This window comes from Pseudomonas sp. GW456-L12, from assembly GCF_059424045.1.
Window position 1 is genome coordinate 216,523 of record NZ_JBWKZA010000007.1, and the last position, 56,209, is coordinate 272,731.

The 56,209-nt window shown below is 62.9% G+C and carries 56 protein-coding genes and 1 pseudogene (2 of these 57 running past the window's edge); 55 read left to right on the top strand and 2 right to left on the bottom strand.

Annotated elements, in window-relative coordinates:
- The 54 genes and pseudogenes from AC07Y9_RS11900 to AC07Y9_RS12165 all read left to right on the top strand — a co-directional run.
- On the top strand, window positions 1-345 hold the 3' portion of the coding sequence (locus AC07Y9_RS11900) for a dTDP-4-dehydrorhamnose 3,5-epimerase family protein (protein ID WP_087088914.1). Its footprint begins 216 nt before the window's first position; the window shows 345 of its 561 coding nt (coding positions 217-561); its start codon lies off the left edge, out of view; it ends in the stop codon at window positions 343-345.
- Window positions 342-1,568, top strand: a complete 1,227-nt coding sequence (locus AC07Y9_RS11905; RefSeq protein WP_087088912.1) for a class I SAM-dependent methyltransferase — start codon at window positions 342-344, stop codon at window positions 1,566-1,568. The genes AC07Y9_RS11900 and AC07Y9_RS11905 overlap by 4 nt, the downstream gene beginning before the upstream one ends.
- Window positions 1,569-1,573: 5 nt before the next feature.
- The gene (locus AC07Y9_RS11910) at window positions 1,574-2,431 is read left to right on the top strand and encodes an NAD-dependent epimerase/dehydratase family protein (RefSeq protein ID WP_173679744.1); all 858 of its coding nucleotides are present in this window, start codon (window positions 1,574-1,576) and stop codon (window positions 2,429-2,431) included.
- Window positions 2,421-3,491 (top strand): class I SAM-dependent methyltransferase, encoded by a 1,071-nt coding sequence (locus AC07Y9_RS11915; protein ID WP_102678482.1) that lies wholly within the window; start codon window positions 2,421-2,423, stop codon window positions 3,489-3,491. Before AC07Y9_RS11910 ends, AC07Y9_RS11915 begins: the two co-directional genes overlap by 11 nt.
- A gap of 19 nt (window positions 3,492-3,510) precedes the next feature.
- Window positions 3,511-4,248 carry a cephalosporin hydroxylase family protein gene (locus AC07Y9_RS11920; RefSeq protein WP_007922661.1) on the top strand — a complete coding sequence of 246 codons (738 nt, stop codon included), beginning with the start codon at window positions 3,511-3,513 and terminating at the stop codon, window positions 4,246-4,248.
- Window positions 4,249-4,298: 50 nt separating this feature from the next.
- On the top strand, window positions 4,299-7,247 hold the full coding sequence (locus AC07Y9_RS11925) for a TIGR00180 family glycosyltransferase (protein ID WP_102678481.1): 2,949 nt from the start codon (window positions 4,299-4,301) through the stop codon (window positions 7,245-7,247).
- Between the two features lie 30 nt (window positions 7,248-7,277).
- Window positions 7,278-8,279, top strand: coding sequence for a UDP-N-acetylglucosamine 4,6-dehydratase (inverting) (gene pseB / locus AC07Y9_RS11930; RefSeq protein ID WP_102678480.1), 1,002 nt, complete (start codon window positions 7,278-7,280; stop codon window positions 8,277-8,279).
- On the top strand, window positions 8,276-9,448 hold the full coding sequence (pseC, locus tag AC07Y9_RS11935; protein WP_102678479.1) for a UDP-4-amino-4,6-dideoxy-N-acetyl-beta-L-altrosamine transaminase: 1,173 nt from the start codon (window positions 8,276-8,278) through the stop codon (window positions 9,446-9,448). The genes pseB and pseC overlap by 4 nt, the downstream gene beginning before the upstream one ends.
- Window positions 9,445-10,152, top strand: coding sequence for a pseudaminic acid cytidylyltransferase (gene pseF, locus AC07Y9_RS11940; RefSeq protein ID WP_102678478.1), 708 nt, complete (start codon window positions 9,445-9,447; stop codon window positions 10,150-10,152). Before pseC ends, pseF begins: the two co-directional genes overlap by 4 nt.
- A pseudogene (gene pseG, locus AC07Y9_RS11945) lies at window positions 10,149-11,192 on the top strand (UDP-2,4-diacetamido-2,4,6-trideoxy-beta-L-altropyranose hydrolase); the annotation flags it as partial. The gene pseF and the pseudogene pseG, both read left to right, overlap by 4 nt.
- A gap of 82 nt (window positions 11,193-11,274) precedes the next feature.
- On the top strand, window positions 11,275-12,327 hold the full coding sequence (gene pseI, locus AC07Y9_RS11950) for a pseudaminic acid synthase (protein ID WP_102678476.1): 1,053 nt from the start codon (window positions 11,275-11,277) through the stop codon (window positions 12,325-12,327).
- A 223-nt stretch (window positions 12,328-12,550) separates the two neighbouring features.
- Window positions 12,551-13,477, top strand: a complete 927-nt coding sequence (locus AC07Y9_RS11955; RefSeq protein WP_009042726.1) for a ketoacyl-ACP synthase III — start codon at window positions 12,551-12,553, stop codon at window positions 13,475-13,477.
- Window positions 13,478-13,558: 81 nt separating this feature from the next.
- Window positions 13,559-14,851 (top strand): motility associated factor glycosyltransferase family protein, encoded by a 1,293-nt coding sequence (locus AC07Y9_RS11960; protein ID WP_102678475.1) that lies wholly within the window; start codon window positions 13,559-13,561, stop codon window positions 14,849-14,851.
- On the top strand, window positions 14,848-15,117 hold the full coding sequence (locus AC07Y9_RS11965; RefSeq protein ID WP_087088892.1) for a hypothetical protein: 270 nt from the start codon (window positions 14,848-14,850) through the stop codon (window positions 15,115-15,117). The genes AC07Y9_RS11960 and AC07Y9_RS11965 overlap by 4 nt, the downstream gene beginning before the upstream one ends.
- Before the next feature lie 250 nt (window positions 15,118-15,367).
- Window positions 15,368-16,219 carry a flagellin domain-containing protein gene (locus tag AC07Y9_RS11970; protein ID WP_102678474.1) on the top strand — a complete coding sequence of 284 codons (852 nt, stop codon included), beginning with the start codon at window positions 15,368-15,370 and terminating at the stop codon, window positions 16,217-16,219.
- 73 nt (window positions 16,220-16,292) lie between these two features.
- Complete coding sequence (locus tag AC07Y9_RS11975; RefSeq protein WP_087089319.1) at window positions 16,293-16,658, top strand: flagellar protein FlaG; 366 nt, start codon at window positions 16,293-16,295, stop codon at window positions 16,656-16,658.
- 82 nt (window positions 16,659-16,740) lie between these two features.
- A complete protein-coding gene (gene fliD / locus AC07Y9_RS11980; RefSeq protein WP_087088888.1) occupies window positions 16,741-18,159 on the top strand; it encodes a flagellar filament capping protein FliD in 1,419 nt (472 codons plus the stop codon).
- Window positions 18,160-18,287: 128 nt separating this feature from the next.
- Entirely contained in the window at window positions 18,288-18,683 is a 396-nt protein-coding gene (gene fliS, locus AC07Y9_RS11985) for a flagellar export chaperone FliS (protein WP_087088886.1), read from the top strand.
- A gap of 10 nt (window positions 18,684-18,693) precedes the next feature.
- Window positions 18,694-18,990: a flagellar protein FliT gene (gene fliT / locus AC07Y9_RS11990; protein WP_007922640.1), complete on the top strand. Its 297-nt coding sequence runs from the start codon at window positions 18,694-18,696 to the stop codon at window positions 18,988-18,990.
- Window positions 18,991-19,163: 173 nt separating this feature from the next.
- Window positions 19,164-20,639 (top strand): sigma-54 dependent transcriptional regulator, encoded by a 1,476-nt coding sequence (locus AC07Y9_RS11995; RefSeq protein WP_007922638.1) that lies wholly within the window; start codon window positions 19,164-19,166, stop codon window positions 20,637-20,639.
- Window positions 20,640-20,749: 110 nt separating this feature from the next.
- The gene (locus AC07Y9_RS12000; protein ID WP_101337168.1) at window positions 20,750-21,961 is read left to right on the top strand and encodes a sensor histidine kinase; all 1,212 of its coding nucleotides are present in this window, start codon (window positions 20,750-20,752) and stop codon (window positions 21,959-21,961) included.
- Between the two features lie 5 nt (window positions 21,962-21,966).
- Window positions 21,967-23,376 (top strand): sigma-54-dependent response regulator transcription factor FleR, encoded by a 1,410-nt coding sequence (gene fleR / locus AC07Y9_RS12005; RefSeq protein ID WP_102678473.1) that lies wholly within the window; start codon window positions 21,967-21,969, stop codon window positions 23,374-23,376.
- A gap of 129 nt (window positions 23,377-23,505) precedes the next feature.
- Window positions 23,506-23,832 carry a flagellar hook-basal body complex protein FliE gene (gene fliE, locus AC07Y9_RS12010; RefSeq protein ID WP_102678472.1) on the top strand — a complete coding sequence of 109 codons (327 nt, stop codon included), beginning with the start codon at window positions 23,506-23,508 and terminating at the stop codon, window positions 23,830-23,832.
- A 15-nt stretch (window positions 23,833-23,847) separates the two neighbouring features.
- Window positions 23,848-25,635, top strand: coding sequence for a flagellar basal-body MS-ring/collar protein FliF (fliF, locus tag AC07Y9_RS12015; protein ID WP_007922632.1), 1,788 nt, complete (start codon window positions 23,848-23,850; stop codon window positions 25,633-25,635).
- Complete coding sequence (gene fliG / locus AC07Y9_RS12020; RefSeq protein ID WP_007922630.1) at window positions 25,628-26,647, top strand: flagellar motor switch protein FliG; 1,020 nt, start codon at window positions 25,628-25,630, stop codon at window positions 26,645-26,647. Before fliF ends, fliG begins: the two co-directional genes overlap by 8 nt.
- A gap of 9 nt (window positions 26,648-26,656) precedes the next feature.
- Window positions 26,657-27,478, top strand: a complete 822-nt coding sequence (gene fliH, locus AC07Y9_RS12025) for a flagellar assembly protein FliH (RefSeq protein ID WP_102678471.1) — start codon at window positions 26,657-26,659, stop codon at window positions 27,476-27,478.
- Complete coding sequence (gene fliI, locus AC07Y9_RS12030) at window positions 27,468-28,826, top strand: flagellar protein export ATPase FliI (RefSeq protein ID WP_102678470.1); 1,359 nt, start codon at window positions 27,468-27,470, stop codon at window positions 28,824-28,826. Before fliH ends, fliI begins: the two co-directional genes overlap by 11 nt.
- Window positions 28,827-28,832: 6 nt before the next feature.
- Window positions 28,833-29,282, top strand: a complete 450-nt coding sequence (gene fliJ / locus AC07Y9_RS12035) for a flagellar export protein FliJ (RefSeq protein ID WP_007922624.1) — start codon at window positions 28,833-28,835, stop codon at window positions 29,280-29,282.
- A 118-nt stretch (window positions 29,283-29,400) separates the two neighbouring features.
- Entirely contained in the window at window positions 29,401-29,706 is a 306-nt protein-coding gene (locus AC07Y9_RS12040; protein WP_102678469.1) for an STAS domain-containing protein, read from the top strand.
- A gap of 5 nt (window positions 29,707-29,711) precedes the next feature.
- On the top strand, window positions 29,712-31,418 hold the full coding sequence (locus AC07Y9_RS12045; RefSeq protein WP_102678498.1) for an ATP-binding SpoIIE family protein phosphatase: 1,707 nt from the start codon (window positions 29,712-29,714) through the stop codon (window positions 31,416-31,418).
- Between the two features lie 30 nt (window positions 31,419-31,448).
- A complete protein-coding gene (locus tag AC07Y9_RS12050; RefSeq protein ID WP_007922619.1) occupies window positions 31,449-31,793 on the top strand; it encodes an Hpt domain-containing protein in 345 nt (114 codons plus the stop codon).
- Between the two features lie 110 nt (window positions 31,794-31,903).
- The gene (locus AC07Y9_RS12055) at window positions 31,904-33,268 is read left to right on the top strand and encodes a flagellar hook-length control protein FliK (protein WP_102678468.1); all 1,365 of its coding nucleotides are present in this window, start codon (window positions 31,904-31,906) and stop codon (window positions 33,266-33,268) included.
- 178 nt (window positions 33,269-33,446) lie between these two features.
- Window positions 33,447-33,950: a flagellar basal body-associated protein FliL gene (gene fliL / locus AC07Y9_RS12060; protein WP_007922529.1), complete on the top strand. Its 504-nt coding sequence runs from the start codon at window positions 33,447-33,449 to the stop codon at window positions 33,948-33,950.
- Window positions 33,951-33,959: 9 nt separating this feature from the next.
- The gene (fliM, locus tag AC07Y9_RS12065; RefSeq protein WP_009042741.1) at window positions 33,960-34,928 is read left to right on the top strand and encodes a flagellar motor switch protein FliM; all 969 of its coding nucleotides are present in this window, start codon (window positions 33,960-33,962) and stop codon (window positions 34,926-34,928) included.
- A gap of 54 nt (window positions 34,929-34,982) precedes the next feature.
- Window positions 34,983-35,450 (top strand): flagellar motor switch protein FliN, encoded by a 468-nt coding sequence (fliN, locus tag AC07Y9_RS12070; RefSeq protein WP_009042742.1) that lies wholly within the window; start codon window positions 34,983-34,985, stop codon window positions 35,448-35,450.
- Entirely contained in the window at window positions 35,451-35,888 is a 438-nt protein-coding gene (gene fliO, locus AC07Y9_RS12075) for a flagellar biosynthetic protein FliO (protein WP_087088873.1), read from the top strand.
- Window positions 35,888-36,637, top strand: a complete 750-nt coding sequence (fliP, locus tag AC07Y9_RS12080) for a flagellar type III secretion system pore protein FliP (protein ID WP_102678467.1) — start codon at window positions 35,888-35,890, stop codon at window positions 36,635-36,637. Before fliO ends, fliP begins: the two co-directional genes overlap by 1 nt.
- A 24-nt stretch (window positions 36,638-36,661) precedes the next feature.
- The gene (fliQ, locus tag AC07Y9_RS12085) at window positions 36,662-36,931 is read left to right on the top strand and encodes a flagellar biosynthesis protein FliQ (RefSeq protein ID WP_003184009.1); all 270 of its coding nucleotides are present in this window, start codon (window positions 36,662-36,664) and stop codon (window positions 36,929-36,931) included.
- A 3-nt stretch (window positions 36,932-36,934) separates the two neighbouring features.
- Entirely contained in the window at window positions 36,935-37,717 is a 783-nt protein-coding gene (fliR, locus tag AC07Y9_RS12090; RefSeq protein WP_087088871.1) for a flagellar biosynthetic protein FliR, read from the top strand.
- A gap of 3 nt (window positions 37,718-37,720) precedes the next feature.
- The gene (gene flhB, locus AC07Y9_RS12095) at window positions 37,721-38,857 is read left to right on the top strand and encodes a flagellar biosynthesis protein FlhB (RefSeq protein ID WP_007922509.1); all 1,137 of its coding nucleotides are present in this window, start codon (window positions 37,721-37,723) and stop codon (window positions 38,855-38,857) included.
- Between the two features lie 167 nt (window positions 38,858-39,024).
- Window positions 39,025-41,154, top strand: coding sequence for a flagellar biosynthesis protein FlhA (gene flhA, locus AC07Y9_RS12100; RefSeq protein WP_053260128.1), 2,130 nt, complete (start codon window positions 39,025-39,027; stop codon window positions 41,152-41,154).
- An 11-nt stretch (window positions 41,155-41,165) separates the two neighbouring features.
- Complete coding sequence (gene flhF / locus AC07Y9_RS12105; RefSeq protein ID WP_007922507.1) at window positions 41,166-42,482, top strand: flagellar biosynthesis GTPase FlhF; 1,317 nt, start codon at window positions 41,166-41,168, stop codon at window positions 42,480-42,482.
- 118 nt (window positions 42,483-42,600) lie between these two features.
- A complete protein-coding gene (gene fleN, locus AC07Y9_RS12110; RefSeq protein WP_007922506.1) occupies window positions 42,601-43,431 on the top strand; it encodes a flagellar synthesis regulator FleN in 831 nt (276 codons plus the stop codon).
- Window positions 43,428-44,168, top strand: coding sequence for an RNA polymerase sigma factor FliA (gene fliA / locus AC07Y9_RS12115; RefSeq protein WP_007922505.1), 741 nt, complete (start codon window positions 43,428-43,430; stop codon window positions 44,166-44,168). Before fleN ends, fliA begins: the two co-directional genes overlap by 4 nt.
- 160 nt (window positions 44,169-44,328) lie before the next feature.
- Window positions 44,329-44,700, top strand: a complete 372-nt coding sequence (locus AC07Y9_RS12120; RefSeq protein WP_003183998.1) for a chemotaxis response regulator CheY — start codon at window positions 44,329-44,331, stop codon at window positions 44,698-44,700.
- 29 nt (window positions 44,701-44,729) lie between these two features.
- Window positions 44,730-45,518 carry a protein phosphatase CheZ gene (locus tag AC07Y9_RS12125; protein ID WP_007922504.1) on the top strand — a complete coding sequence of 263 codons (789 nt, stop codon included), beginning with the start codon at window positions 44,730-44,732 and terminating at the stop codon, window positions 45,516-45,518.
- Between the two features lie 12 nt (window positions 45,519-45,530).
- Entirely contained in the window at window positions 45,531-47,822 is a 2,292-nt protein-coding gene (locus tag AC07Y9_RS12130; protein ID WP_102678466.1) for a chemotaxis protein CheA, read from the top strand.
- 49 nt (window positions 47,823-47,871) lie between these two features.
- A complete protein-coding gene (locus tag AC07Y9_RS12135) occupies window positions 47,872-49,002 on the top strand; it encodes a protein-glutamate methylesterase/protein-glutamine glutaminase (RefSeq protein WP_102678465.1) in 1,131 nt (376 codons plus the stop codon).
- Window positions 49,002-49,742, top strand: coding sequence for a flagellar motor protein (locus AC07Y9_RS12140; RefSeq protein WP_007922500.1), 741 nt, complete (start codon window positions 49,002-49,004; stop codon window positions 49,740-49,742). Before AC07Y9_RS12135 ends, AC07Y9_RS12140 begins: the two co-directional genes overlap by 1 nt.
- Before the next feature lie 15 nt (window positions 49,743-49,757).
- Window positions 49,758-50,642 (top strand): flagellar motor protein MotD, encoded by an 885-nt coding sequence (motD, locus tag AC07Y9_RS12145; protein ID WP_007922499.1) that lies wholly within the window; start codon window positions 49,758-49,760, stop codon window positions 50,640-50,642.
- A 50-nt stretch (window positions 50,643-50,692) separates the two neighbouring features.
- A complete protein-coding gene (locus AC07Y9_RS12150) occupies window positions 50,693-51,481 on the top strand; it encodes a ParA family protein (RefSeq protein ID WP_007922498.1) in 789 nt (262 codons plus the stop codon).
- Window positions 51,482-51,565: 84 nt separating this feature from the next.
- Window positions 51,566-52,462 (top strand): CheW domain-containing protein, encoded by an 897-nt coding sequence (locus AC07Y9_RS12155; protein ID WP_087088860.1) that lies wholly within the window; start codon window positions 51,566-51,568, stop codon window positions 52,460-52,462.
- Between the two features lie 78 nt (window positions 52,463-52,540).
- Window positions 52,541-53,023 (top strand): chemotaxis protein CheW, encoded by a 483-nt coding sequence (locus AC07Y9_RS12160; RefSeq protein ID WP_007922496.1) that lies wholly within the window; start codon window positions 52,541-52,543, stop codon window positions 53,021-53,023.
- Window positions 53,024-53,416 carry a DUF2802 domain-containing protein gene (locus tag AC07Y9_RS12165; RefSeq protein WP_102678464.1) on the top strand — a complete coding sequence of 131 codons (393 nt, stop codon included), beginning with the start codon at window positions 53,024-53,026 and terminating at the stop codon, window positions 53,414-53,416.
- Window positions 53,417-53,497: 81 nt separating this feature from the next.
- Here AC07Y9_RS12165 and AC07Y9_RS12170 read toward each other — a convergent pair whose 3' ends face one another.
- Window positions 53,498-53,827 (bottom strand): EscU/YscU/HrcU family type III secretion system export apparatus switch protein, encoded by a 330-nt coding sequence (locus AC07Y9_RS12170; protein ID WP_102678463.1) that lies wholly within the window; start codon window positions 53,825-53,827, stop codon window positions 53,498-53,500.
- Window positions 53,824-55,389 carry a flagellar hook-length control protein FliK gene (gene fliK, locus AC07Y9_RS12175; protein WP_102678462.1) on the bottom strand — a complete coding sequence of 522 codons (1,566 nt, stop codon included), beginning with the start codon at window positions 55,387-55,389 and terminating at the stop codon, window positions 53,824-53,826. Before fliK ends, AC07Y9_RS12170 begins: the two co-directional genes overlap by 4 nt.
- 198 nt (window positions 55,390-55,587) lie before the next feature.
- On the opposite strand from fliK, the gene ccmA reads away from it, so the two are divergent.
- Window positions 55,588-56,209 carry the 5' portion of a cytochrome c biogenesis heme-transporting ATPase CcmA gene (gene ccmA / locus AC07Y9_RS12180; protein WP_102678461.1) on the top strand. 14 nt of this gene lie beyond the right edge of the window, so the window shows 622 of its 636 coding nt (coding positions 1-622); the start codon lies at window positions 55,588-55,590; the stop codon falls past the right edge of the window.

The following is a 56,209-nucleotide window of genomic DNA, read 5'->3' on the forward strand; positions in this document are numbered from 1 at the left end:
GAAGCCAAGCTGATTACCTGCCTGCGCGGCGAGGTGTGGGATGTGGCGGTGGATCTGCGTCCGGACTCCGAAACCTTTCTGCACTGGCACGCCGAGCACTTGAAGGCCGGCGATGGCCGTAGCCTGCTGATCCCGGCCGGATTCGCCCACGGTTTTCAGACCCTCACCGACGACGCCGAGCTGCTGTACCTGCACAGCGCCGATTACGCCCCGGAGCATGAAGCCGGGCTGTCGGTGCTCGACCCGCGCCTGGCGATAAGCTGGCCGCTGCCTGTCAATAATCTGTCGGCCAGGGATGCCAGCCATCCCTGGCTCGATGCCGAGTTCGCTGGAGTGCGTTTATGAACTGCCGCGGTTGTGGCTCCCCGCTACGCCTGCCTCTGATCGACCTGGGCACCTCGCCGCCGTCCAACGCCTACCTGCGGGCCGAACAGCTCGAGCAGGCCGAGCAGTGGGTGCCGCTGAAAGTCCAGGTGTGCCAGGCCTGCTGGCTGGTGCAGACCGAGGACTACACCAGCGCCGAAAGCCTGTTCGATGCCGAGTACGCCTACTTCAGCTCGTTCTCCAGCACTTGGCTGGCCCACGCCGAGCGCTATGTGGCCGAGATGGTCGAGCGCTTTGGCTTGATGGCTGACAGCCGTGTGGTGGAAGTCGCCGCCAACGACGGTTACCTGTTGCAGTACGTGGCCGCTCGCGGGATCAAGTGCCTGGGCGTCGAGCCGACCCGCAGCACCGCGCAAGCCGCGCGGGAAAAAGGCCTGGAGATTCGTGAGCTGTTCTTCGGTCGCGACACTGCCGCGCAGCTGAAAAACCAAGGCTGGGCCGCCGACCTGATGGCGGCCAACAATGTGCTGGCCCATGTACCGGACATCAACGATTTCCTCGGCGGTTTCGCGACGCTGCTCAAGCCGACCGGCGTGGCCACCTTCGAATTCCCGCAACTGCTGACGCTGATGGCCGGCGCGCAGTTCGACACGCTCTATCACGAACACTATTCCTATCTGTCCCTGACCGCCGTGCAGGCACTGTGCGAGCGCAACGGGCTGGAAGTCTTCGACGTCAGCCAGTTGACCACCCATGGTGGTTCGCTACGGGTTTTCGTCCAGCGCAAGGACGGTGAACGCCGCGCCGTGCAACCGGCGGTGCAGCAGCAGTTGCAAACCGAGTTCGACGCGGGCGTGAAGACCCCCGAGTTCTACGCCACGCTGGCACCCGCTGCGGAACGCATCAAGCATGACCTGTTGCGCTTCCTGCTCCAGGCCAAGGCCGAAGGCAAGCGCGTGGTGGGTTACGGCGCTGCGGCCAAGGGCAACACCTTGCTCAATTACGCCGGGATCAAGCCGGACCTGCTGGCCTGGGTCGCCGACGCCAGCCCGCACAAGCAGGGCAAGTTCCTGCCCGGCAGCCGAATTCCGGTAGTCGCGCCCGAGCGTATCGACAGCGAGCGTCCGGACTATGTACTGGTGCTGCCGTGGAACCTGCTGTCGGAAGTCAGCGAGCAACTGGCCCACGTTCGCCAGTGGGGCGGACGTTTCGTGATCGCCGTGCCCGAGTTGAAGCTGTTGTGAGTGGCCTGAAGGTACTGGTCACCGGGGCCAGCGGGTTTGTCGGCCGGCATCTCGTCGCCGCCTTACTGGCCCGCGGCTGCCAGGTGCGGGCGCTGGCCCGTGACCCACAAAAGCTGGCCGCCATGCCCTGGGCTGGAGCGGTGGAGCGGGTGGCCGCGGACGTACATGCCGCCGACACCGATATCGCCGCCCTGGTCGAGGGCGTCGATGCCCTGGCGCACCTGGCCTGGCCGGGGCTGCCGAATTACAAGGCGCTGTTCCACTTCGAGCACAACCTGATGGCCGACTACCGGTTCATCAAGGCCGCGGTCGAGGCGGGCGTGCCCCAGGTCATGATCACCGGCACCTGTTTCGAATACGGTATGCAGAGCGGTCCGCTCGACGAGCAGACGCCGGCGCAGCCGAGCAATCCCTATGGGTTGGCCAAGCACAGCCTGCGGCTGTTCCTGGAAAACCTGCAGCAGCAACGGCCTTTCACCCTGCAATGGGCGCGGCTGTTCTACCTGCATGGCGCCGGGCAGAACCCCAACAGCCTGCTGGCCGCCCTGGACCGGGCGATCGACGCCGGCGATGCAGTGTTCGACATGTCCGCCGGCGAACAGCTGCGCGATTACCTGGCCATCGAAGACGCCGCCGCCAGCCTGGCGGCGTTGCTGCAACGGCGGGATTTTTCCGGGGTGGTCAACTGTTCCAGCGGCCAGCCGATATCGGTTCGTGCGCTGGTCGAGCGACGGGTGCGCGAGCGCGGCTCGATGATCCGCCTGAACCTGGGGCATTACCCCTATCCCGCCCACGAACCCATGGCGTTCTGGGGGGCGAACCAGCGCCTGCAACAACTATTGGGAGCAGAACATGGGGCATGAGTTGTATCGGGTCATGGACCTGCCGGTGCTGCAGAATCGCACCTTCGCCGACGCGCAGAGCGCCAGGGCGTCGGCCTGTGCCGACATGGTGCTGGTGCAGGACGAGGAGAGCGGCCTGATCTTCAACCAGGCCTTCGACCCCGACAAGTTGAGCTACGACAGCGACTACCAGAACGAGCAGGCCCATTCGGCGCAGTTCCAGCGTCACCTGCTGGATGTCGAGGGCATCATCGCCCGGCATTTCAAGGGCCGCGAGCTGATCGAGGTCGGTTGCGGCAAGGGCTATTTCCTTGAGCTGCTGCGTGAGCGGGGCTATCGCATCACCGGCATCGACCCGGCCTACGAAGGCGATAACGCCGATGTGATCAAGGCGCCCTTTACCTCTGGCCTGGGCCTGTCGGCCGATGCCGTGGTGTTGCGCCATGTGCTAGAGCATATCGCCGACCCGCGGGCGTTCCTGGCACAGATGGCCGAGGCCAACCAGGGCGGGCAGATCTACATCGAAGTGCCGTGCTTCGACTGGATTGTCGAGCATCGCGCCTGGTTCGACGTGTTCTACGAGCACGTCAACTACTTCCGCCTGGACGACCTGCGCCGGATGTTCGGCACAGTGCACGAAGCCGGCCACCTGTTCGGCGGCCAGTACCTGTACGTGGTGGCCGATCTCGGCACCTTGCGCGAGCCCGGCGAGACACCGGTCGAGCGCCTGGAGATGCCGCTGGATTTCACCGCCAGCCTCGAGCGCGCCAAGCAGATCATCCAGGCGCAACCTGAGGCGGGCTCAGCGATCTGGGGCGCGTCTTCCAAGGGTGTGATCTATTCGTTGTTTCTGCAGCGCGCGGGCGTTTCGGTGGACCAGGTGGTGGATATCAATCCGGCCAAGCAGGGCCGTTACCTGCCCCTGAGCGGTGCCCGTGTGTCGTCCCCCGAAGAGGCCATGGCGACCTTGCCCGAGGGCGCCCAGCTGTTTGTGATGAATTCCAACTATCTCGACGAAATCAAGCGCATGACCGATGGGCGCTATGTCTATCACGCAGTCGACAGCGCTTGGTTCAAATGACGTTTATTGAGACCCGACCATGACCGACAACAGCATTATCCAAGCCTTCGAAGCCGAGTGCCAGGAGCAGATCCGCGCCCAGGGAGAAGACCAGAAACTCAAGGGCCTGGCGCGCGACTTCTTCAACGAGTCCGCCGGCCACAAGTACAGCTATCACTTCTCCTGGATGGGCCGCCCGATCATCCAGTTGCCCCAGGACATGATGGCCATGCAGGAGATCATCTGGCGGGTCAAGCCGGACCTGGTGATCGAATGCGGCATCGCCCACGGCGGCTCGATCATCTACTACGCCTCGCTGCTCGAACTGCAGGGCCACGGCGAAGTGCTGGGCATCGACCTGGATATCCGCGCCCATAACCGCGAAGCCATCGAAAGCCATCCGATGAGCAAGCGCATCAAGATGATCGAAGGCTCGAGCATCGACCCGGCAATCGCCGCCAAGGTGCGCGCCGCCGCTGAAGGCAAAAAAGTGATTCTGGTACTCGACTCCAACCACACCCACGAGCACGTGCTCGAGGAGCTGCGTTTGTACGCACCGCTGGTGTCGGTGGACAGCTACTGCGTGGTGATGGACACCGTGGTCGAGGATATGCCGGCGGACTTCTTCCCGGACCGCCCATGGGGCCCGGGCGACAACCCGAAAACCGCGGTCTGGGCCTACCTGGAAGAGAACCGCGACTTCGAGATCGACTACCAGATGCAGAACAAGCTGCTGATCACCGTGGCGCCGGATGGCTATCTGCGTCGCGTTCGTTGAATTCAATGATTTGCAGGTAACAGCACTTTGCCGGTTGTGGGGAAACACTGATGCAGGTTCAAGACAAGGCTCAAAACACTAGCGCACCGTTGAGCGAGCGTTTCACGCTGGTGGTGATGTCCCACAATCGCAAGGCGTTCTTGCGCCGTACCTTGCAGTACTACAGCACCTACCCCTGCAAGATCCTGGTGCTGGACTCTTCGCAGTACGCCGACGAAAGCCTGGCCGGGCAGTTCCCCCAGGTCGACTACCGGCATCTGCCGCAGTACACCTACAAGGGCCTGCAGGACAAGCTCACCTACGGTGTCGGGCAGGTGACCACGCCGTACATGGTATTTGCTGCCGACGACGACTTCCTGCTCCATGGCGCGCTGACCGAGTCGGTGGAGTTTCTCGAAGCCAACCCCGACTACGGCCTGTGCCATGGCTACGGGATGATGTACCTGGCCCGCGCCGCCGAGGTGAACTACTACCGGCGCGATTGCCGGGTGATTGAGGACTACGCCTCGGAAGATGCCGGCGAGCGGGTCATGGCGTTCATGAGCCATTTCCTGCCGCCGTTCTACGCGGTGACCCGCACCGACCTGCTGCAACAGTGGTACAGCCTGCTGCCGCCGGGGACCAGCTTCGAATGGCAGGAAATCGGCCATACCTTCTTCCTGCTGGCCTCGGCCAAGGCACGGATCCTGCCGATCCCGTTCGCCGTGCGGGAGGTCAACTACAACGCCTCGGAGCACAACACCGATGTGTTGACGGTGCTGACCTACGGCGACGCCAAGTCGGTGGCCCAGCGCGAGGCGTTCGCCGGGTTCCTGGCGTCGTTGCCCACCGGCTTGAGCGCCCAGGGGCCGCAACAGGCCAAGCAGCTTGCCCTGGACAGCTTCAGGGCCATGGCCGAGTGCCTGCTCACCGGGCGTTCGCTCAATGGCAAGATGATTTTCCGTTCGGCCTGGGTCGAGCCGGGGGCCGAGCCGGTGCGTTCGTTCGGCCCGGAGCAGTTCGTCGAGATGCCGTTCTACAACAAGCCGATGTTCGACTTGTTGACCGAGTTCGAATTCCTCATGCATGGGATGCCGGCCGGCCGCCTGCAACTGCAGGAGCTTGAAGGCGTACTGCTCAAGCAGCAGGAACTGATGCAGGTACAACCCAACGACACCGACCGTACCCTGCGCAGCCGCCTGTGGGAGGCGCTGTCGTGCAACCTGTTCAATCTTGAGGTGGTCCAGCGTCTGGCGGCCTCGCTGCAGGCTTGCAATGGGCAAGATCCCCAGGAGCAGGACGATGCCCGCAAGCTGCAGGCCTGGGCCGAGCGCCTGGCGTCGCTGCCTTTCCAGGACAGCCCGGCGCTGTTGGAAAACATGCCTTCGGGGCGCCTGCTGAAATGGCTGGAGGCGCGCAACCCCGAGGCGCAGCAGCTCAAGGCGATCAACGAGCACCTGGCCCGGCACAACGGTGGCCCGAGCTTCGGCATCCTGCTGCTCGACCTCGACGCGGACATGGTCAAGCTGCAGGCGACCTTCGACAGCCTGGTCAACGGCCATTGCCGGTCCTTCCAGGTGGTGGTCTTCACCACGGGCGACCTGCCGGCGACCACCACCGCCCAGGACACCGTGCATTTCGTCAAGGTCAGCACCAGCAACTATGTGGAGCGCATCAACCAGGTCGCGGCGCAATCCTCCCGTGACTGGTTGCTCCTGGCCCGTGCCGGCGAGCGTTTCACCGCCAGCGGCCTGTTGCGCGCCAGCCTGGAACTGCTCGGCGCCGAAGGTTGCCGCGCGGTGGCCATGGATGAAATCCACTACGGCGCCGATGGCACGCTGAAGGATGTGTTCCGTCCGGGCGTCAACCTCGACCTGCTGCAAAGCGTGCCGGACCTGATGGCCGGCCACTGGCTGATTCGCCGTGATGTACTGGTGGCTGCCGGCGGCTATTCGGCAGCCTTTCCACAGGCCATGGAGTACGACCTGCTGCTGCGCCTGATCGAAGACGGCGGGCTGGCCGGCCTGGCCCATCTGGCCGAGCCGCTGTTGATCGGCCAGGCCGCGACGGTGGAGGAGAACACCCAACAAAGCCAGGCGTTGACCCGCCATCTGGGTAACCGTGGCTACCGGGCTCAGGTCAGTGCGGTGCAGCCTGGGGTCTACCAGATCAACTACGGCCATGCCGAGCGTCCGCTGGCCTCGATCATCCTGCGCAGCGAGGACAACCTGGAGCAGCTGCAGCGTTGCCTGGTCAGCGTGCTGCAACGCACGCGCTACCAGCGCTACGAAGTGGTCATCGCCGACAACCATAGCCAGTCCGAAGAGTTGGCCAGCTGGCTCGCCAGCCTGGAGCAGAAGGGCGATCGTATCCGCGTGCTGCGCAGCCCGCGGCGCCTGAGCGCCTCGGCGCTGTACAATGCGGCGAGCCAGGAGGCCCGGGGCGAATACCTGGTGCTGCTGGCGGCCGACGGCGAAGTGGTCAATGCCGACTGGATGGAGAGCCTGCTCAATCAGGCGCAGCGGCCGGAGGTGGGGATTGTCGGCGCGCGCCTGGTCGACGCCAAGGGCGCGACCACCTCGGCTGGCCTGATTCTCGGGTTGAACGGGCATCTGGGGGCGGCGTTCGCCGGTGAGCCGAAAGGCGCCAGCGGCTACCTGAACGGCTTGCTCGCCGAGCAGAACTATTCGGCGGTCTCCGGCGCCTGCCTGATGATTCGCAAGGAGGTCTACAACGCCGTCGGTGGCCTGGACGAAGAACACTTCGCCGAGGCATTCGCTGATGTCGACCTGTGCCTGAAAGTGGCCGATGCCGGCCTGTTGACGGTCTGGACCCCGCAGGTGCAGATCCTCCATCCGGGCATCCTGGAGGACGATACCCAGGTCGCGGCGGCGCTGCGTGACAAATGGCAGGCGCGCTTCGAACACGATGTGGCCTACAACCAGAACCTGAGCCGGACCGGCAAGGGCTTCACTCCTGGCGCTCCTGCCAGTGTCGACTGGGCGCAGCTGATTGCATAAGCCTGGCTGACAGGAAAAAGGACTCAAGACATGTTCAACGGCAAATCGATTTTCATCTCTGGCGGCACCGGCTCGTTCGGGCGCAATTTCATCCGGCGCCTGCTGGAGCAATACCAGCCCAAGCGGGTGGTGGTGTTCTCCCGCGATGAACTGAAACAGTACGAAATGCAGCAGACCTTCAATGCGCCCTGCATGCGTTATTTCCTCGGCGACGTGCGTGACGCCGAGCGTCTGCGCCAGGCCATGCGCGGGATCGACTATGTGGTGCACGCTGCGGCCCTGAAACAGGTGCCGGCGGCGGAGTACAACCCCACCGAGTGCATCCGCACCAACGTCAACGGCGCGGAAAACATCATCGCCGCGGCCATCGACAACGGCGTGAAGAAAGTTATCGCCCTGTCCACCGACAAAGCGGCGAGCCCGGTCAACCTGTATGGCGCGACCAAGCTGCTGTCGGACAAGCTGTTCGTCGCGGCGAACAATATCGCCGGCGACCAGCCGACCCGTTTTGCCGTGGTGCGCTACGGCAACGTAGCCGGCTCGCGGGGTTCGGTGGTGCCGTTTTTCAGCCAGCTGATCGCCGAAGGCGCCCGCGAGCTACCGATCACCGACGCGCGCATGACCCGTTTCTGGATCACCCTGGATCACGGGGTGCAGTTCGTGCTCGACAGCTTCTCGCGCATGCATGGCGGTGAAGTCTTCGTGCCGAAGATTCCGTCGATCCGCATCGTCGACCTGGCGCGCGGCATGGCGGAAAACCTGCCGCACAAGCAGGTGGGCATTCGTCCGGGGGAAAAACTCCACGAGCTGATGGTGCCGCTGGATGACGCGCGCATGACCCTGGAGTTCACCGATCACTACACCATCCAGCCGTCGATCCGCTTTACCAACGTCAACATCGACTTTGCCGTGGACGGCCTGGGCGAACAGGGGCGGCCGGTGGGCGAGGAGTTCGAATACCGCTCCGACACCAATCCGCATTTCCTCTCGGTGGGCCAGATCGCCGAGCTGCATGCCAGGTTGCCGGCATGATTCCCTACGGGCGCCAGAGTCTCGACCAGGCGGACATCGATGCGGTGGTCGCGGTGCTGCGGTCCGACTGGCTGACCCAGGGGCCGACCATCGAACGCTTCGAGCAGGCCATGGCCGCTCGCTGCGAGGCCGGCCATGGCGTGGCGGTGTGCAATGCCACGGCGGCTTTGCACATCGCCTGCCTGGCCGCCGGCCTGGGGCCGGGAGACCGGCTGTGGACCACGCCCAATACCTTCCTGGCCTCGGCCAACTGCGGACGTTATTGCGGCGCCGAGGTGGACTTTGTCGATATCGACCCGCACACCTGGAACATGGATGCCCGGGCGTTGGCGCATAAGCTCGAGGCCGCCGAGCGCACGGGCAGACTGCCCAAGGTGGTGGTGGCGGTGGCGTTTTCCGGGCAAAGCTGCGACATGCGCGCCATGGCGCAACTGGCGCAGCGTTATGGCTTCGTGCTGATCGAGGATGCCTCCCACGCGGTGGGCGCCTCCTATGCAGGGCGGCCGGTGGGCTGTGGCGAATTCGCGGCGATGACGGTGTTCAGCTTTCATCCGGTGAAAATCATCACCAGCGCCGAGGGCGGCATGGTCCTGACCAACAGCCCGCAGTTGGCGGACCGCTTGCGCCGCTTGCGCAGCCACGGCATGACCCGCGACCCGGCGCAGATGACCGAGCCCAGCCACGGCCCCTGGTACTACCAGCAGACCGAGCTGGGTTTCAATTACCGCATCACCGATCTGCAAGCAGCCCTGGGCTTGTCCCAACTGGACAAGCTCGACGCTTTCATTGTCCGGCGCCGGCAGCTGGCGGCCCGTTATGACCACCTGCTGGCCGATCTGCCGCTGACCCTGCCGCAGGCTCAGGAGCAGGCGCAATCGGCCTGGCATCTGTACGTGGTGCGCTTGCAGCCCGAGCGCATCCGCCGCACCCATCGCGAGGTGTTCGAGGCATTGCGCGAGGCCGGGGTCGGGGTCAATCTGCATTACATTCCGGTGCATCTGCAGCCGTATTACCGCGACCTGGGATTCGCCGCGGGGGATTTCCCCGAGGCCGAGCGCTACTACGGCGAAGCCATCAGCCTGCCGCTGTTTCCGGCGCTGGACGATGAGCAGCAGACGTATGTGGTCGAGCAATTGCGCCAGCTTATCCAGGAGCCCGCCCAGCCTTGAGTGCCATCGCGATCATTCCCGCCCGTGGCGGCAGCAAACGCATAGCGCGCAAGAACCTCAAGCCGTTCGACGGCGTGCCGATGCTTGCCCGCTCGATTGCCACGGCGCTGCGCTCCGGGTTGTTCGATCAGGTGCTGGTCAGTACCGACGACCCGGAGATCGCCGAGCTGGCCAGGGCCAGCGGCGCCACGGTGCCATTCATGCGTCCGGCCGAGCTGGCGGACGATTTCACCGGCACCGGGCCGGTGATCGTGCATGCTTTGCAGGCATTGCAGGAGCGTGGCGAGACCTTCGATTACGCCTGCTGCATTTACGCCACCGCGCCCTTGTTGCAACTGCGTTACCTGCGCCAGGGCTTGGCGGCGCTGGACGCTCAGCCTGAAAAGTCCTTCGCCTTTTCCGTGTGCAGCTTTGCGTTTCCGGTGCAGCGCGCCCTGACCCTGGACGAGCAGGGCGCGTTGACTTCGCTTTATCCGGAGTTTCGCAACACACGCTCCCAGGACCTGCCGCCGGCCTATCAGGACGCCGGGCAGTTCTATTGGGGGCGCAGTGAGGCCTGGTTGCGCGGCGACCTGATGTTTTCCTCGCTCAGCCTACCGGTGATCCTGCCGCGCCATCTGGTCCAGGACATCGACACCGAAGAAGACTGGTTGCGCGCGCAATATCTCTACAGGGCGCTGAAAGCCGGTGGAGAGCTGGAGTGAGAGTGCTGATCCGGGCCGACGCCTCACCGGCCATTGGCAGCGGCCATATCGCCCGCTGCCTGACCCTGGCCAGGGCTTTGCGCGAGCTGGGCGCCACAGTGGCTTTCGCTTGCCGAAGCTTGCCCGGGCAGCAATTGGACCGCCTGGCCGAACTGGGTTTCCAGACGTTCGCCCTGCCGGCGAGTTATCCGGGTGAATGCGCGCAGGACATTGAGGCGCCGCTGCCCTGGCAGGCGGATATCGCCGCCTTGCGGGCAGCGTTGCAGGATCAGCCGCGATTCGATTGGGTGCTGGTCGATCACTACGGCCTCGACCGGCAGTGGCAGCAGGCGGCGCGGCAATGGGCGCCACGGATTGCCGCCATCGATGATCTGGCCAACCGGCGGCACGGGGTCGATCTGTTGCTCGACCAGAACTTCAGCGGCACGCCCCAGGCCTATGCCGGCCTGATCGACGCCGAGTGCCGGGCGTTGCTGGGGCCGCACTTCGCCTTGCTGCGCGAGGAGTTCCGTTGTCCGCCGATCGCCATCCGCGAGCGAGCGAGTCGGGTGCTGGTGAATTTCGGCGGTTTCGATGCGGCCAGCCAGACCCACAAGGCGATGCTGGCCTTGAGTGCGTTCGACGACCTGCAGGTGGATTTTGTCGCCGGGGCCGGCAACCCGGCCTGGGCGCAGATGCAGGAACTGGCGGCCGGTCGCGGGCATTGGCGTTTGCACGCCTATGTCAGCGATTTTTCCCGCTTGATGGCCGAGGCGGACTTGTTTATCGGCGCCGGTGGCGGCACCAGTTGGGAGCGTGCCGCCCTGGGCCTGCCGACCCTGTGCATCAGCGTGGCCGGCAATCAAGAGGCCAATGCCCGGCTGCTGGCCGAGGCGGGCGTGCATGTCTACCTGGGGTCCAGCGAGCAGGTGAGTGTCGAGCAGATCCGCCAGGCGGTCGCAGCGCTCGTTGGCGATTACCCGTTGCGCCAGAGCCTGGCGCAGCGTTCCCGGCAGTTGGTGGACGGGCAGGGTGCATCGCGGGTGGCGGCGGCCCTGTTCGAGATGACCGGCAATCCATTGCGCCGTGCCGGAGATGATCTGGGCACTGATGAATTTACGCGTGAATCGAAGGAAAACCCCAATGACTAGTTTCAAGATCGGCTCGCGCTCGATCGGCGCCGGCTCGCCGCCGCTCATCATTGCCGAGATGAGCGGCAACCATAACCAGTCGCTGGACGTTGCCCTGCAGATCGTCGAGGCCGCGGCCAAGGCCGGCGCCCATGCCTTGAAGTTGCAGACCTATACCGCCGACACCATGACCCTGGACCTGGAGCATGGCGAGTTCTTCATCAAGGATCCGGCCAGTCTCTGGGCCGGCTCTTCGCTGTATGCCCTGTATGAAAAGGCCCACACCCCCTGGCAGTGGCACGCGCCGATCTTCGCCCGCGCCAGGGAGCTGGGGATGCTGGCGTTCTCCACTCCGTTCGATGAGAGCGCGGTGGACTTCCTCGAAAGCCTCGATGTGCCGGCCTACAAGATCGCCAGTTTCGAAAACACCGACCTGCCGCTGATCCGTCGGGTGGCGGCCACCGGCAAGCCGCTGATCATCTCCACCGGCATGGCCAGCATCGCCGAGCTGGACGAAAGCGTGCGCGCCGCCCGGGAGGCCGGCTGCAAGGATCTGGTGCTGCTCAAATGCACCAGCACCTACCCGGCTTCGCCGGAAAACAGCAACATCCTGACCATTCCCCATCTGCGCGAGCTGTTCGGCTGCGAGGTCGGTTTGTCCGACCACTCCATGGGCGTCGGGGTTTCCGTGGCCGCCGTGGCGCTGGGCGCCACTGTGGTGGAGAAACACTTCACCCTCGACCGCGCCGCCGGCGGGGTGGATGCGAGTTTTTCCCTGGAACCGGCGGAGCTGCACAGCCTGGTGGTGGAAACTGAACGTGCCTGGCAGGCCTTGGGCCAGGTGCGTTACGGCGCGACCGAGGCCGAGCGGCAGTCGGTGTTGTACCGCCGTTCCCTCTATGTCACCCGCGATATGGCGGCGGGGGAAGTGTTCAGCCGCGATAACGTCAGGGCCATTCGTCCGGGCCTGGGGCTGGCTCCCAAGCACATCGACGCGGTCCTCGGGCGTTGCGCGCGCCAGGCCCTCAAGCGCGGGACCGCACTGGATTGGGCATTTGTCGAATAGCCGTTTGTATGGCTGATTCGGCAAAATAGCGTGACCTGCGAGTCATAACGCGCATCTTCACTGTATTGTATTGATCGGGGAGATGGCGCCTGGCCGGTAAACGGCGCAGTGATAGCCTTTTATTCTTCCCGCTGTCGCCTGTCAGGGGCGCCAGGATGTCTGTTTGTCGGCAGCCCCGGTCCGGTGGTCGGGGTATTCAGCTGTTTATTATTGGGAAGCCGTAATGATTGGCATAAAGAGCATTGCGAGCTACGTGCCTGTAGCCGGCGTAGACAATTACGCACAAGGTGCAAAATTCGAGAAGGATGAAGAGTTCATCCTGGGCAAGATCGGTTCGGCCTTCCTGCCGCGTAAAGACGCCACGCAGGAAACCTCGGACCTGTGTGTCGAAGCAGTCAATGCGCTGTTCGCCAACAACCCGCAATTGTCGCGCGAGTCGATCGACGCGCTGATCGTCGTCACCCAGAACGGCGACGAAGAAGGCCTGCCGCACACCGCCGCCATCGTCCAGGACAAGCTGGGCCTGCCGACCCACGTCGCGGCCTTCGATATTTCCCTGGGCTGCTCCGGTTATGTCTATGGCATCTACGCGCTCAAGGGCTTCATGGAAGCCGCGGGCCTGAAGAACGGCCTGCTGGTCACCGCCGACCCTTACTCGAAGATCGTCGATCCGCAAGACCGCAACACCACCATGCTGTTCGGCGATGCGGCGACCGCTACCTGGATGGGCGAAGACGCTCCCTGGCAGTTGGGCAAGGCCAAGTTCGGCACCGACGGTTCCGGCGCTCCGCACTTGAAAGTCACCGATGGCGTGTTTTTCATGAATGGCCGCCAGGTGTTCAACTTTGCCCTGCTGAAAGTCCCGGCGCATTTGAATGAGCTACTGGATGAGTCCGGCCTGAAGGCTGAGCAGATCGATGCGTTCTGTATCCACCAGGGCAGTGCGGCGATCGTCGATGCCGTGGCGCGCCGTTTCGAAGGCGAGCCGGAGAAATTCATCAAGGACATGGTCGAGACCGGTAACACCGTATCGTCGAGCATTCCGCTGCTGCTGGAAAAGCACGTGCTCGAGTCGAAGTGGCAACGTGTGGCCCTGAGTGGCTTCGGCGTAGGGCTGTCCTGGGGCTCGGCGATTATCTATCGCCCATGAGTTGATCCCGCGGCATCCAAAAATAGCGCCCAGGGTGTACCCTGAGCGCTATTTTTTTTGCATGAAGATAGGCGAGACAGCATGAGCGAAAGCTTCGAGGGCAATGCCCAGGCAATACAGGCTCGCTGGCCGCGACTGCTCGAGCGGTTGCTGGCGGAAGACAGTGCCGGGTTGCAGGCGGATCTGGTCGAAGGCCTGGGTTCGACCTTGAGTATTTCCGGCATTCAGCTCACCAGCCGCCATGATCGCACCGCGGAAGCTCGGATCCAGGCGGCGAGCCTGCCGGCCGACAGCCCGGTGATCCATCTGTACGGTACCGGCTTGGGCGACTTGCAGCAGATACTGCTGGAAAACCCGGCGCTGCAACGCTTGCAGGTGCACATCCTGAACGGCGCGGTGTTTGCGCTGGTGCTGCAATTGCTCGATCAGCAGGCCTGGTTGAACGATCCTCGAGTCGAACTGGGTTATGCCGGCGATCTGACGGAAATCCAGCTGCCGTTCTTCGCCTTGCCTTCCGAGCTGGTGCTGGCGGATGACTACAACGCCAAGATCCGCGATCGCCTGGTCAGTGAGGTGCACCTGGCCTTCAATAACCGCGACTTCGTGGCCGATTCCCCAGAGGTCGCCCAGCGCCTGCAAGCGAGTGCCGAGCTGGTGGCCAGCGACAGTGACGTGGCGCAGCTGTTCGGGAGCCAGCCGGGGCGCGAGATTTTTGTGATTGCCACCGGGCCGAGCTTGGAACGGCATTTCGAACGCTTGCGCGAGATTCGCGCCCAGGCCCGGCGGCCTCTGTTTATCTGTGTCGATACCGCCTACCGGCCGTTGCTCAAACAGGGGATCGAACCGGATATAGTGGTCAGCATCGATCACCGGATTTCCAGCCTGCACCTTCCACCAGAAAAATCGGCAGCCATCACCCTGGTCTATCTGCCGATGGTCGATCCGCAGATTCTGGCGCTCTGGCAGGGACCGCGTTACGTGGGGTATTCCGCCAGCCCGATTTACACGCGGATGCGCGGGCAATTGCCCAAGGCGCAGTTGTATGTCGGCGGCAGCGTGATCCATCCCGCGGTGGACCTGGCGGTAAAAATGGGTGCCGAGCAGGTCACCTTGTTCGGTGCCGACTTTGCCTTCCCGATGAACAAGACGCATGCCGGCTGGCTCGACGGTGAGTTGGGGCCGCAGTTGGGCGCGGCCCGGCACTGGGTGCTGGACGGGCATGGCCAGCGGGTCAGGACCCAACTCAATTTCCGCAGTTACCTGTGCGAGCTGGAGCGTTTTATCGCCGGTCATCCGCGGGTGCGCTTCTATAACAGCAGTCGGGACGGGGCGATGATTGCCGGAACGACCTACCATCCGGAGTTCAGCCAATGAGCGCGATCGAGGGGCTGATCGCCCGCTTGCAGCAATGCGCCGAGGATTTTCGCCTGGGGCACGATGTCGAGACGGCCGTGACCATGGTCCAGTTGATGGGGGCGATCCAGCCGCTGATCGATACCGCGCCGCCAGCGCAGCGCCAGGATTGGGAGACTTTGCTTGGCCTGATGTTCGAATGTCAGCAAGGGCAAAACTGGCTGGCCCTGGCCGACTACCTGCAATACGAATGCGTTGAAGTGCTGCGTTCCCTCTCTGCTGGCTGAAGCATTCCCTGCCTGCCCGGGCGATCTCCGCGCCTGGGTCTTCTCCGGCATTTTCCTGGCGCCATTTTTCCACGGTTTAAAAACGCCGAGCCCTTGATTTACGAGGGGTGGCACGCTGATGGCAAATTTTTTTGAAAATCCCCTAAAGCAACTTGCATTGCCGACGATAACTATTACGAAGGTTCTCTAGGCCATACCCGGCGGTTGCCAGGGCCGGAAGCCGCAGTACCCAACCAACGAGGAATTCGTCATGGCTTTAACAGTAAACACTAACGTCACATCGTTGAACGTTCAGAAGAACCTGAACCGCGCTTCCGACGCTCTGTCGACTTCGATGACTCGCCTGTCTTCCGGCCTGAAAATCAACAGTGCAAAAGACGACGCCGCCGGCCTGCAAATCGCTACCCGTATGACTTCGCAGATCCGCGGTCAGACCATGGCGATCAAAAACGCCAACGACGGTATCTCCATCGCTCAGACCGCTGAAGGCGCTCTGCAGGAATCCACCAACATCCTGCAACGTATGCGTGAACTGGCTGTTCAAGCACGAAACGACTCGAACGGCACCGCTGACCGTGTTGCACTGAACAAAGAATTCGCTTCGATGTCGGACGAGCTGACTCGTATCGCCCAGTCGACCAACTTGAACGGCAAGAACCTGATCGACGGTTCCGCTGGCACCATGACCTTCCAGGTCGGTTCCAACACTGGTGCTACCAACCAGATCACCATCGCTCTGGCCACCGGCTTCGACGCTACTACCCTGGCTGTCAACTCCGGCGCCATCGCCATTACCGGTAACAGCAGCGCCACCGCTGAAGCCAGCTCCAAGGCTTCGATCGATGCAATCACCGCGGCTCTGTCGACCATCAACGCCAGCCGTGCTGACCTCGGTGCTGCACAAAACCGTCTGACCAGCACTATCTCCAACCTGCAGAACATCAACGAAAACGCCAGTGCTGCACTGGGTCGCGTACAAGATACCGACTTCGCTGCTGAAACTGCACAGATGACCAAGCAACAAACTCTGCAACAAGCTTCCACCGCAGTTCTGGCCCAGGCCAACCAACTGCCATCCGCTGTACTGAAACTGCTTCAGTAATAGCTGACTAAGCTTTGGCGGGGGAGTGCGCTGGTCGTGCTCTCTCGCTTTTTTACTTTAAGAGGTGATGGACATGGATATGAGCATGAAGCTGAACTTGTCTTATCCAACAGCCAAGCCGGCAACGCCTGTTGCTGACAAGCCTGTGGAGAAGCCTCAAGCAGACGTTGTGGCGCTGTCGACTGTCAAGGAAGAGAGTAAGGACACGCGAGCCGAGCAGGACAAACTGAAAATGGCCATCCAGGAAATTGAAAAGTTTGTGCAATCGGTCAAGCGTAACCTGGAATTCTCAATTGACGAGCCTTCCGGCAAGGTCGTCGTCAAGGTCATTGCCAGTGACTCCGGTGAGGTGATCCGTCAGATCCCCAACGAAGAAGTCCTGAAGTTGGCCAATAGTTTGAATGATGCGAGCAGCCTGTTGTTCAGCGCTAAAGTCTGACAGCTGGCATGAAATTTGTTGTTATGTTCTTTTGGGCGTTGTAATGGTCAAAAGACCGGCGACACACTGAAGGGAGATCTCCATGGCAAGTCCAATTCTACCGGGTACCGGTCTAGGCTCCGGCCTCGATACCGGTGCTATCGTCAAAGCCTTGGTGAACGCTGACAAAGCACCCAAGCAAGCTCAGATCGACCGGGGAACCGCGAACAACACCGCAAGCATCTCTGGTATGGGTACCTTGAAGTCTTTGTTGTCGACCTTTCGGACCACCATTACCGAGCTCAGCAGCAAGACCAACCCGCAATTCCCTGGTTATGCCGCTACTACTTCCGAAAGCAAGTATGTAACAGCGGTCGCTGGCAATACCGCAGTCAATGGCAACTATGTTGTCAATGTCAAGAATCTCGCGACTTCCTCGAAAGTCACCAGTGCTGCCTTCGCTGGCGGTACTACAAGTGCTATTCCGACTGGTACCCTGAAAATCAGTCAAAATGGCACTGACTACAATCTCGATATAAAAGCCGGTGCTACCTTGCAGTCGGTACGTGACTCGATCAACGCCGACGCATCGCTCAAGGGCGCGGGTATCAGCGCGAACATCGTGACCGACTCCTTTGGCTCGCGCCTGGTTGTGGGCTCGACTACTACCGGTGCAGGCTCCGATATTTCTCTCAGTGGCATTGCCGGTCTGGAAATTGACGGCAGCACTGTCGTTGGTGCTTCTGGTTCGCCGATGACCGCGACCTCTGCCGGTTCCATTGGCGCCCTGGCAGTGGATGCTAGCTTCACCGTCGACGGCATGGCGCTGACCAGCAAAAGCAACGCGGTGGATAAAGCGGTTTCCGGGATGACCTTCAACCTGGTCGCTCCGGGTACCTCGACCATTACCGTCGCGGCCAACACCGACGGTTTGAAGGCGTCGATCCAGAAGTTCGTCGATGCCTACAACGCAGTAGCCAACAGCGTTACCGCGCTGACCAAGCCATCCCTGGATGACGATGGCAAGCTGACCATCCCGGCACAGCTGACCGGCGACTCGTTGCCGCGCTCGATCCTGGCGGCCATGCGTGCGCCGCTGTCGGAAGTCGGATCTGGCGACAAACTGACCGTCCTGGCGCAGTTGGGGATAACCACCAACCAGAAGACCGGTGCCCTGGACTTCGACTCCACCAAGTTCACCGCGGCGATGAACGACAAAAAACTCGGTGGTGAGGTGCAAGCCCTGTTCACCGGCGAAAAGGGCCTGTTGGAGCGCATGGACAATGCCATCAAGCCTTTTGCCCAGACCGGCGGTGTTCTCGATCAGCGTACGACTGAGCTGAACAAGACCAAGGCCAAGCTGACCTTGGATCAGGAGGCCCTGGACCGCCGTATCGAAACCCTGACGGCAGTACTGACCAAGAAGTACAACGACATGGACACCCTGGTGGGCAAGTTGAAAGCCACCGCCAGCAACATTACCTCGATGTTTGAGGCGTTGACTGCGCAACAGAAAGGCTGATTGATACCAGGCGCCAAAAGCCCGGCAACGTTTGTAGCGTTCCGGGCTTTTGGCTTTTGATCTAAAGTTTTTTGACGCCAGGTCGATACGCTGGTTATACGAACCCTTGAGTTTTGATGAGGTAGAACATGAATCCGATGTTAGCCCTTCGGCAATACCAGAAGATTGGTGCCCAGGCGCAGACTTCCGAGGCCAGCCCCCATCGTCTGGTGCAGATGCTGATGGAAGGCGGCCTGGATCGTATCGCCCAGGCCAAGGGGGCGATGGAGCGCAAGGATATTCCCAACAAGGGTGTGTTCATCAGCAAGGCGATCGGCATTATCGGCGGCTTGCGTGAAGGGCTCGATCTGGAAAACTCACCCGACACTCTGGGCGATCTGGATGGCTTGTACACCTACATGATGACGCGCCTCGCCGAGGCGAACATCAAGACCGATCCAAAGATTCTCGACGAGGTCGCCGATCTGCTGCGCACCGTCAAGGAAGGCTGGGACGCCATCGCTGCGCCGGGTCCGCAGTTCTAAGGAGATCACCATGAGTCTTGTATTGCAGCGCATCGAAGAAACTCGTGAAGCACTGGTTGCCGCCCTGGCCGAGCGTAACTGGGAAGCGATCGGCCAGTTGGATCTGGCCTGCCGTTCCTGCATGGAAGACATCTTGAGTGAAGCTCCGGAAGATGAAGCCGCGTTGCGCGAGAATTTGCAGGAGCTGTTGGGGGTTTATCGGCAGCTTCTTGAGGTGACGACAGGGGAGCGTCAGGCGATAGTCGACGAGATGTCGCAGATCCATCAAGCACAGAACGCGGCAAAGGTTTACCATCTGTTCGGTTAATTAACCCCTAAGTTAATCCGAATCCAGTGCGCCATAAATTTGACTGTGCACGCTTTTTTGACTTAACTAGTGGCTGTTTTCAGATTTCAGACGTCTATCAGGCTCAAAATGCCTACAAGCGTCTAGCTTGCCCTGATTCCGGGCATTGAGTTGACTAGGGAAGTTGCTATTGCATGTGGCGTGAAACCAAAATTCTGCTGATTGATGACGATAGCGTCCGCCGCCGCGACCTGGCGGTGATTTTAAATTTTCTTGGCGAAGAAAATTTACCCTGCGGTAGCCATGACTGGCAGCAGGCTGTCGGCTCATTGTCATCCAGTCGTGAAGTAATCTGTGTCCTCATCGGGACTGTAAATGCTCCTGGTGCACTTTTGGGCCTGTTAAAGACACTCTCAACCTGGGATGAGTTCCTTCCAGTTTTGTTAATGGGCGATAATTCTTCCATTGACTTGCCGGAAGACCAGCGTCGTCGAGTGCTTTCCACCCTGGAAATGCCACCCAGCTACAGCAAGTTGCTCGATTCCCTGCACCGCGCCCAGGTCTATCGTGAGATGTACGATCAGGCCCGTGAGCGCGGTCGCCATCGCGAACCCAACCTCTTTCGCAGTCTGGTCGGCACCAGCCGGGCGATCCAGCATGTCCGGCAGATGATGCAGCAAGTGGCCGATACCGACGCCAGCGTGCTGATCCTCGGCGAGTCCGGGACTGGCAAGGAAGTGGTGGCGCGTAACCTGCACTATCACTCCAAACGTCGCGAAGCGCCGTTCGTGCCCGTCAACTGTGGTGCGATTCCGGCCGAATTGCTGGAGAGCGAACTGTTTGGCCATGAGAAGGGCGCCTTCACCGGGGCCATCACCAGCCGTGCCGGGCGTTTCGAGCTGGCCAACGGCGGCACCCTGTTCCTCGACGAAATCGGCGATATGCCGTTGCCGATGCAGGTCAAGCTGTTGCGCGTGCTGCAGGAGCGTACCTTCGAGCGCGTGGGTAGCAACAAGACCCAGAGCGTCGACGTGCGGATCATCGCCGCGACTCACAAGAACCTCGAGAGCATGATCGAGGTCGGCAGTTTCCGCGAAGACCTGTACTACCGCCTGAACGTGTTCCCGATCGAGATGGCGCCGCTGCGTGAGCGGGTGGAAGACATTCCGCTACTGATGAACGAGCTGATCTCGCGCATGGAGCATGAGAAGCGCGGTTCGATCCGCTTCAACTCCGCGGCGATCATGTCGCTCTGCCGCCATGGCTGGCCGGGTAACGTCCGCGAGTTGGCCAACCTGGTGGAGCGCATGGCGATCATGCATCCCTACGGTGTGATCGGCGTGGTCGAATTACCGAAGAAATTCCGCTATGTCGACGACGAAGACGAGCAGTTGGTGGACAGCCTGCGCAGTGATCTGGAAGAGCGGGTGGCGATCAATGGTCATACACCGGACTTCGCCGCCACCGCCATGCTGCCGCCGGAAGGCCTGGATCTGAAGGACTACCTCGGTGGTCTGGAGCAGGGCCTGATCCAGCAGGCGCTCGACGACGCCAATGGCATTGTTGCGCGGGCTGCGGAGCGCCTGCGTATCCGCCGCACCACGCTGGTGGAAAAAATGCGCAAGTACGGCATGAGCCGTCGCGAGGGTGATGAACAGGCGGATGATTGACGCCTGTTTTTTAACCTGTTGAAAACCGGGCGGTTTTTTTCCGGCACGGGTATTGCTAAGTCTCTCTCAACGTTCCGTTTAACTGACGGTCAGCCACGCGAGAGAGCACGATGCCCCAAGCCGCCCAGATGTCTCCTGTTCCTGAAAGCCAGGGGCAAACGTCGTCCGTAGAGCAGGCAAGCCGGCTTGGCCTTGAGCAGGCGTTCGCTTTGTTCAACCAGATGTCGAGCCAGCTTACCGACTCCTACAGCATGCTTGAGGCTCGGGTGACCGAGCTCAAGGGCGAACTGGCCGTGGTCAGCGCCCAGCGCATGCAGGAGCTGGCGGAAAAAGAGCGTCTGGCCAACCGTCTGCAAAACCTCCTCGATCTGTTGCCTGGCGGCGTCATTGTCATCGACGCCCAGGGCATTGTCCGCGAAGCCAACCCTGCCGCCTGCGACCTGCTGGGCCTGCCTCTCGAGGGCGAACTCTGGCGGCATGTCATCGCCCGTTGTTTCGCGCCACGGGAAGACGACGGCCATGAGATTTCGTTGAAGGATGGGCGGCGGCTGTCGATCGCCACCCGTTCGCTGGATGCCGAACCGGGCCAATTGGTGCTGCTCAACGACCTGACTGAAACCCGTCACCTGCAAGATCAGCTGGCCCGCCATGAGCGCCTGTCGTCCCTGGGGCGCATGGTGGCGTCCCTGGCGCATCAGATCCGTACGCCACTGTCCGCCGCACTGCTGTATGCCAGTCACCTGACCGAGCAGGCACTGCCTGTCGCCACCCAGCAGCGCTTTGCCGGGCGGCTGAAGGAGCGGTTGCATGAGCTGGAGCATCAGGTCCGCGACATGCTGGTGTTTGCCCGGGGCGAGTTGCCGCTGACCGATCGCGTGACGCCCAAGGCGTTGTTGCAGTCGCTGCAGGCGGCGGCCCTGACCCATGTGCAGGACGTGCCCGTGCGCTGGCAGTGCGACAGCCATGCGGGCGAGTTGCTGTGCAGCCGCGACACGCTGGTGGGGGCGGTGCTCAACCTGATCGAGAACGCGATCCAGGCCAGTGCCGGCCAGGTGCGCCTGAAAGTCCATCTTTATACCCGTGGCAACAGCTTGCGGTTGTGCGTCAGTGATAGCGGCAGCGGTATCGACGCTGCGGTACTGGCGCGTTTGGGGGAACCGTTTTTCACCACCAAGACCACGGGAACCGGCCTGGGGCTGACAGTCGTCAAGGCGGTGGCGCGTGCCCACCAGGGAGAATTGCTGCTGCGCTCGCGTCCTGGGCGCGGTACATGCGCGCTGGTGGTTCTGCCACTGTTCTGCGGCGCTCAAGGAGTGGAGTGAAGGTAATGGCAATCAAGGTTCTACTGGTTGAAGACGATCGCGCCCTGCGCGAAGCCCTGGCGGATACGCTGCTGTTGGCCGGTCATGACTACAAGGCGGTCGGCACTGCGGAGGAAGCGCTGGAGGCGGCGTCTGGCGAGTCATTCAGCCTGGTGGTCAGCGACGTCAACATGCCGGGCATGGACGGTCATCAGTTGTTGGGCCTGCTGCGCGCGCGCCAGCCGCAATTGCCGGTCTTGCTGATGACCGCCCATGGCGCGGTCGAGCGTGCGGTCGAGGCCATGCGTCAAGGCGCCGCCGACTACCTGGTCAAGCCCTTCGAGCCCAAGGCCCTGCTGGATCTGGTGGCGCGACATGCCCTGGGTTGCCTTGGGGCTGCCGAGGGCGAAGGACCGGTGGCATTCGAGCCGGCCAGCGCTCAATTGCTCGAACTGGCGGCGCGGGTCGCTCGCAGCGATTCCACCGTGTTGATCTCGGGCGAGTCCGGCACCGGCAAAGAGGTGCTGGCGCGTTACATCCACCAGCAGTCCCATCGCTCCAGCCAGCCCTTTATCGCCATCAACTGCGCGGCGATTCCGGACAACATGCTCGAAGCCACGCTGTTCGGTCACGAGAAGGGCGCCTTTACCGGCGCCATCGCCGCCCAGCCCGGCAAGTTCGAACAGGCCGATGGCGGCACTCTGCTGCTGGACGAGATTTCCGAAATGCCCCTGGCCCTGCAGGCCAAGCTATTGCGGGTGCTGCAGGAACGCGAAGTCGAGCGGGTTGGGGCGCGCAAGCCCATCGCCCTGGATATCCGGGTGGTGGCGACCACCAACCGCGACCTGGCCGGCGAAGTGGCGGCGGGGCGGTTCCGGGAAGACCTTTACTATCGGCTGTCGGTATTCCCGCTGGCCTGGCGTCCGCTGCGCGAGCGTACCGCCGATATCCTGCCGCTGGCCGAGCGCCTGCTGGCCAAGCACGTCAATAAAATGAAACACGCTGCCGCGCGGCTGTCGGCCGAAGCGCAGGCATGCCTGCTCGGTTATCCATGGCCGGGCAACGTGCGTGAACTGGACAACGCCATCCAGCGCGCGCTGATCCTGCAGCAGGGCGGCCTGATCCAGCCGGAAGATTTCTGCCTGGGCGGACCGCTGGCCTGTGCGCCATTGCCTGCCATGGCACCCGCCACGGTGGCGGCGGTGCGCAGTGCGCCGGTGGAGGCCGAGGTGCCGCCAGCCGAGTCGGCGGGGGCCTTGGGCGACGATCTGCGGCGTCGGGAGTTCCAGATGATCATCGACACCTTGCGCACCGAGCGCGGCCGACGCAAGGAGGCGGCCGAGCGCCTGGGTATCAGCCCGCGAACCTTGCGCTACAAGCTGGCGCAAATGCGCGATGCCGGAATGGACGTCGAGGCGTATCTGTTTGCAACATGAGTCGTTTAAGGCATGAAGCCATGCAGGCTTTTGTTCGGTGTCGCCGCGGAGCTGGCACCCTTGTTGCTAACACCTCACTAACCGCTGCGTGAGTGTCAAAAAATTGCGGGTCGTCGGAGAGAGTAGACCATGAGCCAAGGTATTGAATTTAATCGGTTGATGTTGGACATGCGGGCCATGCAAATGGACGCCATGGCCCAGCCAAAATCGGCCGCGGTGCCGCAGGTGGGCGGCAGCAGTTTTTCCGACATGCTTGGGCAGGCGGTGAACAAGGTCAACGACACTCAGCAGGCGTCCAGCCAGCTGGCCAGTGCCTTCGAGATCGGCAAGAGCGGTGTCGACCTGACCGACGTGATGATTTCCTCGCAGAAGGCCAGTGTGTCCTTCCAGGCGTTGACCCAGGTGCGCAACAAGCTGGTTCAGGCGTACCAAGACATCATGCAGATGCCGGTTTAAGGACGAGATTGAGTCATGGCAGAAGCAGTCGCCGATAACGTACCGGCCAAGGCCACTCCGACAGAAGGCAAGCCGCCGCTGTTCGGGTTGTCCTTTCTGGAAAACCTCTCCGAGATGACCATGTTGCGTCAGGTTGGCCTCATGGTCGGTCTGGCTGCCAGCGTGGCGATTGGTTTTGCCGTGGTGTTGTGGTCCCAGCAACCCGATTACCGTCCGTTGTACGGCAGCCTTGCCGGCATGGACGCCAAGCAGGTCATGGACACCCTGGCCTCCGCCGACATTCCCTACACCGTCGAGCCCAACTCCGGTGCCTTGCTGGTCAAGGCCGACGACCTGTCGCGCGCGCGCCTCAAGCTGGCCGCTGCCGGCGTGGCCCCGGGCGACGGCAATATCGGTTTCGAGATTCTCGATAAAGAGCAGGGCCTGGGCACCAGCCAATTCATGGAGGCGACCCGTTACCGTCGCGGCCTGGAAGGCGAGCTGGCGCGGACCATCTCCAGCCTGAACAACGTCAAGGGCGCACGCGTGCACCTGGCGATTCCGAAAAGCTCGGTGTTCGTGCGCGACGAGCGCAAGCCCAGCGCTTCGGTACTGGTCGAGCTGTATTCCGGCCGTTCGCTGGAGCCGGGCCAGGTGGTGGCCATCGTCAATCTGGTGGCGACCAGCGTTCCCGAGCTGAGCAAGTCGCAGATCACCGTGGTCGACCAGAAGGGCAACCTGCTCTCCGACCAGGCGGAAAACTCCGAACTGACCATGGCCGGCAAGCAATTCGACTACAGCCGCCGCATGGAAAGCATGCTGACCCAGCGTGTGCACAACATCCTGCAGCCGATCCTTGGCAACGACCGCTACAAGGCTGAAGTGTCCGCCGATGTGGACTTCAGTGCTGTCGAGTCGACCTCCGAACAGTTCAACCCGGACCAGCCGGCCTTGCGCAGCGAGCAGTCGGTCAACGAACAACGCTCCAGCAGCCTGGGCCCGCAAGGCGTTCCTGGCGCCCTGAGCAACCAGCCGCCGTCGCCGGCCAGCGCACCGCAGACCACCGGTGGCGCCACCGCTGCCGCCGGCATGGTGCAGCCAGGCCAGCCGCTGCTGGATGCCAACGGCCAGCAGATCATGGACCCGGCCACCGGCCAGCCGATGCTGGCGCCGTACCCGAACGACAAGCGTCAACAATCCACCAAGAACTTCGAACTGGATCGCTCCATCAGCCACACCAAGCAACAGCAGGGGCGTCTGAACCGGCTGTCGGTGGCGGTGGTGGTGGACGATCAGGTCAAGGTCAATCCGGCCAACGGCGAAACCAGTCGTGCGCCGTGGAGCGCCGACGAATTGGCGCGCTTTACCCGCCTGGTGCAGGACGCCGTGGGCTTCGACGCCAGCCGTGGCGACAGCGTCAGCGTGATCAACGTGCCGTTCTCGGCCGATCGCGGCGAGGTGATCGCCGACATTCCGTTCTACTCGCAGCCCTGGTTCTGGGACATCGTGAAGCAGGTCCTGGGTGTGCTGTTTATCCTGGTCCTGGTGTTCGGCGTGTTGCGTCCGGTGCTCAACAACATCACCGGTGGCGGCAAGGGCAAGCAACTGGCAGGTCTGGGCAGCGATGTCGAACTCGGCGGCATGGGCGGCCTGGATGGCGAGCTGGCCAACGATCGCGTCAGCCTCGGCGGCCCGCAAAGCATCCTGCTGCCTAGCCCGAGCGAAGGCTATGACGCACAGTTGAACGCAATCAAGAGTCTGGTGGCAGAAGACCCGGGTCGAGTGGCCCAGGTCGTGAAAGAGTGGATTAACGCAGATGAGTGATAACCGAGCCGCTACCGCCAAACTGACCCGGGTCGACAAGGCTGCGATCCTGCTGCTGTCCCTGGGTTCCACCGACGCCGCGCAGGTGCTGCGCCACATGGGCCCCAAAGAGGTCCAGCGAGTGGGCGTGGCCATGGCGCAGATGGGCAACGTGCATCGCGAGCAGGTCGAGCAGGTGATGAGCGAGTTCGTCGACATCGTCGGCGACCAGACCAGCCTGGGCGTGGGCTCCGACGACTATGTGCGCAAGATGCTCACCCAGGCCCTGGGCGAGGACAAGGCCAACGGCCTGATCGACCGCATCCTGCTGGGCGGCAACACCAGCGGCCTGGACAGCCTGAAGTGGATGGAACCGCGCGCCGTGGCGGACGTGATCCGTTACGAGCACCCGCAGATCCAGGCGATCGTGGTGGCGTACCTCGATCCGGACCAGGCGGGCGAAGTGCTTGGCAACTTCGACCACAAGGCGCGCCTGGACATCATCCTGCGGGTTTCCTCGCTCAATACCGTGCAGCCGGCCGCCCTGAAAGAACTCAACCAGATTCTCGAGAAGCAGTTCGCTGGTAACTCCAACGCCTCGCGTACCACCCTGGGTGGTATCAAGCGCGCTGCCGACATCATGAACTTCCTCGACAGCTCGATCGAAGGCCAGTTGATGGACTCGATCCGCGAAGTCGACGAAGACCTGTCCGGCCAGATCGAAGACCTCATGTTCGTGTTCAACAACCTTGCCGATGTCGACGACCGCGGCATCCAGGCATTGCTGCGCGAAGTGTCTTCCGACGTGCTGGTCCTGGCCCTCAAGGGGTCGGACGAAGGCGTCAAGGAAAAGATCTTCAAGAACATGTCCAAGCGGGCTGCCGAACTGCTGCGCGACGACCTCGAGGCCAAGGGCCCGGTGCGCGTCAGCGATGTGGAAACCGCGCAGAAGGAAATCCTCACCATTGCCCGCCGTATGGCCGAAGCCGGAGAAATCGTTCTCGGCGGGAAGGGCGGCGAAGAAATGATCTAAGGTCGCGTTATGTCGTCCAGCAGTGATGAGTCCCACAGCGACCTGATTCGCGCTCGGGACGTCGGTGGTTTCGACGTCTGGGCGCTGCCCAGTTTCGACCCCCATGTACCCGAGCCCGAGCCGGAACCGGTGGAAGAGCCGCCGGCGCAGATCGAGGAAGTGCCGCTGGAAGAAGTCCAGCCACTGACCCTCGAAGAGCTCGAGAGCATTCGCCAGGAAGCCTATAACGAAGGCTTCGCCACGGGCGAAAAGGAAGGTTTCCACAGCACCACGCTGAAGGTCCGCCAGGAAGCCGACGTGGCCCTGAGCGCCAAGCTGGAAGCGCTGGAAACGCTGATGGGCAATCTGTTCGAACCCATCGCCGAGCAGGACACACAGATTGAAAAGGCCCTGGTCAACCTGGTGCAGCACATGACGCGCCAGGTGATCCAGCGCGAGCTGGCCATCGACTCCAGCCAGATCGAGCATGTCATGCGCGAAGCCCTCAAGTTGCTGCCGCTGGGTGTGGGCAATGTGCGCCTGTACATCAATCCGCAGGATTTCGCCCAGGTCAAAAGCCTGCGCGAGCGCCACGAGGAAAGCTGGCGCATCGTCGAGGACGAAGCCATGTTGCCGGGCGGCTGCCGGGTCGAGACCGAGCACAGCCGGATCGATGCGACCATGGAAACCCGGATCGCCAAGATCATGGGCAAGCTGTCCGACCAGCTTCATGAGCAGGCTTTGCATCCCGCCGAATCGGACCTGAGCGTTGAGCTGGGGGCCGCCACCGGCAAGCCCGCCGCGGATGTCGACCCTGTCGACCCCGCGCAGGACCCCGCCGATGCGCCTTGACCGCACCAGCTTCGGCAAGCGCCTGAGCAGCTACGCCGAAGCCACCGAACTGCCGAACCAGCCGATTCTCGAAGGCCGCCTGCTGCGCATGGTCGGCCTGACCCTGGAGGCCGAAGGCCTGCGGGCGGCCATGGGCACGCGCTGCATGGTGATCAACGACGACAGCTATCACCCGGTGCAGGTCGAGGCCGAGGTGATGGGCTTCTCCGGCAGCAAGGTATTCCTGATGCCGGTCGGCAGCGTCGCCGGCATCGCGCCCGGCGCCCGGGTCGTGCCGCTGGCCGATACTGGCCGCCTGCCGATGGGCATGAGCATGCTCGGGCGGGTCCTCGACGGTGCTGGCCGTGCGTTGGACGGCAAGGGCGGGATGAAGGCCGAGGACTGGGTGCCGATGGACGGTCCGACCATCAACCCGCTCAAGCGCGACCCCATCAGTCGACCGCTGGACGTGGGCATTCGCTGCATCAACGGATTATTGACGGTGGGCCGCGGCCAGCGTCTTGGCCTGTTCGCCGGTACCGGTGTGGGCAAGAGTGTGCTGCTGGGCATGATGACCCGCTTTACCGAGGCCGACATCATCGTGGTCGGGCTGATCGGTGAGCGCGGCCGTGAGGTCAAGGAGTTCATCGAGCACATCCTCGGTGAGGAGGGGCTCAAGCGCTCCGTGGTGGTGGCGTCGCCGGCGGACGATGCGCCGCTGATGCGCCTGCGCGCGGCCATGTACTGCACGCGTATCGCCGAATATTTTCGCGACAAGGGCAAGAACGTCCTGTTGCTGATGGATTCCCTGACCCGTTTCGCCCAGGCCCAGCGGGAAATCGCCCTGGCCATCGGCGAGCCGCCTGCGACCAAGGGTTATCCGCCGTCGGTCTTCGCCAAGCTGCCGAAGCTGGTGGAGCGTGCGGGCAACGCCGAGGCTGGCGGCGGTTCGATCACCGCGTTCTATACCGTGTTGTCGGAAGGCGACGACCAGCAGGACCCGATCGCCGACTCGGCCCGTGGTGTGCTCGACGGGCACATCGTGCTGTCGCGGCGCCTGGCGGAGGAGGGGCATTACCCGGCGATCGATATCGAGGCGTCCATCAGTCGGGTCATGCCGGCGGTGGTGACCCCGGAGCACATGACTCGCGCCCAGTATTTCAAGCAACTATGGTCGCGTTACCAACAGGCGCGCGACCTGATCAGCGTCGGCGCTTACGTACCGGGCGGCGATCGCGAAACCGACGCCGCCATCTCGCTGCAGCCGTCGATGGTCGCGTACCTGCGCCAGGGGCTCAACGACAGCATCAGCCTGGGTGAAAGCGAAGCCCATCTGGAGATGGTTTTCGCTCCGGCGCCGGGCGGTTAATCCGTCATGGCCAACAGCCGTGCCGCGCGTCTGGCGCCGGTGGTCGACATGGCCGAAAGCGCCGAGCGCACCGCCGCCCAGCGCCTGGGGCATTTCCAGGGCCAGGTGCGCCTGGCGGAAAGCAAACTGGGGGACCTGGAACGCTTTCGTGCCGAATACCAGCAACAGTGGATCGAGCGAGGCAGTGCTGGGGTTTCCGGCCAGTGGCTGATGAATTACCAGCACTTCCTCAATCAGCTGGAAACCGCCGTGGGCCAGCAGCGGCAAAGCCTGGCCTGGCACCAGAACAACCTCAACCGCGCCCGGGAAACCTGGCAGCAGGCCTATGCCCGGGTCGAGGGTTTGCGCAAGCTGGTGCAACGCTACATCGATGAAGCCCGCCAACTGGAAGACAAGCGCGAGCAGAAGCTGCTCGACGAGCTGTCCCAGCGCCTGCCGCGCCAGGATCCGTACTGATCGCCACCCCATTCGTCGCCGCCAGGCGCTCGTCAGCGACGCTTCGGCGGTTGGGGTTGCCCAGGCTTGTACGGGGTGCTAAACCTTGTACAGATTGCCAATCACAAGGAAGCGAATCATGTCAGTCGTTACTGAAGTTTCACCGGACGGGCACAAACTGACGATTTCGATCAAGGGGCGTTTCGATTTCGGCCGTCATCAAGAGTTTCGCGAGTCCTACGAGCACCTCAACAAAAGGCCCGACTCCATAGTGGTGGACCTGAAAGACGCCACCTACCTCGACAGTTCCGCCCTGGGCATGCTCCTGTTGCTGCGCGATCACGCTGGCGGCGACGATTCCGACGTGCGAGTGATCAACAGCAACTCGGACGTGCGCAAGATTCTCGCCATTTCCAATTTCGACAAGCTGTTCGACATCAGTTGATCGACATGCAGTCGAGTGAGGCGCCTCTGTGCGTGCTGATCGCCGAGGACGGCACCAGCGACCGCATGTTGCTGTCGAGCATCGTCCGGCGCCAGGGGCACAAAGTGCTGACGGCGAGTAACGGCGCCGAGGCGGTGGAGCTGTTCATCCAGCAGCGCCCGCACCTGGTGTTGATGGACGCGATGATGCCGGTGATGGACGGTTTCGAGGCCGCCCGGCAGATCAAGCATCTGGCTGGCGAAGCGCTGGTGCCGATCATTTTCCTGACCTCGCTCACCCAGAGCGAGGCGTTGGCGCTCTGCCTGGAGGCCGGTGGCGACGATTTTCTGGCAAAACCCTACAGCCCGGTGATCCTGGCCGCCAAGATCAAGGCCATGGATCGCTTGCGGCGCCTGCAGGAAACCGTGCTGCAGCAGCGCGACCAGATCACCCAGCACCATGACTACCTGCTCAACGAGCAGCGGGTGGCCAAGGCGGTGTTCGACAAGGTGGCGCATTCCGGCTGCCTGAACGCGCCGAATATCCGCTACCTGCAGTCGCCGTACGCGCTGTTCAACGGCGATTTGCTGCTGGCTGCCTTTACCCCGACGGGCGACATGCATGTGCTGTTGGGGGATTTCACTGGCCACGGCTTGCCGGCGGCGGTGGGCGCGATGCCCCTGGCCGAGGTGTTTTACGGCATGACGGCCAAGGGTTACGGGCTGCCCGAAACCCTGCGCGAGATGAATGCCAAGCTCAAGCGCATCCTGCCGGTCGGCATGTTCTGTTGTGCGACGCTGCTGTGCCTGAGTTTCCAGCGGCGGGCGGTGGAGGTGTGGAACGGCGGCATGCCGGATGGCTACCTGCATCGCCTGGCAAGCGGGGAGCGGGTGCCGCTGGTGGCGCACCATCTGCCGCTGGGTGTGCTGGGCGCCGAGGCATTCGACGACCGCACCGAAGTCTTTCCCATGGCCCTGGGCGACCGGGTTTTTCTGTTGTCCGATGGGGTGATCGACACCTGCGACGCCAACGAGCAACTGTTCGGTGTCGAGCGCCTGCAGCGGGTGTTTGCCGCCAACCGCGAGCCGGACCTGTTGTTCGAGGAGATCCAGCGGGCCCTGAGCGAGTTTGGCGGGGATGCGCGGGACGACGTGAGCATGGTCGAGGTCAGCCTCCTCGAGGCCCGGCAACTGACGCCGCCGGCACTGGTGTACTCCGACAGCGGTCAGTCCTGCCCGTTGGACTGGTCGGTGAGTTTCGAGTACCGCGCCGCGACCCTCAAACGTTTCAACCCTTTGCCCTACCTGTTGCAGCTGCTGCTGGAAGTGCATGGCCTGCGGGCGCAGAGCGGGGCGCTCTACAGTGTGCTGGCCGAGTTGTATTCCAATGCCCTGGAGCATGGCGTATTGGGCCTGGACTCGAGTCTCAAGCGCGATGCCCAGGGGTTTTCCCGCTATTACCGGGAGCGCGCGGTACGCCTCGAAGCCTTGCAGGAGGGGTTTGTGCGGGTGCACCTGCAAGTGGAGCCTCAAGGGGCTGGCGGTCGTTTGCTGATCCGGGTCGAGGACAGCGGCAGTGGTTTCGATGTCGGGCGGGTAATGGCGCGGCCCGTCGATGGCGACCGTCTTTCCGGGCGCGGCGTCAGCCTGATCCGTCAGCTCAGCCGGCGTGCCAGCTGGTCTGACGATGGTCGTAGTGCCTGCGTGGAGTTTTCTTGGGAGCCTCTGGCATAATTCGCCGATTCTTGATCAAGGAGTGAGCAAGTGTCTGAGATTCATCTGGATCACGAGGTGCTGAACGCATTGCAGGAAGTCATGGAGGATGAGTATCCGCTGTTGCTCGACACCTTCCTCTGTGATTCCGAAGAGCGTTTGCGCCAGTTGCACAAGGTCGACGACCCCCGTCAACTTGTCGCCACTGCCCATAGCTTCAAGGGCAGCAGCAGCAATATGGGGGCGATTCGCCTGGCCGAGCTCTGTCATCAGTTGGAGCAGCGTGCCCAGGGCTCGTCGTTGCGCGGTATCGAGCAGCTGGTGGGCGAGATCGATGGCGAATTCGCCATTGTCCGGCAGCTGTGCGAGCAGGAACGCCAGCGTTTTCACTGCTGAAAAACCGCTGCAGCCCAAGCATTTTTCCGCGAGCCAGCAAAGCTGGCTCGACCTTTGCAATCAAGTCTCCCAACTGTACCTACGATCCCAGTGCAGCGGAGACCGTTTTCATGCCCCTTACCCCGAACATGCTTCTTCAGGCCGCTTCCCAGGCCAAGACTCAAGCGGCTTCCGCCACCCCCCAGGCCAGCGCCGCCGAGCCTGGGGACAAAGGCGCAAGCTTTGCCCGGGTGTTCGCCAAGGAGGCACTCGGCAAGCCGGTAGCGGCTGCCGACGGCCCGATCAAGCCGGCTCGCGACAAGGGTGGCGAAACCGCTGCCAAGGTGGATCAGGGCAAGGGCAAGACTGCCGCCCCCGAGCCTGCGGTTGCCGATAGCGGCAAAACCTTGCCTGCCGACAAGGCTGTTGCCAGTGGCGAAAAAGTCGCCGATGACCAGGCCGCGAGCAGCGATCAGCCGCTGGCCGAGAGCACGCCGGTCGACCCGACCCTTGATCCGGCGCTGATGCAGGCGACCCAGCCGGTGCCGTTGCCGGCGCCCGAGCCAGAAGTGGCGACTGCGCCGGTTCCGGCACAGCCGCCTGTGCAGCCGCAAGCGCAGCCGGTTATACCGGTGGTGACCAGCACCGCGACGCCGGTGCCGGTCGATCCGGAATTCGACCCTGAAGCCGATCCGCTGGATGCGCTGCCGGTGGTGCGCCTGGCCATGGAGCAGAGCGGCCATGTCTCGGCTTCCAGCCAGGCGCAGAGTAAGGCGGCGCCGAGCGTGGTGGCCGATGATGGGCCGACTTCGGCGCAGACCTTCGCCAGCGGCATGGCCAACATGCTGGACCTGCAGGTGGACAAGGACAGCACCGAGCAGGGCGGCGAAAAGGCTTTCAGCGGCCTGCTCGATGACGGTCTCAAGGACCTCAAGGGCGCTGCCAGCGACACCCGCGTCGACGATTTCGCCAACCGCCTGGCGGCCCTGACCCAGGCGGCCACGCCCAAGACCGCCAATGCCGTCCCGGTGAACCAGCCGCTGGCCATGCATCAGAGCGGCTGGACCGAAGAAGTGGTCAACCGGGTCATGTACCTGTCCAGCGTCAATCTGAAGTCGGCCGAGATCCAGTTGCAGCCGGCCGAGCTGGGGCGCCTGGACATTCGCGTGAACATGGTGCCGGACCAGCAGACCCAGGTGACCTTCATGAGTGCCCATGTCGGCGTGCGCGAGGCCCTCGAAGGGCAGATGCATCGCCTGCGCGACATGTTCCACCAGCAAGGCATGGGGCAGGTGGACGTCAACGTCTCCGACCAGTCGCGCAACTGGCAGGGTGGCCAGGAGCAGGCCCAGCAGGGGCAGCATCGCAGCAACGGCACCAGCGCCAGCGGCGGGCGTCTGGATGGGGTGGATGAAGAGCTGCCGCCGAGCGTCGCCGAAGTCGCCGCCAGCACCAGCACGGTCATCGGCAGCAGCGCCGTCGACTATTACGCCTGACCCGCTTCGGGCGTCATTGAACAGAAGATCGCCAGCCGTGTGACTCCGCGGCTGGCGATCTTCTGCTTTGCGCTTCCTCTATCCCTTCAGTTCATCCCAGTTCAGACAAATCTGGCATAACACTTGCTCTTGCCTTGCCGTGCGACTGTGAAAACCCGATTAGTGACGGATTATTGGCATGGCGAAGAGCGAAGCAGCAGAGAAAACCCCCGCCGGGAAAGGCAAACTCAAGCTTATCCTCTTGATTGTTCTGGCCTTGTTGCTGGCGATCGGTTTGTCCGTCGGGGCGACCTGGTACTTCATGCACAGCAGTGCCCAGAGCAAGCCTGCCGAGACGACCGAGGCGACCAGCAGCGTCAAGCCGGCGGCCATCTATGAGCCCATGGCACCAGCCTTCGTGGCCAACTACACACAGAACGGCCGCCAGCGCTACATGCAGGTGAGCATCACCCTGCTGGCGCGCAACCAGGCCGATCTGGACGCGCTGAAAGTGCATATGCCGGTGATCCGCAACAATCTGGTCATGCTCTTCTCCGGCCAGAGCTTCGACACCCTGGCGACTCCGGTCGGTCAGGAAATGCTGCGTCAGAAGGCCACCGCCAGCGTGCAGGAAGTGGCGCAGAAAGAGGTCGGCAAAGTGGTGGTCGAGCAGTTGCTCTTTACTAACTTCGTACTGCAGTAGGAACACGACATGGCCGTGCAGGACCTGCTGTCCCAGGATGAGATCGACGCGCTGCTGCATGGCGTCGATGACGGTCTGGTACAGACCGAACACGCCGCCGAGCCCGGCAGCGTCAAAAGCTACGACCTGACCAGCCAGGATCGCATCGTCCGCGGACGCATGCCGACCCTGGAGATGATCAACGAACGTTTTGCCCGCTACACCCGTATCAGCATGTTCAACATGCTGCGCCGTTCGGCGGACGTGGCGGTGGGCGGCGTGCAGGTGATGAAGTTCGGCGAATACGTGCACTCGCTGTACGTGCCGACCAGCCTCAACCTGGTGAAGATCAAGCCGCTGCGCGGTACCGCGCTGTTCATCCTCGACGCCAAGCTGGTGTTCAAGCTGGTGGACAACTTCTTCGGCGGCGACGGTCGTCACGCCAAGATCGAAGGTCGTGAATTCACCCCGACCGAATTGCGCGTGGTGCGCATGGTGCTGGAGCAGGCTTTCGTCGACCTGAAGGAAGCCTGGCAGGCGATCATGGAAGTCAACTTCGAGTACATCAACTCCGAAGTGAACCCGGCCATGGCCAACATCGTCGGCCCGAGCGAAGCGATCGTGGTCTCGACCTTCCACATCGAACTCGATGGCGGTGGCGGCGACCTGCACGTGACCATGCCGTACTCGATGATCGAGCCGGTGCGGGAAATGCTCGACGCCGGCTTCCAGTCGGACCTGGACGACCAGGACGAGCGCTGGAGCAAGGCCCTGCGCGAAGACGTGCTGGACGTGGATGTGCCTTTGAGCGCCACGGTGGCCCGCCGGCAGTTGCGCCTGCGCGACATCCTGCACATGCAGCCAGGGGATGTGATCCCGGTGGAGCTGCCTGAAGACATGATCATGCGCGCCAACGGCGTACCGGCGTTCAAGGTCAAGCTCGGTTCGCACAAGGGCAACCTGGCCCTGCAAGTGATCGAGCCGATCGAGCGCCGTTGAGCGGCGTTGTTATGAATTCGCTTTGTTAATGATTTTTTGCCCGCCGAGGACAACATGGCTGACGAACACGAAATGACTTCCGCAGAAGACCAGGCCCTGGCTGATGAGTGGGCGGCTGCCCTGCAGGAAACCGGCGACGCCGGGCAAGACGATATCGATGCCTTGCTGGCGGCCGATGCGGCCAGCGCGCCAGCGTCCAATCGCCTGCCGATGGAAGAGTTCGGCAGCGTGCCGAAGAACAACGAGCCGGTGACCCTCGACGGTCCGAACCTGGACGTGATCCTGGATATCCCGGTATCGATCTCCATGGAGGTCGGCAGCACCGACATCAACATTCGCAACCTGCTGCAACTCAACCAGGGGTCGGTGATCGAACTCGATCGCCTGGCCGGCGAGCCGCTGGATGTGCTGGTCAACGGCACGCTGATCGCCCATGGCGAAGTGGTGGTGGTCAACGAGAAGTTCGGCATCCGCCTGACCGACGTGATCAGCCCGAGCGAACGCATCAAGAAGCTGCGCTAAGTGAGAAAGGCACTCGCGCTGTTCCTGGCCTGGCCGCTCTGGGCCCTGGCCGCCGAGCCGGTGGCCGGTACCGCCGCGCCAGCGGTTGGCAGCAGCGGCGTGGCCGGGCAGCTGACCCAGCTGGTGCTGGGCCTGTTGCTGGTGGTGGGGCTGATCTTCTTCCTCGCCTGGCTGTTGCGCCGGGTGCAGCAGGCCGGACCAGCCGGCAAGGGCCAGGTCATCGAGCTGATCGGTTCGCGGGCGCTTGGCCCGCGGGACCGGCTGGTGCTGGTGCAGGTCGGCAACGAACAGATTCTGCTCGGCCTGACGCCGGGCACCATCACTGCGTTGCATGTGCTCAAGGAGCCGGTGCAGGTGCCGAGCACCGAGCAGGCGACTCCGGAGTTTGCCCAGCGCCTGATGGAGCTGTTGGGTAAGGATCAGAAGGATAAGAAGTAATGCCGTTGCGCCTCCTCTTGATGTTGGCCCTGATGCTGGCGACGCCGCTGGCGCTGGCGGCCGACCCGTTGTCGATCCCGGCGATCACCCTCGGCACCAATGCCGACGGCCAGCAGGAATACTCGGTCAGCCTGCAGATCCTGTTGATCATGACCGCGCTGAGCTTCATTCCGGCGTTCGTCATGCTGATGACCAGCTTTACCCGGATCATCATCGTGTTCTCGATCCTGCGTCAGGCCCTGGGCCTGCAGCAGACGCCGTCGAACCAGATCCTCACCGGCATGGCGCTGTTCCTGACGATGTTCATCATGGCCCCGGTGTTCGACCGGGTGAACCAGGATGCCCTGCAGCCGTACCTGGCGGAGAAGCTCAGCGCCCAGGACGCGGTGGCCAAGGCCCAGGTGCCGATCAAGGACTTCATGCTGGCCCAGACCCGCAGCAGCGACCTGGAGCTGTTCATGCGCCTGTCCAAGCGCACTGATATCGCGACGCCGGACCAGGCGCCGCTGACGATCCTGGTGCCGGCCTTCGTCACCTCGGAGCTGAAGACCGCGTTCCAGATCGGTTTCATGATCTTCATTCCGTTCCTGATCATCGACCTGGTGGTCGCCAGTGTGCTGATGGCCATGGGCATGATGATGCTCTCGCCGCTGATCATTTCCCTGCCGTTCAAGATCATGCTGTTCGTGCTGGTGGATGGCTGGGCCCTGATTATCGGCACCCTGGCGGGCAGTTTCGGTGGTGTTTAGAACCTTGTTGGCGGGTGACGCGTTATGACGCCTGAAGTCGCAGTAGACCTGTTTCGCGAAGCGCTCTGGCTGACCACCATGATGGTCGCCATCCTGGTGATCCCCAGCCTGCTGGTGGGCTTGCTGGTGGCGATGTTCCAGGCCGCCACCCAGATCAACGAACAGACCCTGAGCTTCCTGCCGCGCCTGCTGGTGATGCTGGTGACGCTGATCGTCGCCGGTCCCTGGCTGGTGCAGACCTTCATGGAATACATCCTGCAGTTGTACGGCAGTATTCCGCAGTTGATCGGCTGAATCATGTCTCTGCTGGCGCTTACCGATACGCAGATCAGCACCTGGGTCGCCAGCTTCATGCTGCCGCTGTTTCGTATCGGCGCCGTGCTGATGACCATGCCGGTCTTCGGCACGACCCTGGTGCCGACCCGCATCCGTCTGTATTTCACCCTGGCCATCACGGTCGTGGTGGTGCCGGGGCTGCCGCCCATGCCGGCGGTCAATGCACTGGATCTCGGCGGGCTGCTGCTGATTGCCGAGCAGATCATCATCGGTGCCTTGTTCGGTTTCTCCCTGCAGTTGTTCTTCCAGGCTTTCGTGATCGCCGGGCAGATCGTTTCGACGCAGATGGGCATGGGCTTCGCGTCCATGGTCGACCCCACCAACGGTGTTTCGGCGGCGGTGATCGGGCAGTTCCTGACCATGCTGGTGACCTTGCTGTTCCTCGGCATGAATGGGCATCTGGTGGTCTTCGAGGTGCTGACCGAGAGCTTCACCACCTTGCCGGTGGGCAGTGCGCTGCTGGTCAACCATTTCTGGGACATCGCCGGCAAGCTGGGTTGGGTGCTGGGCGCCGCGCTGTTGCTGGTATTGCCGGCGATCACCGCGCTGCTGGTGGTGAACATCGCCTTTGGCGTGATGACCCGCGCGGCGCCGCAGTTGAACATTTTCTCCATCGGCTTTCCGCTGACCCTGGTGCTGGGCCTGGTGATTTTCTGGGTCAGCCTGGGCGACATTCTCAACCAGTACCAACCGCTGGCCGTCGAGGCCCTGCAGTTGCTGCGCAACCTGGCACAGGCGCGTTGAACCATGGCTGAGAGCGAGAGCGGTCAGGACAAGACAGAAGACCCCACGGAGAAACGCAAGAAGGACTCCCGGGAAAAGGGCGAGATTGCCCGCTCCAAGGAACTCAATACCCTGGCAATCACCATGATCGGCGCCGCCGGCCTGCTGATCTACGGCGCGGGAGTGGCCCGGGACCTGCTGGAAATCATGCGCCTGAATTTCTCCCTGCCGCGCGAGGTGCTGCTCAGTCCCGGCGCCATGGGCCTGTACCTGCTGCATTCGGGCAAGATCGCGATTATCGCCGCGATGCCGATCCTGCTGCCCCTGGTGCTGGCGGCGCTGATCGGTCCGATCTCCCTGGGCGGTTGGCTGTTTTCCACCAAGAGCCTGGCGCCCAAGTTCAGCCGCATGAACCCGCTCAGCGGCATGAAGCGCATGGTGTCCCCGACCTCGCTGATCGAGTTGCTCAAGGCCTTCGCCAAGTTCGTGGTGATCCTGATCGTGGCCTTGTCGGTGCTGTCTTCGGACATCGACGACCTGCTGCGGATCGCCCACGAGCCGCTGGAGCAGGCGATTATCCACAGTGTGCAAGTGGTGGCCTGGAGCACCTTGTGGATGGCTTGCGGGCTGATCCTGATCGCCGCGGTGGACGTGCCGGTGCAGCTGTACCAGAGCTACAAGAAGCTGCTGATGACCAAGCAGGAAGTGCGTGACGAGCACAAGGATCAGGAGGGGCGTCCGGAGGTCAAGCAGCGGATTCGCCAGGTCCAGCGCGAGATGTCGCAGCGGCGGATGATGGCGGCGATTCCCGAGGCGGATGTGGTGATCACCAACCCGACCCACTACGCCGTGGCGCTCAAGTACGACGCCGAGAAGGGGGGGGCGCCGGTGTTGCTGGCCAAGGGCAGCGATTTCCTGGCGCTGAAGATCCGCGAGATCGCCGTGGCCAACGAGGTGCTGTTGCTGGAGTCGCCGGCGCTGGCGCGTTCGATCTACTACTCCACCGAGCTGGAGCAGGAAATCCCCGCCGGGCTTTATCTGGCGGTGGCCCAGGTGCTGGCGTATGTCTATCAGATTCGCCAGCACCGGGCCGGCAAAGGCAAGCGTCCCGATCCGCTCAAGGACCTGCCGATTCCGCCGGATTTGCGTCGCGATTCTTGATCTGCGCCTTGGCGTCGATGGCGCTGGAGTCACCCTTGTTAGTCGGTGATGGCGCAACGCCATAAATCAGTTTGCCTTCCAGGCCAAAGTTGGAAGGCTTCTTGCAATACCCGCCCTGCGCCGCCTCCAGGCGTCAAAAGTTTGCTTCAAGGGAACGGGGAATACCGGTGGATCGCTCTCAGTTAATCAGTACGGCTCGCACTAACCTGGCCGACCTCAGTCGAGGGAACCTGGGGGTGCCGCTGTTGCTGCTGGTCATGCTGGCCATGATGATGCTGCCGGTGCCGCCGTTCCTGCTGGACGTGTTCTTCACCTTCAACATCGCCCTGTCGATCGTCGTGCTGCTGGTCTGTGTGTATGCCCTGCGGCCGCTGGATTTCGCGGTATTCCCGACCATCCTGCTGGTGGCGACCCTGTTGCGCCTGGCGCTGAACGTGGCCTCCACGCGGGTGGTGATGCTCCACGGCCAGGACGGTCACGCCGCCGCCGGTAAAGTGATCCAGGCCTTCGGCGAGGTGGTGATTGGCGGCAACTACGTGGTCGGTATCGTGGTGTTCGCGATCCTGATGATCATCAACTTCGTGGTGGTGACCAAGGGTGCCGGGCGGATTTCCGAGGTGAGCGCACGTTTCACCCTCGATGCGATGCCGGGCAAGCAGATGGCCATCGACGCCGACCTCAACGCCGGCCTGATCGACCAGGCCCAGGCCAAGGCCCGCCGCTCGGAAGTGGCCCAAGAGGCCGAGTTCTACGGTTCCATGGACGGTGCCAGCAAGTTCGTCCGCGGTGACGCCATCGCCGGCCTGCTGATCCTGTTCATCAACCTGATCGGGGGCATGGCGGTCGGTATCTTCCAGCACCACATGTCCTTCGGCGATGCCGGCCGGGTCTACGCCTTGCTGACCATCGGTGACGGTTTGGTGGCGCAATTGCCATCGCTGCTGCTGTCCACCGCGGCCGCGATCATGGTGACCCGTGCTTCCGGTTCCGAAGACATGGGCAAACAGATCAACCGGCAGATGTTCGCCTCGCCCCGGGCCCTGGCTGTCGCCGCTGGCCTGATGGCGGTGATGGGCCTGGTGCCGGGCATGCCGCACTTTTCCTTCCTGAGCATGGCGGCCCTGGCGGCCGGCGCCGCGTACCTGTTCTGGAAACGCCAGAACGTGGTCAAGGTCAAGGCGCTGGAAGAGGTCAAGCGCCAGCAGGAACTGCTGCCATCGCCGGCCCGCGCCCAGGAAACCAAGGAGCTGGGCTGGGACGATGTGACCCAGATCGACATGATCGGCCTGGAAGTCGGCTACCGCCTGATTCCCCTGGTGGACCGCAACCAGGGTGGGCAATTGCTGGCGCGGATCAAGGGCGTGCGCAAGAAGCTGTCCCAGGACCTGGGCTTCCTCATGCCCACCGTGCATATTCGCGACAACCTCGACCTGGCGCCCAGCGCCTACCGGCTGACGCTGATGGGGGTGATCCTGGCCGAGGCCGAGATTTACCCGGATCGCGAGCTGGCGATCAACCCGGGGCAGGTCTATGGCACGCTCAACGGCATCAACGCCAAAGATCCGGCCTTCGGCCTGGAGGCGGTGTGGATCGAGATCAGCCAGCGCGCCCAGGCGCAGTCGCTGGGCTACACCGTGGTCGACGCCAGCACCGTGGTCGCCACCCACCTCAACCAGATTCTGTACAAGCACTCCAGCGAGCTGATCGGCCACGAAGAAGTCCAGCAGCTCTTGCAATTGCTGGCCAAGGGTTCGCCGAAGCTGGCGGAAGAGCTGGTGCCGGGCGTGCTTTCGTTGTCCCAGCTGCTCAAGGTGCTGCAGGCGCTGCTGGCCGAACAGGTGCCGGTGCGCGATATCCGCAGCATTGCCGAGGCCATCGCGAACAATGCCGCCAAGAGTCAAGATACTGCCGCTTTGGTGGCCGCGGTGCGTGTCGGATTGTCGCGCGCCATCGTGCAAAGCATTGTAGGCACTGAGTCCGAGCTGCCTGTGATCACCTTGGAGCCCAGGTTGGAACAGATTTTGCTCAATAGTCTGCAGAAGGCAGGACAAGGCTCGGAAGAGGGTGTCCTGTTGGAGCCAAGCATGGCTGAGAAGCTGCAGCGTTCGTTGATCGAAGCCGCGCAGCGCCAGGAAATGCAAGGTCAACCGGTGATTCTGCTGGTAGCCGGTCCGGTCCGCGCGATGCTCTCGCGGTTCGGACGCCTGGCGGTCCCGGGCTTGCACGTGTTGGCGTACCAGGAAATCCCTGACAACAAGCAAGTGACCATCGTTGCGACAGTAGGGCCCAACGGCTGAGGTAGTGGGTTATGCAAGTTAAGCGTTTTTTCGCCGCCGATATGCGTCAGGCCATGAAGCTGGTTCGTGATGAGCTGGGCGCCGACGCCGCCATCATTGGCAATCGCCGCATCGCCGGCGGTGTCGAGCTGACGGCTGCCCTGGATTACAAGCTGTCGGCGCTGGCGCCACGGGTGCCGAACATGGAGCTCGAGGACGAACTGCGCAAGACTCAGTCGCGCATCGTCACCGCCCAGGCCGAACTGAGCCTGCGTGGCGACGGCGATGCCAGCACCAATCGCCAGCTGTTCGCCGGCCTGCCGCTGACCGCCGCCGAGCCGCTGATCGAACCTACATTCAACGAACCCCAGCGCCCGGCCCCGGTAGTCGCTGCACCGGCGGTCGATCAGCGGGCGCTGGACTCGATGCGTTTTGAACTCAATGGCCTGCGCGAGCTGCTGGAAGTCCAGCTCGGCTCCCTGGCCTGGAGCCAGCTGCAAGGCAGCCGGCCCGAGCAGGCCAACCTGTGGCGGCGCCTGCAGCGTATCGGCTTGTCCGGTCCGCTGGCCCGCGACCTGCTGGCGCTGATCACTGAAATCGACGAACCCCGCCAGGCCTGGCGCATGCTCCTGGCCCACCTGGCGCGGATGATCGTGACCCCGGAAGTCGAGCCGCTGGAGGAGGGCGGTGTGATCGCCATGGTCGGCCCCGCCGGCATGGGCAAGACCACCACCCTGGCCAAGCTGGCCGCGCGTTATGTACTCAAGTACGGCGCGCAGAACATCGCGCTGGTGAGCATGGACAGCTACCGCATCGGCGCCCAGGAACAGCTCAAGACCCTGGGCCGGATCCTCAACGTCTCGGTGACCCATGTCGACCCGGGCCAGTCCCTGGCGCAAGCCCTCGATCCGCTGCTGCGCAAGCGTGTGGTGCTGATCGACACCGCCGGCCTGCAAGCCAGCGACCCGGCCCTGCGCATGCAGCTGGAAAGCCTGGCCGGACGTGGCATCCGGGCAAAAAATTATCTGGTCTTGGCAACCACCAGCCAGAAACAGGTTCTAACCGCCGCATACCACAGCTACAAGCGTTGCGGGCTGGCCGGCTGCATCCTGACTAAACTGGATGAAACCGCCAGCCTTGGTGAGGTGTTGAGCCTGGCGATCAGTCATGAACTCCCCGTTGCCTATCTGACCGATGGCCCGCGGATTCCGGACGATCTGCACTTGCCGCGCCGTCACCAGCTGGTCAGTCGTGCGGTGAGCGTGCAGATGCAGGAAGAACCCAGCGAAGAAGCCATGGCTGACATGTTCGCTGACCTCTACCACAACCCGACCAAGCGGGTTGGCTGAGGGAATCATGAAAAGATTGCAATGTACCTACATCGATGGTCTGCCAGGCATTGTTCCGTTGGTGAACGCGCAGCCAGTTATGTGGCCCCGTCTAAGTAAGACAAGGTAAAGAACGAACATGGGCAGCATGCATCCCGTACAGGTGATCGCGGTGACCGGCGGCAAAGGTGGCGTCGGCAAGACTAACGTGTCAGTGAACTTGTCCCTGGCCCTAGCGGAGCTCGGCCGGCGCGTCATGCTGCTGGACGCCGACCTGGGCCTGGCCAACGTCGACGTGCTATTGGGGCTGACCCCCAAACGGACCCTCGCCGACGTGATCGAAGGCCGCTGCGAGCTGCGCGATGTGCTGCTGCAGGGGCCGGGTGGAATCCGTATCGTGCCGGCGGCGTCCGGCACCCAGAGCATGGTTCATCTGAGCCCGGCGCAGCATGCCGGCCTGATCCAGGCTTTCAGCGACATCGGCGACAACCTCGATGTGCTGGTGATCGACACCGCCGCCGGCATCGGCGACTCGGTGGTCAGCTTCGTCCGCGCGGCCCAGGAAGTGTTGCTGGTGGTCTGCGACGAGCCGACCTCGATCACCGACGCCTACGCGCTGATCAAGCTGCTCAACCGCGACTACGGCATGAACCGCTTCCGCGTGCTCGCCAACATGGCGCAGAGCCCACAGGAAGGGCGCAATCTGTTCGCCAAGTTGACCAAGGTCACGGATCGCTTCCTGGACGTGGCCCTACAATATGTCGGCGCCGTGCCTTACGACGAATGCGTGCGCAAGGCCGTGCAAAAGCAGCGTGCGGTCTATGAGGCGTTTCCGCGTTCGAAATGCGCGCTGGCATTCAAGGCCATCGCGCAGAAGGTCGATACCTGGCCGTTGCCGGCCAACCCACGTGGACATCTGGAATTTTTCGTCGAGCGGCTCGTGCATCAAACAGCGGGACCGGTGCTATGAGCGCCAGCGGCTACAACCTTTACAAAAAGTCGGCACGTGACAGCCAGTACGAATTGATCGAGCGCTATGCGCCTCTGGTCAAGCGTATTGCCTATCACTTGCTGGCGCGCCTGCCGGCCAGTGTCCAGGTCGAAGACCTGATCCAGGCCGGGATGATCGGTCTGCTCGAAGTGTCGACCAAGTACGACGCGAGCAAGGGCGCGAGTTTCGAGACCTACGCGGGTATCCGTATCCGTGGTGCGATGCTCGATGAGGTCCGTAAAGGTGACTGGGCGCCGCGTTCGGTACATCGCAATACCCGGATGGTGAGCGATGCCATTCGCGCAATTGAAGCTAAAACCGGTCGTGACGCTAAAGATCATGAAGTTGCGGCCGAACTTCAATTGAGTCTCGACGATTATTACGGGATTTTGAACGACACCTTGGGCAGTCGCCTGTTCAGCTTCGACGACCTGTTGCAGGACGGCGAGCATGAAGGGCTGCATGAGGATGGCGCGAGTGCTCATCTCGAGCCGTCGCGCGACCTGGAGGACGAACGTTTCCAGGCCGCGCTGGCGGACGCGATTGCCAATTTGCCGGAGCGTGAGCGACTGGTCTTGGCGCTGTACTACGACGAAGAGCTGAACCTCAAGGAAATCGGTGAGGTCCTGGGGGTCAGCGAATCGCGGGTCAGCCAGTTACACAGCCAGTGCGCGGCCCGTTTGCGGGGGCGTTTGGGAGAGTGGCGAGCGCGCTGACAGGCAGTGTGGGGGACACTGCGGACGAGACTGGCACGACGTGGCCGGACTTGCGGTGTGTATTCCATGCAGTCGTTGAGTGCTCTGCCTGATTGATTGAATGGCGCGTTCAGGTGCTGGACGCGTTTAAGACTGCTTGGAGGTCGAATTGGACAAGAACATGAAAATCCTCATCGTTGATGACTTCTCAACGATGCGGCGGATCATAAAAAACCTGTTGCGTGACCTGGGCTTCACCAACACGGTCGAGGCTGACGATGGCACCACCGCCATTCCGGTCCTCAACAGTGGGAGCATCGACTTTCTGGTAACGGACTGGAACATGCCCGGCATGACCGGTATCGATCTGCTGCGCCATGTGCGCGCCGATGAAAAACTCAAGCACCTGCCGGTACTCATGGTGACCGCTGAAGCCAAGCGCGAACAGATCATCGAAGCTGCCCAGGCCGGCGTAAACGGTTATGTGGTCAAGCCCTTCACGGCCCAGGCGTTGAAAGAGAAGATCGAGAAGATCTTCGAACGCATCGGTTGAGAGTGGAATCATTCCGCCACGGGGGAGCTATGGAGCACAACGAATCTTCATTGGGCGATTTCGAATCGACCCTGAAAAAACACGCACTCGAACTGGTCGACAGCCTTGAAAAAGGCAAGTTCGGCGAAGCCGTGCAACTGATCCATGAGCTCAACCAGACCCGTGACCGCGGCCTGTACCAGGAGGTCGGCAAGCTCACCCGCGAGCTGCATAGCGCCATCGTCAATTTCCAGATTGACCCGCATATGCCGCAAGCCGAGGAAGTTTCACAGATCACGGATGCCACCGAGCGCCTGTCCTATGTGGTCAGGCTGACCGAGGCCGCGGCCAACCGCACCATGGATCTGGTCGAGAGCGCCACCCCGCTGGTCAATGGCCTGAGCAGCGAAGCCCAGGCCCTGAGCGCCGATTGGGGGCGTTTCATGCGCCGCGAACTGGGCGCCGAGGAATTCCGCGACCTGGCCCGCCGGGTGGACGGTTTCCTGACCCGCAGCGAGCAAGACACGCGCGCGGTATCGAGCAACCTCAACGACATTCTGCTGGCGCAGGACTACCAGGACCTGACCGGTCAGGTGATCAAGCGCGTGACCCAGTTGGTCACCGAAGTCGAGAGCAACCTGCTCAAACTGGTCCTGATGGCCAGCCAGGTCGATCGTTTTGCCGGCATCGAACATGACCGTGAATCGATCCTCGCTGAAAAAGATCCGCAAAAACATCTGGCCAAGGGTGAAGGTCCGCAGATTCATGCCGATAAACGTGAAGACGTTGTATCCGGTCAGGACGATGTCGACGATTTGCTTTCCAGCCTTGGATTCTAGGAGCACCCATACATGAGCTTCGGCGCCGATGAAGAAATCCTTCAGGATTTTCTGGTTGAGGCCGGCGAGATTCTAGAGCAACTGTCCGAACAACTGGTCGAGCTGGAAAGCCGGCCGGACGATGCGGATCTGCTCAACGCAATTTTTCGCGGTTTTCACACTGTAAAAGGGGGCGCCGGCTTCCTCCAGCTCAACGAGCTGGTGGAGTGCTGCCACATCGCCGAGAACGTGTTCGACATCCTGCGCAAGGGTGAGCGTCGCGTCGACGCGGAACTGATGGACGTAGTGCTCGAAGCGCTGGACGCGGTGAACAGCATGTTCGGCCAGGTGCGCGAGCGTACCGAGATCACCGCCGCCACTCCGGAGCTGCTGGCTGCCCTGGCCCGCCTGGCCGAGCCTGCGGGGGCCAAGGAGGTCGCCGCGCCGGTGGCCGACGCTGAGGCAGTTGTTGAAGCCGTTGCCGAGCCGGTCGCCGAACCGACCGAAAGCGAGTCCGGCGATATCACCGACAGCGAGTTCGAGCAGCTGCTCGATTCGCTCAATGCCGCCAAGGCCGAGGCCGAAGCCCCGGCTGCTGTTGCTCCCGCGGCGCCCACCGCCGGCAGCGAAGCGGCCAGCGACGAAATCACTGACGCCGAGTTCGAGTCGCTGCTCGATCAATTGCATGGCAAGGGCCAGTTCGCACCGGATGCGGTGGCCCCTTCGGCCACGGCGCCGGCTGCGGAAAAAGCCGCGGCCAGCGACGAAATCACCGATGACGAGTTCGAAGCCCTGCTGGATCAGCTGCATGGCAAAGGCAACTTTGCGGTCGATGCGCTGGACTCCGCGGTAGCAGCGGCGGTACCGCCGGCTGCGCCAAGCGCGGCCGCCGCCGGTGGCGACCTGATCACCGACCAGGAATTCGAATCCCTGCTCGACGAGCTGCATGGCAAGGGTAAGTTCTCTGAAGTGCCCGCAGCCGCGGCGACCGTGGGTAGCGCAACGGCCGCCACGGCTCCGGCGCCTGCCGCCGTCGCCAAGCCAGCGGTGAAGAAGCCCGAAGCCAAGGCCGAAACGCCAAAACCGGCTCCAGCCGCTGCTCCGGCGCCTGCTCGTGCTCCGGCTGCCGCCCCGGCGGAAAAACCGGTCAGCGAAGCCGAAACCACCGTGCGGGTCGATACCGCGCGGCTGGACGAAATCATGAACATGGTCGGCGAGCTGGTGCTGGTGCGTAACCGCCTGGTGCGCCTGGGGCTCAACAGCGGCGACGAAGCCATGTCCAAGGCCGTGTCGAACCTCGACGTGGTCACGGCCGATTTGCAGACCGCGGTGATGAAGACCCGGATGCAGCCGATCAAGAAGGTCTTCGGGCGCTTCCCGCGCCTGGTTCGCGACCTGGCCCGCCAGCTCAAGAAAGAGATCAACCTGGAGCTGGTCGGCGAAGAGACCGACCTCGACAAGAACCTCGTCGAGGCCCTGGCCGACCCGCTGGTGCACTTGGTGCGCAACGCCGTCGACCACGGTATCGAGTCGCCGGAAGAGCGCGAGGAAGCGGGCAAGTCCCGTGGCGGCAAGGTGGTGCTGGCGGCCGAGCAGGAAGGCGACCATATCCTGCTGTCGATCTCCGACGACGGCAAAGGCATGGACCCGAACGTCCTGCGCGCGATTGCGGTCAAGCGTGGGGTGATGGACAAGGATGCCGCCGATCGCCTGAGCGACACCGAGTGCTACAACCTGATCTTCGCCCCGGGCTTCTCGACCAAGACCGAGATCTCCGACGTGTCCGGCCGCGGCGTGGGCATGGACGTGGTGAAGACCAAGATTTCCCAGCTCAACGGTTCGATCAACATCTACTCGACCAAGGGCCAGGGTTCGAAGATCGTCATCAAGGTGCCGCTGACCCTGGCGATCATGCCGACCCTGATGGTGATGCTGGGCAACCAGGCGTTCGCCTTCCCGCTGGTCAACGTCAACGAAATCTTCCACCTGGACCTGTCGCGCACCAACGTGGTCGACGGCCAGGAGGTGGTGATCGTCCGCGACAAGGCGCTGCCACTGTTCTACCTCAAGCGCTGGCTGGTCAGTTCCGCCGCTCACGAAGAGCAGCGCGAAGGCCACGTGGTGATCCTTTCGGTCGGCACCCAGCGGATCGGCTTCGTCGTCGATCAACTGGTCGGCCAGGAAGAAGTCGTCATCAAGCCATTGGGCAAGATGCTCCAGGGGACTCCAGGCATGTCGGGCGCCACCATTACCGGTGACGGCCGCATTGCACTGATTCTCGATGTTCCGAGCATGCTCAAGCGTTACGCCGCACGGCGTATTTGAATACCGGAGGGGCGGGGCCATTTGCCTTGCCCCACCTAACGGAGTGTTTATGGCAGTCAAGGTCCTGGTGGTGGATGATTCGGGTTTTTTCCGCCGCCGCGTCTCGGAAATTCTTTCAGCGGATATCAATATCCAGGTCGTCGGTACCGCGACCAACGGCAAAGAGGCGATCGATCAGGCGCTGGCGCTCAAGCCGGACGTGATCACCATGGACTACGAGATGCCGATGATGGATGGCATCACGGCCGTGCGGCACATCATGCAGCGCTGCCCGACGCCGGTATTGATGTTCTCCTCGCTGACCCATGAAGGCGCCCGGGTAACCCTGGATGCGCTGGATGCCGGCGCGGTGGATTTCCTGCCGAAGAACTTCGAAGACATCTCGCGCAATCCCGAGAAGGTCAAGCAACTGCTGTGCGAGAAGGTCCATAGCATCTCGCGCAGTAACCGTCGTTTCAGCAGCTACAGTGGGCCGGCGCCACAACCGGCGGCGGCACCGAAGCCTGCGCCAACGAGCACCAGCAGTTTCGGCGGCACGGCCCCGGCGCGCCCGGCTGCAACGCCGATTCCCGCCCGTACGCCGTCCGCTGGCGCGTCGTCGCCGGCGCCCAAGCGCAAGGCCTACAAACTGGTGGCCATCGGTACCTCCACCGGTGGTCCGGTGGCGCTGCAGCGGGTGCTGACCCAGTTGCCGGCCAACTTCCCGGCGCCGATCGTGCTGATCCAGCACATGCCGGCGGCCTTCACCAAGGCGTTCGCCGAGCGCCTGGACAAGCTTTGCCGGATCAGCGTCAAGGAAGCCGAGGACGGCGACATCCTGCGTCCGGGCCTGGCGCTGCTGGCACCGGGCGGCAAGCAGATGATGGTCGACGGCCGTGGCGCGGTGAAAATCCTCCCGGGCGACGAGCGCCTGAACTACAAGCCGTGCGTGGACATCACCTTCGGTTCGGCGGCCAAGTCCTACGGCGACAAAGTTCTGGCGGTGGTCCTCACCGGCATGGGCGCCGACGGTCGCGAAGGCGCGCGCCTGCTCAAGCAGGGCGGTAGCGCAGTCTGGGCCCAGGATGAGGCGAGCTGTGTGATCTACGGGATGCCGATGGCGATCGTCAAGGCGGAGCTGGCGGATGCGGTGTACGGCCTGGACGACATCGGCAAGCATCTGGTCGAGGCCTGTCTCTGATGGATGTTCTAAGCCTCATCGGGATCATCATGGCGTTCGTCGCCATCATCGGTGGCAACTACCTGGAAGGCGGTCATCTGTCGGCCCTGGCCAATGGTCCGGCGGCGCTGATCGTGCTGGGTGGGACCATCGGTGCGGCGTTGCTGCAATCGCCGCTGAGCGCCTTCAAGCGTGCCATGCAGATCCTCGGCTGGATCCTGTTTCCGCCGCGAGTCGACCTGCCCGGGGGCATCGACCGTGTCGTCAACTGGAGCCTGACCGCCCGCAAGGAAGGCCTGCTGGGCCTGGAAGGCGTGGCCGATGCCGAGCCCGACACCTATTCGCGCAAGGGCCTGCAACTGCTGGTGGACGGTGCCGAGCCGGAATCCATCCGCAGTATCCTGGAAGTGGATTTCTACACCCAGGAAAGCCGCGACATCGAAGCGGCCAAGGTCTTTGAAAGCATGGGCGGCTACGCGCCGACCATCGGTATTATCGGTGCGGTCATGGGCCTGATCCATGTGATGGGCAACCTGGCCGACCCTTCGCAGCTGGGCAGCGGTATCGCCGTGGCCTTCGTCGCGACCATCTACGGCGTGGCCAGCGCCAACCTGGTGTTGCTGCCGATCGCCGCCAAGCTTAAGTCCATAGCCTTGCGCCAGTCGCGTTATCGCGAAATGTTGCTTGAAGGAATCCTGTCGATTGCCGAAGGTGAAAACCCTCGTTCCATTGAGTTGAAGCTGCAAGGCTTCATGGATTGATGGGGGTAATGGACTATGTCCCGTCGTCGCCGGCATGAAGAACACGTCAACCACGAGCGTTGGCTAGTGTCCTACGCGGACTTCATCACCTTGCTGTTCGCCTTTTTCGTGGTCATGTACTCGATCTCCTCGATCAACGAGGGCAAGTACAAGGTCATTTCCGAAGCACTGATCGGCGTGTTCACCGATTCGGACCGCGCCCTCAAGCCGATTCCCATCGGTGAGGAGCGGCCCCAGACCGTGACCCCGGCCAAACCGCTGGTCAAGGACAGCGAGCAGACCGACGCCGGTATCGCCGGTGCCAGCGATCCGCTGAAAAGCATCGCCGACGATATCAGCGCGGCTTTTGGCGACCTGATCAGTTCCAACCAGATGACCGTGCGCGGCAACGAGTTGTGGGTCGAGATCGAGCTCAACTCCAGCCTGTTGTTCGGCAGCGGCGATGCCATGCCCAGCGACCTGGCGTTCAACATCATCGACAAGGTGGCGGCGATCCTCAAACCCTTCGACAACCCGATTCACGTCGAGGGCTTTACCGACAACCAGCCGATCCAGACCGCGCAGTACCCGACCAACTGGGAGCTGTCGTCGGCCCGCTCGGCGAGCATCGTGCGGATGCTGGCGATGCAGGGGGTCAATCCGCAGCGCCTGGCTTCGGTGGGCTACGGCGAGTTCCAGCCGGTAGCCAATAACGCGACGGCCGATGGCCGTGCCCGCAATCGTCGGGTGGTGCTGGTGGTGTCGCGCAATCTCGACGTACGCCGCAGCCTGACGGGCACCGGCACCGCCCATGCGACACCGGATGCGGCATTGAAGCGGGCTGGCACACAAACTGCACCTACGTCAGTCAAGACGCCGGGACGCGAGAGTGCCGTCAATTCTCCGTCACCGGCTTTATAACTGGGTGCTATTTCTCGGTGGGCCCGTGCCTGCCGGGAGGAACAATCTGAATGAGAGTCTGGGCAGTTGCCAATCAAAAGGGTGGCGTCGGTAAGACCACCAGTTCCATCGCTTTAGCCGGGTTGCTGGCCGAGGCGGGCAAGCGCGTGGTCGTGGTCGATCTCGACCCCCACGGCTCCATGACCAGCTACTTCGGCTATGACCCCGACAGCCTGGAACACAGTAACTACGACCTGTTCCTGCACAAGGGCAGCGTCCCCGAGGGCTTGCCCGGGCAGTTGCTGCTGTCGACCAGCGACGAACGTATTTCCCTGCTGCCCTCGAGTACCGCGCTGGCTACCCTGGAGCGCCAGTCGCCGGGGCAGAGCGGCCTGGGCCTGGTGATCGCCAAGAGCCTGGCGCAGCTGTGGCAGGATTTCGACTATGCGGTGATCGACAGCCCGCCGTTGCTCGGCGTGCTGATGGTCAATGCCTTGGCGGCGAGCCAGCAACTGGTGATCCCGGTGCAGACCGAGCACTTGGCGGTCAAGGGCCTGGAGCGCATGGTCAATACCTTGGCGATGATCAACCGCTCGCGCAAACAGGCGCTGCCGTTCAGCATCGTGCCGACCCTGTTCGACCGCCGCACCCAGGCGTCCCTGGGCACCTTGCGGGTGCTGCGCGACAAGTTCCCGGATGAGATCTGGCAGGGCTATATCCCGGTCGACACGCGCCTGCGCGATGCCAGCCGGGCCGGGTTGACGCCTTCGCAATTCGACGGCAAGAGCCGCGGCGTACTGGCCTATCGCGCCTTGCTCAAGCACCTGCTGGCCCAGCAACTTGTCCCGCAGGTGGCCTGACGTGGCGGAGCATTCAAGTCTGCTGCCGGTCTGGCCGATAAACCCTACAGGTCACTGTGCTGGGCTTTATCCGTGGGCATCCTTATGAACCGTCCTGTCGACGTCACGTCCCGGCCGCAGTTGGCGCTGCAGTCCTACCTGGACGCGTTGCTGCAGGACGCCACCGAAGAAGAATTCGCGGTTCCCGAGGCGCTGCCGCAGGTTCAGGCAGCCGTTGCAGAAGTGGTGGTGTCGAGCGAGGTCCTGGATGAGTTCCAGGCCGCGGTGCTCGAAGAACAGGCTCGCGATGCCCAGGTCCAGCGTGCGCCGGCTGCGGTTGTCGCTCCGGTAGTGCGGGTCGAGGAAGCGGTGGTCGCTCCCGTGCTGGAGGCGCCCGCGCCATTGCCGGCCACCTTGTCGACCGTTGCGCCCTTGCTGCAGGGCCTGGTCGAACCGGTGGTCGAAGTGCATCGGCCACCCAGCAGCACGCCGCCACCGGTGGCGGGTGACGACCGGCCGAGCTGGGCGGCGGAACCCTTCGAGTGCCTGCTGTTCGATGTCGCCGGGTTGACCCTGGCGGTGCCGCTGGTCTGCCTGGGGTCGATCTACTCCCTGGCGGGGCATGAACTGACGCCGCTGTTCGGTCAGCCGGAGTGGTTCCTCGGGATCCTGCCGAGCCAGGCCGGCAACCTGAAGGTGCTGGATACCGCGCGCTGGGTGATGCCGGACCGCTACCGCGACGACTTCCGCCAGGGCCTGCAATACGTGATCTCGGTCCAAGGCTACGAGTGGGGGCTGGCGGTGCATCAGGTCAGCCGCTCGTTGCGCCTGGACCCGAACGAAATCAAATGGCGCAGCCACCGTGGCCAGCGGCCATGGCTGGCGGGCACGGTCATCGAGCATATGTGCGCGCTGCTGGACGTTTCCGAGCTGGCCGAGCTGATCGCCAGCGGCGGTGCGAAACACATGGCTATCAGTAAACCGGCACCGAAGCCGATATAGACCAACAACAGGCTGCGCCGACGGTGCGGCCACACAGAACACACACCGTTTCCAACGGTTTTTTGAGGGGTCAGGGGTATGAATAAGTCGTCGTCTGCACAGAGTTCCGAAGATCCGATCCTGCAATGGGTAACCTTCAAGCTGGATAACGAGTCCTACGGCATCAACGTGATGCGCGTGCAGGAAGTCTTGCGCTACACCGAGATCGCACCGGTACCGGGTGCCCCGAGCTACGTGCTGGGCATCATCAACCTGCGCGGCAACGTGGTGACCGTGATCGACACCCGCCAGCGTTTTGGCCTGGTGCCCACCGAGGTCAATGACAACACCCGTATCGTGATCATCGAAGCCGACAAGCAAGTGGTCGGGATCATGGTCGACAGCGTGGCGGAAGTGGTTTACCTGCGTCAGTCGGAAGTCGAGACCGCGCCGAACGTCGGTAACGAAGAGTCGGCCAAGTTCATCCAGGGCGTGTGCAACAAGAACGGCGAGCTGCTGATTCTGGTTGAGCTGGACAAGATGATGAGCGAAGAAGAGTGGTCGGAACTGGAGAGTATCTGATTGATTCTCGAGGTTGCGGTTATTGCCCTGTTCCTCTTTTGGGCAGGCACACTGGCGATGTTCCTGGCCTATATCCGCGCTCAGCGGCAGATCGCCGCCCAGCAGGCCCAGGGCGATGCGCTGCGCGATCAGCGCATCAAGGACCTGGCCAAGCGCGTCGACGATTACCAGAACGGTACGGTGCGCATGGGCGAAGACCTGCATGAGCTGCGCGCGGTGGTCGGCCCGTTGCCGGACAAGCTGGCCCAGCTGGAACAGCGCGATCCGTCGAGCCTGTCCTTCGCCCAGGCCGCGCGCCTGGTGGGCATGGGCGCCAGCGTCGACGAACTGACTCAGTCCTGCGGCTTGACCCAGGCCGAGGCCGAGTTGATGAGTAAGTTACATAGAAGCTAGCTGCAAGCTACAAGCCGCAAGCTTCAAGCTGGAATCTTGTAGCTTGCGGCTTGCGGCTTGCGGCTTGTAGCTTGTAGCTCTTCAGTAATCCTCCCCGCTTTCCGTCACATCTTTCTCCAGCGCCGCTTCCTGCGGCTCATGCCCGGCCGGGAACTTGCCCTTGAGGTTCCAGGCGAAGGCGATGATTTCGGCAATGGTCCGGTACAACGCCTCGGGAATGCTGTCGCCCAGTTCCATGCGCGCCAGCAGTTTCACCAGCTCGGCGTTCTCATAGATCGGCACTTCACAGTCGCGGGCGATTTTCAGGATGGCTTCGGCCAGTTCGTCGTCGCCCTTGGCGGTCAGCGTGGGGGCGTGCTGGCCGTCGTACTTGAGGGCGATGGCCTGGCGTGGCGGGTTGGGATTATTCATGCGGTTTCATCGACCCAGCGTTGTTCCAGTCGGGTTTTCGGGCCCTGCGGCGGTGTGCCGAGATGGCAGTCCAGATCGCCCACATCCAGGCCGGACGCCAGCAGCCGTTCACGCAGGCTGCCCAGATGGCTTTCTATCAGGCTCGCGGTAAACGGCCGCTGCGCCCAGAGCTGGCTGGACAGGCGGCCCTTGAGCAATTGCGCCTGCACCTGCAGCGGGCCCAGGGGTTCGAGGTCGAACGCCAGTTCGACGCGCCACAGCTGCTGTTTCGGTTCGCGTTCCTCGCGTTTTTCCTCGGGCGGTTTTTCCGCCGGGTCTTCGCGCTGGAACTTGACCTGCAGGGGCACGACATCCTGCATCGTGCGCATCGGGATCTCCAGTTGCCAGGTGGTCAGCAGCCGCCCGTCATCGGTCAGGCCGCTCTGTTCCAGGCTCGCCAACTGGTGGCTCTGCAGGCGTGAAACAGCGGCCGCGGCCAGGCGCAGCAGGTGTTCCAGGTCGCCTTCCTCCTCGAGGCTTTGCAGCAGCCGCGAGGGCAGGGGGAAGCCACCGGGCTTGGCGCTGACCTGGCCGAGGGTCCCCAGGGCGCTGCGCACGAAGCTCGGCAGCACCTGGGCCAGGGTGTTGGCGGCAATGATCGCGTTGAAGCTGGTGCTGGCCGGCAGGCCCGGCGTCATCTGGGCGATCAGGCGCAGCAGGTTGCCTTTCAGGTCAGCCGCCAGGGCCGGATTGTCGCCGGCCAGCAGCCGCGACTCAAGGAAGGCGCCGCTGTTACCCAGGGCCAGGGCCAGCGCCTTGGGATTGCTCAGTTGCTGCAGGTCGGGCAGGCCGGCGAGCAGCTTGTCCACCGTGGCGCGCAGTTCGCTGGAGGTGTCGTCGGAGGGCGGCAGGTTCTGCAACGCATTGATCAGGCCCGTCAGCGAGGCCTGGCGGCTTTGCTGGGCGGCCAGTTGCTGGGCGATCGCCAGTTGCTCCTGGCGCCCGCTCAGCGGCACGAAGCTCAAGCTCTGCGAGCCTTGCACCAGGGCGCTCAGCAGGCTGCCGATGCGCAAGGGTTGCGGGCTGTCGATGCTCAGGGTGCTGCCGCTCAGGGCGGTATTAAGCAGGCTCACCAGCGAGCGGTAGACCGCCGGTTGTCCGGCTGCCTGGGGTTGTAGCTGGGTGGTCAGCACCTTGCCCTGCAGCAGGGTGCCCACGGGAAGCTGTGCGGTGTCGAGACGGGTCAGGGTGGCGACGCTGGCGGCAATCGCCTGCTGCACGGTGATGGCCAGGTTGCCGGCCGAGGGCTGGGTCACCGCCAGGCTGGTGCCCAGGGGCAACGGCTGGTTGCTGGTGGCCTGGACGGTGGTCTGCCGGCCGCTGTCGAGGGTCAGCTTGAGCAACAGTTGGAACGTCTGGTCCGCCTGCTTGAGCGACAGCACTTCGGCCTTGGCCGATTGGCCGGCGGCGATCAGGCCTTCCAGGGGCTGCAGCAACTTGAGCAGCTCACCGCTGATCGGCAGCGCGCGCACGGTTCCCGGCGTCAGTTGGGGCAGCGGAGGAAGGGTGATTTCGCCTGTCATCTGGACACAACCTGTGGAGAAATAAGCCCTCTTGAGAGTAGGGCATCGCATGTATAATGCCGCCCGTCTTCGGGGAGCGTGGCGAAAACATCGCAAAAGTTTGACGCAGCTCTCTGGAACAGGCCGCCGATGCGTTTATTCTGCATCTCTTTAACGGCTGCTCCACCGCCGACTTGAACCGTAAAGGCCCGCGATCATTTGACCAGTCCTCTTCTAGAAGCCGTAGCGCTTGCCTGTGAGCGCGACCTGCGGCTGCTCTTCGAAAAGCTCGAACTGCGTCTGGCCAGCGGCGACATGTTGCAGATCAGCGGTCCCAACGGCAGCGGCAAGACCAGCCTGTTGCGCCTGCTGGCAGGGCTGATGCAGCCGACCAGCGGCCAGGTGCTGCTCAACGGCCAGCCGCTCAACGCCCAGCGCGCGGAGCTGGCGCGCAACCTGTTGTGGATCGGCCATGCGGCGGGGATCAAGGACCTGTTGACCCCCGAGGAAAACCTCAGCTGGCTCTGCGCCCTGCATCAGCCCACCGATCGCGAGGCGATCTGGCAGGCCCTGGCGGCGGTCGGCCTGCGCGGTTTCGAGGATGTGCCTTGTCACACCCTGTCCGCCGGCCAGCAGCGCCGGGTGGCGCTGGCCCGGCTGTACCTGGACAGCCCGCCGCTGTGGATTCTCGACGAACCCTTCACCGCCCTGGACAAACAGGGCGTGGCGCAACTGGAAGAACACCTGGCCGGCCACTGCGAACGCGGCGGCATGGTAATCCTCACCACCCACCACACACTGAGTCGCCTGCCGGCCGGCTATCGCGACATCGATCTGGGGC

What these genes read in the sequence shown, in the direction of transcription:
- fliT (WP_007922640.1), top strand. Translation starts at nt 18,694, where the DNA reads ATGAGTCTTGTATTGCAGCGCATCGAAGAAACTCGTGAAGCACTGGTT.
- fliQ (WP_003184009.1), top strand. Translation starts at nt 36,662, where the DNA reads ATGACGCCTGAAGTCGCAGTAGACCTGTTTCGCGAAGCGCTCTGGCTG.
- AC07Y9_RS11995 (WP_007922638.1), top strand. Translation starts at nt 19,164, where the DNA reads ATGTGGCGTGAAACCAAAATTCTGCTGATTGATGACGATAGCGTCCGC.
- pseI (WP_102678476.1), top strand. Translation starts at nt 11,275, where the DNA reads ATGACTAGTTTCAAGATCGGCTCGCGCTCGATCGGCGCCGGCTCGCCG.
- AC07Y9_RS12120 (WP_003183998.1), top strand. Translation starts at nt 44,329, where the DNA reads ATGAAAATCCTCATCGTTGATGACTTCTCAACGATGCGGCGGATCATA.
- fleN (WP_007922506.1), top strand. Translation starts at nt 42,601, where the DNA reads ATGGGCAGCATGCATCCCGTACAGGTGATCGCGGTGACCGGCGGCAAA.
- AC07Y9_RS12155 (WP_087088860.1), top strand. Translation starts at nt 51,566, where the DNA reads ATGAACCGTCCTGTCGACGTCACGTCCCGGCCGCAGTTGGCGCTGCAG.
- AC07Y9_RS11970 (WP_102678474.1), top strand. Translation starts at nt 15,368, where the DNA reads ATGGCTTTAACAGTAAACACTAACGTCACATCGTTGAACGTTCAGAAG.
- fliH (WP_102678471.1), top strand. Translation starts at nt 26,657, where the DNA reads ATGTCGTCCAGCAGTGATGAGTCCCACAGCGACCTGATTCGCGCTCGG.
- fliJ (WP_007922624.1), top strand. Translation starts at nt 28,833, where the DNA reads ATGGCCAACAGCCGTGCCGCGCGTCTGGCGCCGGTGGTCGACATGGCC.
- pseB (WP_102678480.1), top strand. Translation starts at nt 7,278, where the DNA reads ATGTTCAACGGCAAATCGATTTTCATCTCTGGCGGCACCGGCTCGTTC.
- fliM (WP_009042741.1), top strand. Translation starts at nt 33,960, where the DNA reads ATGGCCGTGCAGGACCTGCTGTCCCAGGATGAGATCGACGCGCTGCTG.
- AC07Y9_RS11920 (WP_007922661.1), top strand. Translation starts at nt 3,511, where the DNA reads ATGACCGACAACAGCATTATCCAAGCCTTCGAAGCCGAGTGCCAGGAG.
- fliE (WP_102678472.1), top strand. Translation starts at nt 23,506, where the DNA reads ATGAGCCAAGGTATTGAATTTAATCGGTTGATGTTGGACATGCGGGCC.
- AC07Y9_RS12170 (WP_102678463.1), bottom strand. Translation starts at nt 53,827, where the DNA reads ATGAATAATCCCAACCCGCCACGCCAGGCCATCGCCCTCAAGTACGAC.
- AC07Y9_RS11905 (WP_087088912.1), top strand. Translation starts at nt 342, where the DNA reads ATGAACTGCCGCGGTTGTGGCTCCCCGCTACGCCTGCCTCTGATCGAC.
- fliI (WP_102678470.1), top strand. Translation starts at nt 27,468, where the DNA reads ATGCGCCTTGACCGCACCAGCTTCGGCAAGCGCCTGAGCAGCTACGCC.
- fliF (WP_007922632.1), top strand. Translation starts at nt 23,848, where the DNA reads ATGGCAGAAGCAGTCGCCGATAACGTACCGGCCAAGGCCACTCCGACA.
- AC07Y9_RS11975 (WP_087089319.1), top strand. Translation starts at nt 16,293, where the DNA reads ATGGATATGAGCATGAAGCTGAACTTGTCTTATCCAACAGCCAAGCCG.
- AC07Y9_RS12135 (WP_102678465.1), top strand. Translation starts at nt 47,872, where the DNA reads ATGGCAGTCAAGGTCCTGGTGGTGGATGATTCGGGTTTTTTCCGCCGC.
- fliL (WP_007922529.1), top strand. Translation starts at nt 33,447, where the DNA reads ATGGCGAAGAGCGAAGCAGCAGAGAAAACCCCCGCCGGGAAAGGCAAA.
- AC07Y9_RS12140 (WP_007922500.1), top strand. Translation starts at nt 49,002, where the DNA reads ATGGATGTTCTAAGCCTCATCGGGATCATCATGGCGTTCGTCGCCATC.
- AC07Y9_RS12040 (WP_102678469.1), top strand. Translation starts at nt 29,401, where the DNA reads ATGTCAGTCGTTACTGAAGTTTCACCGGACGGGCACAAACTGACGATT.
- AC07Y9_RS12150 (WP_007922498.1), top strand. Translation starts at nt 50,693, where the DNA reads ATGAGAGTCTGGGCAGTTGCCAATCAAAAGGGTGGCGTCGGTAAGACC.
- fliD (WP_087088888.1), top strand. Translation starts at nt 16,741, where the DNA reads ATGGCAAGTCCAATTCTACCGGGTACCGGTCTAGGCTCCGGCCTCGAT.
- AC07Y9_RS12055 (WP_102678468.1), top strand. Translation starts at nt 31,904, where the DNA reads ATGCCCCTTACCCCGAACATGCTTCTTCAGGCCGCTTCCCAGGCCAAG.
- fleR (WP_102678473.1), top strand. Translation starts at nt 21,967, where the DNA reads ATGGCAATCAAGGTTCTACTGGTTGAAGACGATCGCGCCCTGCGCGAA.
- fliP (WP_102678467.1), top strand. Translation starts at nt 35,888, where the DNA reads ATGCCGTTGCGCCTCCTCTTGATGTTGGCCCTGATGCTGGCGACGCCG.
- AC07Y9_RS11960 (WP_102678475.1), top strand. Translation starts at nt 13,559, where the DNA reads ATGAGCGAAAGCTTCGAGGGCAATGCCCAGGCAATACAGGCTCGCTGG.
- motD (WP_007922499.1), top strand. Translation starts at nt 49,758, where the DNA reads ATGTCCCGTCGTCGCCGGCATGAAGAACACGTCAACCACGAGCGTTGG.
- AC07Y9_RS11925 (WP_102678481.1), top strand. Translation starts at nt 4,299, where the DNA reads ATGCAGGTTCAAGACAAGGCTCAAAACACTAGCGCACCGTTGAGCGAG.
- AC07Y9_RS11915 (WP_102678482.1), top strand. Translation starts at nt 2,421, where the DNA reads ATGGGGCATGAGTTGTATCGGGTCATGGACCTGCCGGTGCTGCAGAAT.
- fliR (WP_087088871.1), top strand. Translation starts at nt 36,935, where the DNA reads ATGTCTCTGCTGGCGCTTACCGATACGCAGATCAGCACCTGGGTCGCC.
- AC07Y9_RS12000 (WP_101337168.1), top strand. Translation starts at nt 20,750, where the DNA reads ATGCCCCAAGCCGCCCAGATGTCTCCTGTTCCTGAAAGCCAGGGGCAA.
- pseC (WP_102678479.1), top strand. Translation starts at nt 8,276, where the DNA reads ATGATTCCCTACGGGCGCCAGAGTCTCGACCAGGCGGACATCGATGCG.
- fliG (WP_007922630.1), top strand. Translation starts at nt 25,628, where the DNA reads ATGAGTGATAACCGAGCCGCTACCGCCAAACTGACCCGGGTCGACAAG.
- fliN (WP_009042742.1), top strand. Translation starts at nt 34,983, where the DNA reads ATGGCTGACGAACACGAAATGACTTCCGCAGAAGACCAGGCCCTGGCT.
- fliS (WP_087088886.1), top strand. Translation starts at nt 18,288, where the DNA reads ATGAATCCGATGTTAGCCCTTCGGCAATACCAGAAGATTGGTGCCCAG.
- AC07Y9_RS12130 (WP_102678466.1), top strand. Translation starts at nt 45,531, where the DNA reads ATGAGCTTCGGCGCCGATGAAGAAATCCTTCAGGATTTTCTGGTTGAG.
- AC07Y9_RS12125 (WP_007922504.1), top strand. Translation starts at nt 44,730, where the DNA reads ATGGAGCACAACGAATCTTCATTGGGCGATTTCGAATCGACCCTGAAA.
- flhF (WP_007922507.1), top strand. Translation starts at nt 41,166, where the DNA reads ATGCAAGTTAAGCGTTTTTTCGCCGCCGATATGCGTCAGGCCATGAAG.
- AC07Y9_RS11955 (WP_009042726.1), top strand. Translation starts at nt 12,551, where the DNA reads ATGATTGGCATAAAGAGCATTGCGAGCTACGTGCCTGTAGCCGGCGTA.
- AC07Y9_RS12045 (WP_102678498.1), top strand. Translation starts at nt 29,712, where the DNA reads ATGCAGTCGAGTGAGGCGCCTCTGTGCGTGCTGATCGCCGAGGACGGC.
- flhB (WP_007922509.1), top strand. Translation starts at nt 37,721, where the DNA reads ATGGCTGAGAGCGAGAGCGGTCAGGACAAGACAGAAGACCCCACGGAG.
- fliA (WP_007922505.1), top strand. Translation starts at nt 43,428, where the DNA reads ATGAGCGCCAGCGGCTACAACCTTTACAAAAAGTCGGCACGTGACAGC.
- fliK (WP_102678462.1), bottom strand. Translation starts at nt 55,389, where the DNA reads ATGACAGGCGAAATCACCCTTCCTCCGCTGCCCCAACTGACGCCGGGA.
- AC07Y9_RS12160 (WP_007922496.1), top strand. Translation starts at nt 52,541, where the DNA reads ATGAATAAGTCGTCGTCTGCACAGAGTTCCGAAGATCCGATCCTGCAA.
- AC07Y9_RS11965 (WP_087088892.1), top strand. Translation starts at nt 14,848, where the DNA reads ATGAGCGCGATCGAGGGGCTGATCGCCCGCTTGCAGCAATGCGCCGAG.